Origin of the sequence: Deinococcus taeanensis (assembly GCF_020229735.1) — a bacterium.
GTDB classification, from domain to species: domain Bacteria; phylum Deinococcota; class Deinococci; order Deinococcales; family Deinococcaceae; genus Deinococcus; species Deinococcus taeanensis.
Genome location: NZ_CP083455.1, coordinates 2,295,143 through 2,350,968, shown reverse-complemented (window position 1 = coordinate 2,350,968; position 55,826 = coordinate 2,295,143). Strand labels below are relative to the sequence as shown.

The window sequence follows — 55,826 nt, the reverse complement described above, 5'->3', positions numbered from 1 at the left end:
CCGTGCGGGTGGGTGAGGTCCTGTACGCGGCGGACGCCCTGTTCGGCCCGGACGCCCTGGCAAAGCACCCCCTGACGTTCTGCCAGGATTCCGCGTTGCAGAAGGAGGCCGCGGCGCGCCTGGGCGAACTGGAGGGGGTGGGGGTCACGCTGCCCGGCCACGGGGCCCCGGAAGCGGACCTGGGCGCACTGGTGCGCGCCAACCTGGAGGCGTACAGCCGGACCACGGCCGCAGTCGAGGGGGCCGTGCGGGCGGGCGTGGCGGGTGTGGATGAGCTGCTGGCGCGGGTGTGTGACGCGCTGGGCGTGCAGATGCGCGAGCCGGGCGCGGTCGTGCTGAACCGCGCGGTTGTCAGCGCGCACCTGACCGAGCTGCTCGAAGCGGAGCGCGTGACCATGACCGTCACCGGCAACCGGCTGCTGTTCACGGCGCAAGGGTGAAGGAAACCCGTATGGGCGCCCCCGGCCGCCCGGCGGTACGGTGACCGCATGACCAAGAAGAGCAAGGCCGCCCCGAAGAAACCCGCGCCCACCCAGGCGACCAGTGACGGCAAAGCCCCGGCCGGCCGCTCGACCGGTCAGGCCAGCGCGGACGCCGCGCACCTGAACACCACGAACAACGCCCTGGTGGACCACAACTACCTCACGGAGGGGGAGTTCGGCACGGTTGCCGAGACCCTGCAGCGCAACCTGGCGACGTCCATCAGCCTGTACCTGAAATTCAAGAAGTACCACTGGGATATCCGCGGGCGCTTCTTCCGGGACCTGCACCTCGCGTACGACGAGTTCATTGCCGAGATCTTCCCCAGCATCGACGAGCAGGCCGAGCGGCTTGTGGCCCTGGGCGGCAGCCCCATTGCCGCGCCCAGCGACATCCAGCGCTACACCGTGGTGCAGGTGCCCACCGAGACCGTCCGTGACGCGCGGACGCAGGTGGCGGACCTTGTCGCGGACCTGACGCGCGTCAGCCGCGGCTACCGCGACGACAGCCAGACGGTGGACGACGCCAACGACCCCGCCACGGCCGACATGTACAACGGGTACGCCGCCACCAGCGACAAGATCCGCTGGATGCTGCAGGCAATGATGGACGACGACCGCATGAACTGAAGGCCTGCCGTCACGGCGGACCCGGACAGCGCAGGGTCGCCCGGCCGTTCCGGGCGCCCTCTGGAGTCAGGAGGGCGGGTGCCGAAATTTGATTACTCCCTGAATTACGCCGCGCTCGACCTGCGCGCCCAGCCGGAACTGTACCGGGTGGGCGTGGGAGAGCAGGGCGTGCTGCTTGTGCAGCCGTACAAGGGTGAACTGCTGCCCCACTGGCGTTTCGCCACGCCCGACCTGGCGAGAACCAGCAGCGACACGCTGTACGGGATGTTCCTGGCGTACCTGAAAGCCGGGGATTTCGTGGGTGCCGACATGGCCCGCAAGTTCCTGCAGATGGGCTACACCCGTGCGCGCCGGTACGCGAACCACCGGGGCGGCCGGAAGTACGAGGGACCCGTGCCGGAGGAGAAGAAAGGGCAGAGCGGCGCGCACGGCCGCGCAGAACGTCCCCGCGACCCGGAGGACCCGGTGAAGGCCGAATCGGCCCTGATCTTCCGCGCGAAATGGCAGGAAGCCGAAGCGAACGAGGCGTACGCCCGGCTGAAGCGCGAGCACAAGGCCAGGTACGGCTGAGCGTTCCTCCGGGGCCGGGTCAGCCCTGACCAGGTCGCCCGGTCGGTGGCTCTGGGTCTCCACGAACCACTCACTCAGGACCCGTTCAGGTCTGCCGGGGTGTTCACGTTCCGCAGGGCGCTCACGGGCAGGCCCGCGACCGTCACCACCTGGGCGGGCGGCGCGGCCTGCCGTAGCCGGCGTTCTCCGGCATTCAGCTGCGCCGTGACCCGCTCGCGCAGGCCCGTGTGGTACAGCGCAGCGAGCGGCTGCGCGCGGCCCTCGCCGTTCAGCGCCTGCACGCTCAGGGCGCCCGGCGTGCGCGCCGCCCAGAGCGCCGCCCAGTACGCCTCGGTCAGAAAGGGCATATCCACGCCTGCGAACGCCACCCAGCCGTCCGGCGCGGCGCGCAGCGCCGCCTCCAGTCCGCCCAGCGGCCCTTCGCCGGGCCGGGTGTCCGGCACCGCCTGCCAGCCGCTCAGGACGTACCGGCCCGGCGGAGCGACCAGCAGCCGCGTCCTGCACCCGGCGAGGCTGGCGCACACCCGTTCCAGCAGCGTCTGACCGTTCAGCAGGGCCAGGGCCTTGTCGGACCCGAAACGGCTGGATTGCCCGCCCGCCGTGACTGCGGCGCTGAAGGGACAGTCGCTGCCGGTCATTCGCGCGGGCCGCGCTGGCGTTCCAGGAGCCGCAGCGCCCACGCGACCAGGCGCGGGCCGGGCCGCCCGTACGGCGGGTACATGAACCGCACCGGGCTGCGCGCGGGCTCCACCAGCACCGCCCGCTCATGACTGAAGGTCCGGAAGCCGTGCTCGCCGTGGTAGCTGCCCATGCCGCTGGGACCAACGCCGCCGAAGGGCAGGTTCGGGTTGATGAGATGCACGACCGTGCCGTTCACCACCATTCCGCCGCTGGTGGTGTCCTGCTGCACGCGGCGGGTCACGGCGTCATCTTCCGTGAACAGGTACAGGGCCAGCGGGGCGTCCAGACGGCGGATCAGGGCGAGCGCCTCGTCGAGCGTGTCGTACGTCAGCACGGGCAGGACCGGCCCGAACAGTTCTTCCTGCATCAGGGGCATGTCGGGCGTTACGTCCGTCACCACGGTGGGGGAGATAAACCGTTCCGCGCCGCTGAACTCACCGCCGAGCGCGATCCGGGCGCCCTGCTGCACGCTCTGGCGGGTCAGACGTTCGAGCCGCTCGACGCTGGCCGTGTCCACCATGCGGCCGTAGTCCGGCCCGGCACGCAGCCACGCCCGGTCTCCGTACCGGCGGGCAATGACCTCATCGAGCGCCAGGATCAGCGCGTCGCGCTGCTGTGAGGGCACAAGCACGTAATCCGGGGCGACGCAGGTCTGGCCGGCGTTCAGCAGTTTGCCCCAGGCGATTCGCTCGGCGCTGCGCCGCACGTCCGCGCTCGCGTCGATCAGCGCGGGGCTCTTGCCGCCCAGTTCCAGGGTCACGGGCGTGAGGTGGGCGGCGGCGGCGCACATCACCTGCCGGCCCACCGCCGCGCTGCCCGTAAAGAACAGGTGATTGAAAGGCAGATCGGTCAGGGCACGCGCGGTGGCCGCGTCGCCCTGCACCACGGCCACCAATGCCGGGTCGAAGGTGGTGCCCAGCAGGTCCGCGAGGGCCTGGGCAACGTGTGGGGCCTTCTCGCTGGGCTTGAGGATCACGGTATTGCCCGCCGCGAGGCTCGCCACGAGGGGAGCGAGCGCCAGGTTGACCGGGTAGTTCCAGGGGCTCAGGATCAGCGTCACGCCGCGCGCCTGCGCCTGAATCTCACTACGGGCGCCCGCCAGCGCCGCAGGGGTCCTGACGGAGCGCGGCGCCATCCAGCGCGGCAGGTGCCGGATCGCATGCTGAATTTCTTCCAGCACCGGGTGCAGCTCGGTGATTTCCGCTTCGGCGCGGCTTTTGCCCAGGTCGGCGCGCAGCGCGTCGGCCAGGGGCACGCGGTGGGCGCGGAGGGCGTCGTGAAAGCGGCGCAGGAGCGCCTGACGCTGCGCGGCGGTGCTGCGGGCGGCGGTCCAGCGGTGGGCGCGCTGCCGCTCGAACAGCGCCTGCAGGTCGGGATTGGGCGGCGGCGGAAAGTGGGTCATGGCACACCTCGGCAGGAGGGAGGAGCGGCGCAGGAGAAGCAGGAACTTGCACTCAGTATAAACCCCGCATCTGTCCTTGAGAGCTCCTTCAGGCAGCCGTCACAAAGAGTGACATCCAACACTCTTTGCAGCGCGCGCAGGCACACACTGCCCACGCAACAACCAACCACGGAGGTTCACCATGAACAAGACGCTGCTCGTGTCCGCCCTGTCCCTTGCCCTGGGTTCCTGCGCCATGATGGCCACCCCCATGAACTACACGCTCGGCAAACAGCCCGCCGGTGGCGCCCTGAACTCCAGCGGTACCGTCACCGTCCAGCGGGACGCCGCCATGGTCATGACCACCGCCCGCGTGTCCGGCCTCGCGCCCAACACCTATTACGTCGCGCACTACCACCTGCAGGGCACCGCGAGCACCGACCCCTGCAGCAGCGCCGGCGCGCCCATCATGAGCAGCAAGATGGTCGGCCGGACCGACGCGATGGGCATGCTGACCCTGATGGGCAACGCCCCCACTGCCGACGTCATGAACGCCACGTACTACAACATTCACACCGCCAGCGACGCCGCCGGCACCCCCGCCGACGCCGGCGTGAGCTGCACCAGCGTCAAGATGTAATCCACAGAGGCGGGGGGACCGGGCAGCCGACGCCTGGTCCCCCCGCCTCTGTGGATTACAGGCCCAGCATCCCGCGGTACCCGCTGATCAGGGCGCCCCCCACAGCAGGGCCACCACCGCCCCCAGCGCCAGGAACGGCCCGAACTTCACGCGGTTCTCGCGGCGCGACGCCAGCTGCACCACCCCGAACACTGCTCCGGCAAACACCGCCACCACCAGCGCCAGCAGCAGCCGCTCCCAGCCCAGGAAAGCCCCGATCACCGCGGCAAGCTTCACGTCCCCGAAACCCATGGCGCTCGCGTCCACCTGCGTGTCGTCCCCTGTGGTGTCCTCCCCATACCGGCGCCAGTGCAGCCACCAGTACACGCCGCATACCAGCGCCGTCACGCCCGCCGCCGCCAGCGCCCCCTGCACCATCAGGATCAGGCCGCCGCCGTACCCGGCACTGCCCAGCATCACGCTGACCAGCGCCCCGCCCAGCGTCACGGTTTCCGGCACGCGCACCACCCGCCGCGCCGCCACGTTCACCAGTGCCGAAGCGAGCGCTGCGCCCGCCCCCCACCACGGTCCCAGCCACGCGCCCGCCAGCAGCCCCAGACTGATCTGCTGGTACCCCAGCGGAAACTCCGGGTACGACCGCTCCCGGAAGCGGCGCAGCACCCACGACCCGAACTGGTTGATCGCGACCACCACACCCGCGCCCAGCACGGCGCCCTGCACCGCACCCGACAGGTCCGGCAGCCCCTCGCTCCCCGCGCGACCGTTCAGCGCGCCGAACAGGACGCCCAGCGCCACGCCTGGCAGCGTCAGCTCATCCGGAATGGTGTACGTGTCCAGGTCAATGGCGCTGCCCACCAGCAGAATCGTGAACAGCACCATCAGGCCCAGCGCGCCCCACCCCACCACCAGCGGGGGGAACAGCGCGGCAATCGCCGCGTACGCCACGCCCGTAAGCAGTTCCACCACCGGGTACCGCGCCTTGATCGGCGCGCGGCAGTACCGGCACTGTCCGCCCAGACTCAGCCACGACAGCACCGGCACCAGATCCACGACGCCCAGCCGGTGATCGCAGTTCGGGCAGTGACTGGGCGGAAAGGCAATGTTCTCCCCGCGCGGCAGCCGCCAGATCAGCACGTTCGAGAACGAGCCGACCAGCAGGCCCAGCAGCCCGGCGAAAATCACGAGAAGCACGTCAGGGGTCACCCCGGCAGTGTAGGGAACAATCGTCACAGCCGTCTTGCGAAGGCGCCGTGGCTGCCCACGGCGCAGGCCGCGGCCTGGGGTCAGTGCTTCCCGAAGTGCCCCAGCTGCGGTACGTTCGGCCGCCACTCGGGCCGCTCCACGACTTCGCCGTACAGGTCGTACTCGTCACTGTCCTCGATCCGCACCCGCACGATGTCCCCAATCTTCACCTGTCCGGCGAAGTCCCCGGCAAACACGTACACCTGCCCGTCGATGCCCGGCGCGTCGCCCTTCGTGCGGCCGATCAGCTTCGTGCCTGCGAGATCGTCCTCATCGTCGTTGAACTCGTCGATGATCACGTCCATCACGCGGCCGACCTTCTCGGCCAGCTTCTCAGCGCTGATGCGCTGCGCGACCGCCATGAACCGCGCCAGGCGCGCCTCCTTCACCGCCTCGGGCACCGCGCCGTCCAGACGGTTGGCGTCGGCCTCGTCCACGTCGCTGTACGCGAAAGCCCCCACGCGGTCCAGACGTGCGTCTTCCAGGAAGGTCAGCAGCTCCTGGAACTCCTCCTCGGTCTCGCCGGGAAAGCCCACGATGAACGTCGAGCGGATCACCAGGTCCGGGCAGATCTCCCGCCAGCGGCGGATGGTGTCCAGCTGCCGGCCGGCCCCGGGGCGCCGCATGCGTTTCAGGACCGTGGGGCTGGCGTGCTGCAGAGGAACGTCCAGGTACGGCAGGATCCTGCCGGCCGCCATGAGCTCCACCAGCTTCTCCACGTGGGGGTACGGGTACACGTAATGCATGCGCACCCACGCGCCCATCTCGCCGAGCTTCACGGCGAGGTCGGTCAGGTGGGCGCGCACCTGCCCGCCCTGGAATTCACTCTCGCGGTAGCGGACGTCCACGCCGTACGCACTGGTGTCCTGCGAGATGATCATCAGTTCTTTTGTGCCGCCGGCAATCAGCCGGTACGCCTCGTACAGCACGGCCCCCGCGTCACGTGACACCTGCAGGCCGCGGAGCTTCGGGATGATGCAGAACGAGCAGGTGTGGTTGCAGCCCTCGGCGATCTTCACGTACGCGTAGTGCCGCGGCGTGAGTTTCACGCTGGGCGCCAGCAGGTCCGCCCGTGCGCCTTCCAGCCCCGGCCGCATGCCGGGCGCCGCGACCGGCAGCAGCCCCGTGAACGCGTCCGTCTCGATGGGCAGCAGCTCCCGCACGTGCCCCATCACGGCGTCCACTGCTTCGCTGCCGGTGATGGCCGCGACCTTCGGGTGCCGCTCCATGATCTTGTCCGGCCGCTCGCCCAGGCACCCGGTCACGATGACCTTCCCGGTGGCGTCCAGCGCTTCTCCGATCGCGCTGAGGCTCTCCTCCACGGCGGGCGTAATGAACCCGCAGGTGTTCACGATGACTGCGTCGGCATCCTCGTAACTTGGCGCGACCTCGTACCCTTCGATCCTCAGCTGGGTCAGGATCCGCTCGCTGTCCACCAGCGCCTTCGGGCACCCCAGGCTGATGAATCCCACCTTTCTCGCGCCCGCCGTGGCGGGCTTCACTGCTTCCGTCATATCACTCCTTGCTCGCGCGCCACACCCAGGTCCCCGGGGGCACAGAGTTCAGCCCGCCACTCTAGCGTGACGGGCTGGCCAAAGAGAGGGACTGGATTACAAGGTGCGCTTCACTGGCAGTCGCGCACGGTCAGCTGGGCATTCAGGGCGGCGTTCACGGTCTGGCTGCCGCCGAACAGCGCCCGGGCGTTGTCGGTCAGGATGCGGCGCATCTCACTGCGGGCGTACGTGAGGCGCTGCTCGCGCAGGGACAGGCTGCTGAGGTCCGGGCGGGCGAAGCACAGCGCGCCGCTCTGCACCTTCAGCGTCTTGACCGGCACGACCGCCTGCTCGCCGGGCAGGGGCAGCGCGGAGCAGGTGTTCATCTTCGCCTGCGGCAGTTTCCCGGTCAGGAAGTACTCGGTGATGGGCGTGTCCACGCACTCAGTGCCGTAGGGGAACGCGGCGTGCTGCGGTTCGTCGTCAATGAAGATCATCCTGGCGCTGGGCGTGCTGTTCAGGGCCTTCAGGGCGCCTTCCTGCGGCGTGGCAGGGTCAAGTTCATTCTGCAGCATCAGCACGGGCGGCATGTTGGCGGGCAGCGCAGGCTGTTTCACGCTGGGGCCCCCCTTCCACTGCCGGCAGGCATTCGCGACCGAGCTGCCCCCGATCAGCGGGTAGGTTTTCGCTTCGAGTTCGTCAGCGGCGCGCACGGCGTTCAGGTCCTGGTTCCAGACGGTGTCGTTGCAGGTCACGGCCGTGAACACCGAGCCGGACGCGTTGAGTTCGGCGGGCGCGGGGGCCGCGTTGAGCAGCTCGTCGCGGAACGCCAGGAACATCTGCGCGATCTGCGCGGCGGTGGCGTTACTCTCCTTATCCGGCAGGTACGTTTCCTGCGCGGCCAGCGCCATGAGCTCCCCGGTGCTGGCGCCGGGATGGGCCGTGATCAGGGCGCTCGCAACCACGGCCGGTTTCAGGACCAGGCCGATCAGCGGCAGGTTGTCACGGGTGTACATGAACTGCGCGATGTAGTTGCTGGTGATGTAGCGCAGCTCGGGATTCAGCGCGTTCTGCGCAGCGTACACTTTCGCGCCGGTGTCGCCCAGGCCGAAGTAGGCGTTCTGGCGGGCCAGGTACGGCGCGGCGGAATCACGGAAGTCCCGTTCGAAGCCCAGCGGCTGGTACCTGAAGGTCTCCTCGAACGGTGCGTTCCAGGAGGTGTTGCCGTCCAGCAGCATGCGGCCGGTGTGCTGCGGGAACAGCTTGGCGTACCAGGACCCCAGCCACGTGCCGTACGAGTACCCGATGTAATTCAGTTTCTGGTCGCCCATCAGCTGCCGGGCGAGGTTCATGTCGCGGGCGGTGGCGTCCGTGTTGATAAACGGCGTGATGGGGTTTTTCTGGCAGGCGAGCGCAATCAGTTTGCCCTGGCGGATCATGGCCTGCACATTCTTCTCGCTGCGGTCGGTGGCGGGCGGGTTAACCGGGTTGATCAGTTCGTTCGTGCCGCAGTTCAGGCGGCTGCTCGCGCCGACGCCACGGGGGGAGAAGCCGATCAGGTCGAACTGTTCGGTCATGGCTTTCAGGCCGGCCTTGGCGGGCGTGTCGGTCAGGTTGTTCTCCCAGAAGTACCCGTACAGGGGCGCGAAGGCCAGGCCGTCGCCGCCAGGCCCACCAGGGTTGAAGAAGATGGCGCCCTGACGCTTCTTGGTGTCGGAGGCGGCGTAGCGGATCAGGGACACGCTGACTTTCCCGGCAGTGGGACTGGCCCAGTTCAGGGGCACCTGCATATCCGCGCAGGTCAGGCGCGCGCCCAGGGTGTCAAAGAGTTTCGTTTCATCCCCGCCGAGGATGGTGGGATCGCAGGCCGCCCAGGTCAGCTGCTGCTCGGTAAAGGACTTCAGGGCGTCAGGGGCGGGGGCGGGGGCAGGCGTGCGGGTGCAGGCAGCCAGCGTGGTGGTCAGGGCCAGCAGGGCAAACGGCAGCTTTTTCATGAGGGTCCCTCCAGGGAGCGAGCCGGCTCCTGACCCCGGCACGGGCGGTGTGCCGGGGCGCGCGGCGGTCGTGCCGCCCGGCTCCGTGCTGGACGGTAGCAGCTGCCCCCGTTTGGGGGAGACGCATTTCCGCTTGACTTTGTCCGGCCGGCCGGTGCGGCGCCCTGAAGATGAGAGCCGGGCCAAGACCCGCTCAGGCCCCTCAGGCTGGCGCGCTACACTGCGTCCACATGAATGCCAAGGTCATCGTCGTCACGTCCGGGAAGGGAGGCGTGGGTAAAACCACAACCACCGCCAACATTGGTGCGGCACTCGCGAAACTGGGTGAGAAGGTTGCCGTGATTGACGTGGACGTGGGCCTGCGCAACCTCGACGTGGTGATGGGCCTCGAATCCCGCGTGGTGTTCGACCTCGTGGACGTCCTGGAAGGCAAATGCCGCATGAGCCAGGCGCTGATCCGCGACAAGCGCGTGGAGAACCTGTTTCTGCTGCCCGCCAGCCAGACCCGCGACAAGGACGCCCTGGACCCCGAAGTGTTCAAGGGTGTCGTGCGGGACCTCGTGGAGAACGAGGGCTTCGACCGGATCCTGATTGACTCACCCGCCGGCATCGAGTCAGGCTTCAGGACGGCCGCCGCGCCCGCGCAGGGCGCGCTGGTGGTCGTGAACCCCGAGGTGTCCAGCGTCCGTGACGCCGACCGCATCATCGGGCTGCTCGAAGCGCAGCAGGTCAATGAGATCCGGCTGGTCATCAACCGCCTGCGGCCCAAGATGGTGGCCAGTGGCAACATGCTCAGCGAGGCGGACATCCTCGACATCCTGGGCGTGAAACCTATCGGTATCGTGCCGGAGGACGAGGGCATCATCGTCTCCACCAACGTGGGCGAACCGGCGGTGCTGGGCAAGACCAAGGCCGGCGAGGCGTTCATGGCGACCGCCCGCCGCCTGCGCGGCGAGGACATCCCGTACCCGAAGTTCGAGGAGGACCGGGGTTTCCTGGCGGCGCTGCGCCGGCTGTTCGGGGGGGCGTGACATGTTCTCCTGGATGAAACGCGGACGCACCAAGGAAACGCTCAAGGACCGGCTGGAACTGGTGCTGGCCTACGACCGCGCGCAGATTCCGCCCGGGAAGGTGGACGCCCTGCGCAACGACCTGCTGGAGGTCGTCAAGCGCTACTTCCCCACCGGGAACAGCAGCGTGGAGATCGAGCAGCGCGGCGACATGGTGGTCCTGATGGCGAACATTCCCTTGGATGAGGGCCCGGGGCCGGTTGGCGGAGCCCGGAGCCGCTAAACCATGAGGATTGCGGTGCTCGGGGACGTGCATGGCAACGCCTTTGCACTCGAGGCCGTGCTGGCCGATCTTCGCGCCTGCGCGCCGGACCTGACACTGAACCTCGGTGACACCGTGTGGGGGGCGGCCGATCCGGCGCGCGCCTGGGCGCTGCAGCTGGAGCACGCGCCCCCCACGGTGCGCGGCAACACGGACGAACTGGTGGCGGGCTGGCACCCGGACCGCTTTCCGGAGTGGCAGGCCTGGGTGACCGAACAGCTGCCCCCGGACCTGCCGGGGACGCTGGGGGCGCTGCCCACCACCGCGCAGCGTGCCGGAGGCGAGCTGCTGCTCGCTCACGGCGCGCCGCACACCACCTGGGACGCCCTGTTCGCCGGGCCGGACGGCCGCAGCGCGTCGCCTGCGGAACTCGAGGCGCGCGTGCAGGACTTTCCGGCGGCGCGGGTGGTGCTGATCGGCCACACGCACCAGGAGCAGCTGCGCAGCGTCCACGGCCTGACGTTCGTGAATGTGGGCGCGGTGTCCCGGCAGCTGCAGGGTGACCCGGCTGCCCGCTGGACCCTGCTGGAGCGCCGCGCCGGGCAGTGGAACGTCACGTTCCGCCGCGTGCCGTACAACGTGGAGGCGGCGGCCGCCTGGGCGGCCGCGCACTGCCCCATGGGGGCGCAGGAAGCCGAGCACCTGCGTACCGGACGGCCGCCGGGCTGAACGCTGACGCTTCTTACGAATGTCACGCCCGCACGCACTAGCCTGGGAGCGTGACATTCGCCACCCCCCGGAGCCGCCTTTGAAGTACGACCTGCGTTTTCCATTGCTGGTGACGCTGCTTCTCGTGGTGGGCCTCATGACGGTCAGCACCGCCGCCCTGTCCCCTCGCGTGTCCGAGGGAATCTTCACGAAGCAGCTGCTGGGCGTCGCGCTGGCCGCCGCGCCCATCGCGCTGCTGTGGTGGGCAGGCCGTGACCGGATCTACCGCTTCGCGCCGCACCTGTTCGGGCTGGCGCTGCTGCTGCAGGCCAGCACCTTCGTGATCGGCAAGGAGGTGAACGGGCAGAAGAACTGGATCATGCTCGGCCCGGTGCAGTTCCAGCCCCTGGAAATCACCAAGCTGGCCCTGATCCTGATGCTCGCCGTGATGCTGCGCAGCGGGTTCCGGGGGCTGCCCACCTACGCGCGCGCGCTGGCGGTGTTCGCGCCGGCCGCCGCGCTGGTCGTGGTTCAGGATTTCGGCGGCGCGATGGTGCTGAGCGTGATCTTCGGCGTCATGCTGCTGGCCGCCCGCATTCCCTGGTGGCACGCGGTCCTGGCGGTCCTGGCGGTCGGCGTGGCGGTGCCCACCGTGTTGTACCCGCACCTGGAACCGTACCAGCAGAAACGCCTCACCATCTTCCTCGACCCGTATAAAGACCCGCGCGGCGCCGGCTACCAGGTGATTCAGAGCGTCATTGCCGTCGGGTCCGGCGGACTGGAGGGCAAAGGGTACAAGCAGGGCAGCCAGTCGCACAACGGCTTCCTGCCCGAAGCGCACACGGATTTTGCGGTCTCCACGTGGCTGGAGGAACAGGGCCTGGTGGGCGGCGTGATCCTGCTGCTGCTGTACGGCGGGCTGCTGTGGGGCCTGGCGGGCATGGCTGCGCAGTCCCCCCGCCTGCAGGACCAGGTGCTGTTCGCCGGGGTGCTGGGGCAGATCGGGTTTCAGGTGGTCGAAAACATCGGCGCGGCCCTGAGCGTGCTGCCCCTGACCGGGATTACCCTGCCGCTGATCAGCTACGGGCTGAGCAGCCTGGTCAGTACGCTGAGCACGCTGGCCGTGGCGTACGTGGTGTACCGCGACCGTTACGAGGGCCAGATCTGAGCGCCAGGTGCCTGGCACAGCGCTGTGGACCTCGGCCAGAACGCCGAGGTGCGGTGGTCGGTGGGCCGGTACGCTGACGGCATGACCCGGTTCCGCGTGTTCATTGCCACCAGCCTGGACGGCTTCATTGCGCGGCTGGACGGCGCCCTGAACTGGCTGCCGGGCGCCACGCCGGATGGCGTGCCCCTGCCGCCCGGCGAAGATCACGGGTTCGGCGCGTTCATGGCGGGCGTGGAGGTGGTCGTGATGGGCCGCGGCACCTTCGAGGCGGTGCGGGCGTTCGATCCCTGGCCGTACGCCGGCCGGCACCTGATCGTGCTGAGCCGCACCCTGGGCGCGGCCGACATGCCCGAACGGCTGAGGGCGCACGTGGGGATCCGCGCCGGTCCGGTGGAGACCCTGGCGGGCGAGCTGCGGCGTGCGGGCGTGGGCGGCGTGTACGTGGATGGCGGGCAGGTGATTCAGGCGTTCCTGCGCGCCGGTCTGATAGATGAGCTGATCGTGACCCGGGTGCCGGTGCTGCTGGGGCAGGGCCGGCCTCTGTTCGGGCCGCTCGCACGGGACCTGTGGCTGGAGCATGTGCACACGCGGGCGTTCCCGTCGGGGCTGGTGCAGAGCACCTACCGTCCGCGCCCCTAGTCGGGTGGGCGCGCCGTGTCACACGCTGCACGTCACGGGATGAAGGGTTCTTTATGAAGCGTCCATCTGAACCCCTCCAGATGCTTTAAGAGATAAAGTGCTCCGCATGGAATACCGGAACCTCGGCAGAAGCGGTCTGAAAGTCAGCGAAGTGGCCCTGGGCGGCTGGGAAACGTACGGCATCAACCAGGACGCCTCCAGCATGGTCCGCGAAATCGTGACCGCCGCCTACGACGGCGGCGTGAACTTCTTCGATCAGGCCGACGTGTACGCCCGCGGGCGCAGCGAGGAACTCATGGGGGCCGCGCTGCGCGAATTCCCCCGGCACACCCTGGTGATCAGCTCCAAGGTCTACTGGCCCATGAGTGACGACGTGAACGACCGCGGCCTCAGCCGCAAGCACGTTCTGCACAGCATCGACGCCAGCCTCAAGCGCCTGGGCACCGACCACCTCGACATCTACTTCGCGCACCGTTACGACCCGGACGTGCCCATGGAGGAGATCGTCATGGCCTTCGACCAGGTGATCCGCGACGGCAAGGCCCTGTACTGGGGCACCAGCATGTGGCCCGCCGCCCGGATCGCCCAGGCCGTCGAATTCGCCCGCGCCAACGGCCTGCACGCTCCCGTCACCGAGCAGCCCGAGTACTCCATGATCCGCCGTGACCGCGTCGAGAACGAGATCCTGCCCTACACCGAAAGTGCCGGCGTGGGCCTCGTCGTGTGGAGCCCGCTCGCCATGGGCCTCCTGACCGGCAAGTACGACACCGGCCGCCCCGAAGGCGCCCGCCTCACCGAGAAGGACAACTGGGGCAAGAACTTCCTGACCGAGGACAACATCCAGAAGGTCCGCGACCTGAAATCCATCGCCGACGACCTCGGCATCACCCGCGCGCAACTGGCCCTCGCCTGGATCCTGCGTCAGAAAGGCGTGAGCAGCGTCATCACCGGCGCCACGAAAGTTCAGCAGATCGAAGACACCGTGAAGGCCGCCGGCGTGCGGCTGAGCAGTGACGTCATCGAGCAGATCGAGGGCGTCCTCACGCGCTGAGGCCAGTCGGGACCCAGGGAGGGGGCGGACGGCCGCGCAGGCCGCTCGCCCCCTCCCCGTGCCGTTCAGGCGCGCAGCTGACCCGGCGTGACCGGTTCACGCAACAGCCGCGCGTAGGCCGCCGTGCCGCCGCGCTCCAGTGCCGCACGCACCAGATCCCCCCCCACCGCGTACGTGAAGATGTACGCCCGGAAGTTCGGGTTCTGAAGAAAACGCAGCGACTGCGCCGCGCGGGCCTCACTCGCCAGGGCGTACGTCCGCAGGAACTCCAGCACCTCGCTCTCCGGCGCGCCGTCCGCGTGCAGCCGCATGGCCGCCTCGCCGCTCACGCTGGTCAGGGCCTTCTTCGCTTCGCCCGCCGCGAGGAACACCTGCACGTCTTCCGGGTTCACGCCCGCCACCGCTGACAGCTCACCGGTCAGCCACGCCTCCACCTCCCCGCGGGGCATCACCGCCCGCAGCGCGTTCACGGCGATGCCTTCAGATACCACGCACTCCGGCGCATTGATCAGCTGGACGCTGTGCTCCGCCCACCCGCGCTCCCGCACCAGGCGCGCTTCTTTCGTGGCGTGCTCCGTGTGGTGCCCCGGGTACCCCTCATGCGCCATCAGGTCGGGCAGGGCCGGCAGCACCACCGGCAGGTCCGTGTTGATGTCAATGCGGCTCTTCAGGTTCCCCAGCGGCCAGTTGTACCCGCTCCAGGGTTTGTCGTTCACCAGCCCTATCCTGAAATCCTCACCGTCCGGCAATCCGAAGACCCCCGCGACCCGCGCGCGCAACTCGGTCAGGATCGGCTGCGCCACCCGCAGAATGTCGCCGCGTGGCACGGCCAGCCGCCCGCGCAGCGCCTCCTCACGCTCGGCCAGGGTCCCGCTGCCGGGAAGCACGCGCTCCAGTTCGGCCAGTGCGCCGTCCAGCTGCGCGAGGTCCGCCCGCCTGGGTTCGATGTCGTACAGTCCACGGACCTCCGCCTCGTACGGCAGCGCCTCCCCGGCCAGCAGGCGCGCCATGGTGTGCATCGCGCGCACCTGCACCTCCAGCCACGCGCGCCGCTCCGGTTCGGCGACACCGGCCACGTCCGCCAGCAGCGCCTGCGCGTCCTGCTGCAACGCGGCCGGGTCGCGCTTCTCCCGCACCGCCCACTCGCGCGGCCCGCCGTACCCATCAATGAAACCGTCTGAATGCGCGTCGATGGCGTGCGCCAGCCGAACGTACCGTTCCGCGATCCTGTCTGTCATGCGCCGAAGGATAGGTCCTTCCGCCCGGCCCCGCGCAGCGGCCCGTCTTGCATCCAGGGATGACCGGCGCCAGTGGCGCCCCGCGGTCCGTCAGTCCCCGATGAACACCATCCGTTCGTACCGCCCGTCCGCATGCCGCGGCGGCAGGCCCGACTGCGCCGACACTTTCAGCTGTTTCAGGGCCGTGGCCACCGCCGGACCCTCGCCGTACACCCGGGTGGCCTCCACCGTTACCTGCACCTCCAGCCCGAGCGCGCCGCCCTCCGCCGTCACGCGCAGCACCACGCCCGGGCCCGGCACCTGGGCCACCTGCACCTGCGCCGGAAAAGCCGTGAGTTCAATCTGATGCCGGAGTGTCGCCTCGTCCATGAAGGCATTCTGACCGAAACGCCCCCGCGCACTCCCGCAGACCCTTTTATGCTGCGCACGTGACGCTGTTCGACCCGCCCGCCCCGCTGGCCGAAAGACTCCGGCCCCGCACCGTTGCGGAGGTCGTGGGCCAGACGCACCTGCTCGGCCCCGGCCGGCCCCTCACGCGCGTGCTGCAAAGCGGCCGCCTGGGCAGCCTGATCCTCTGGGGGCCGCCCGGCGTCGGCAAAACCACCCTCGCCCGGCTGCTGGCCGGTGAGGTCGGCGCGCACTTCATCGCGCTATCAGCCGTGAGTGCCGGCGTAAAGGACGTCCGCGAAGCCGTCACGGAAGCGGAACGCCTCCGCGCGCGCGGTCAGAAAACCATCCTGTTCCTCGACGAAATCCACCGTTTCAACAAGGCCCAGCAGGACGCCCTGCTGCCCCACGTGGAATCCGGTCTGCTGACCCTGATCGGCGCCACCACCGAGAACCCCAGCTTCGAGGTGAACCCCGCGCTGCGCTCCCGCGCACGCACCCTGGTCCTGGAGGCCCTCACGCCCGGCGACATCCGCAGCCTGCTCGAGCGGGCCCTGACCGACGAACGCGGCCTGGGCGGCGTCACCGCTCAGGCCGGCGCTCTCGACCTGCTCGCCCGGCTTGCCGAAGGGGACGCCCGGCGCGCCCTGAGCACCCTGGAAGTCGCCGCCACCCTCGCCAACCCCGTCACGCCCGACGCCATCACCGAAGCGTTCGGCCGGCACCTGCCGCAGATGGACAAGAACGGCGAGGACTTCTACAACCTGATCTCCGCACTGCACAAGAGCGTGCGCGGCAGTCACGTGGACGCCGCCCTGTACTGGCTGGCCCGCATGATCGAAGGCGGCGCTGACCCGATGTACGTCGCCCGGCGCGTGGTCCGCATGGCCGCCGAGGACATCGGTCTCGCCGACCCGCAGGCCCTGCGGCTCACCATCGCCGCGCGTGACACCGTCGAATTCCTCGGCAGTCCTGAAGGTGACCTCGCCCTGGCGCAGGCCATCGTGTACCTCACCCTGGCGCCCAAAAGCAACAGCGTGTACGTCGCCTGGAAAAACGCCCTGAACGCCGTGCGGAGCGGCGAGAGCCTCCCCATCCCCCTGCACCTGCGCAACGCTCCCACCGGCCTGATGCGGCAACAGGGCTACGGCCAGGGGTACGCCTACTACTTCGACGACCCTGCGGGCAGTTTCCAGCAGGCGTACCTGCCCGATCACGTGCAGCTCGACCTGTACGCCCCCACCGGCGAAGGCTGGGAGGCCCGCATCGCCGAACGGTGGCGCAAACTCAGACAGGCCCACGGCGCAGGGAACACGCCAGAAGAGAGGGGCGCACAAGCGGAGAGCACACAGGAGAGAAAGGTGGACGAAAGCGGCGCCGACCACTGAGGAACCGAGTGGACCGGGGTGGCCCCCTTACTGCCACCATGCAGGCTTGGTCCTGAGCCCGCTCCCTGTGCCGTGCGAAGCGCCCGGAGCCCGGTGCGGGGCGAATTGCGTCAAGGCTTTCTAAGCCACTCGGCGCACGGTTATGGCGGCGCGGGGCCGCTATGCTCCTGCTTGAGATGTCCTTTGATGCCCGCGCCCTGTCTGCCCTGGATTTCCCCCGCGTTCTCGCTGCTCTGGCCGAGCGGAGCGCCACGTCGCTGGGTGTGGAGCGCGCGCGGGCACTGCGGCCGTCGGATGACGCCGGGCGGATCGCGCGCGAACTCGATGAGGTGGAAGACGCGCTGTTCGGCGTGAGCCTCAGCCTGGGCGGCATTCAGGACATCCGGGAACTGCACGCCCGGGCGGGCGAGGGGCGGGTGCTGGCCGGACAGGAACTGCTCACCGCGGCGTACTCGCTGGACGGCGCCATGACCGTGAAGCGCGCCATCACCGCGAACTCGCGCGGACCGCTGCGCGAGCTCGCGCAGGATCTCGGGGATCACAGTGAACTGGTGCGCCGGGTGCTGTCCGCGCTGGACCGGGACGGCGGCGTGCGGGATGAAGCCAGCCCGCGCCTGCGTGACCTGCGCAAGCGCATCGACCCGCTGCGCGGCCGCATCCGGGAGCGGCTGGCCGCCACGCTGGACAAGTGGGCCGACGTCCTGCAGGAGCACATCGTCACCATCCGCCGCGACCGGTACGTGCTGCCGGTGCAGGCCAGCCGGGTGGGTCAGGTGCAGGGCATCATTGTGGACGCCAGCGCCACCGGACAGACGTACTTCGTGGAGCCCGCCGCCGTGACGCAGCTGAACAACGAGCTGACCCGCCTGATCCTGGATGAGGAGGCCGAAGTCCGGCGGATTCTGACTGAACTGTCCGGCCTGCTCGCCTCGGACGCCGCGGTCCCCGTGACGCTCGCGGCGATCGGCGAACTGGACCTGATCGCCGCCAAGGCCCGACTGGCGCGGGACTGGCGCCTGAACCGCCCTGAGCAGGTCAATGACGGCTCGTACGACCTGCGCGAGGTGCGCCACCCACTGATCGAGAATCCGGTCGCCAATGACCTCGCTCTGGGTGAAACGAAGCTGCTGCTCATCACCGGCCCGAACATGGGCGGGAAAACCGCGACCATCAAGACGCTGGGCCTGGCGGTCCTGATGCACCAGTGCGGCATGTACGTCGCGGCTGCCAGCGCGCGCCTGCCGGTGGTGCGGGACGTGCTGGTGGACATCGGCGATGAGCAGAGTATCGAGGCGAGCCTCTCCACCTTTGCCAGCCACCTCAAGCACCTGCGGTACGTGCTGCGCCACGCGGCGCCCGACACGCTGGTGCTCGTGGACGAGCTGGGTTCAGGCACCGACCCGAACGAGGGCGCGGCACTGGCCCAGGCGCTGATCGAGTGCCTGCTCACGCAGGACGCGCGCGGCGTGATCACCTCGCACCTCTCGCCCCTGAAGCTGTTCGCCCTGGAAACCCCCGGCCTGAAAAACGCCAGCATGGGTTTCGACGTGAACACGCTTGCCCCCACGTACGCCCTGCAGGTGGGGCAGCCGGGCCGGTCGTTCGCGCTGGCAATCGCCCAGCGCATGGGCCTGCCTGCCGGCGTCCTGAAGCGCGCCGAGGACCTGCTGGGTCCCGACGCGGGCCTGATGGAACGCATGCTTGAGGGCCTGGAACGCGAACGGGCCGAGCTGCGCGCGCAGCTGGACGCCACCGCCGCCGCCCGCCGTGACGCGGAAGCCGAACTGGGCCGCGTACGCCACGAACGCGAAACCCTGGAAGTGCGCCGCAACGAGATGCTCGCAGAGGCCGCGCAGAAGGCCGAGTCGCTGTACGCCGACGCTGTTGAACGGGTCCGCACGCTGCGCGCCCGCGCGCAGGAGGACAGCGCCCGCCCGCGCGTCATGCAGGAACTCCGCGAACTGCGCGCCGCGGCGCAGAAAGCCCGCCCGGCCCCCGTGGTCCGTGAGGACCGCGGCGATCCGATCCGCGTGGGCAGCCGCGTGGACGTCCCCGCGTACAACGCCGCCGGGCAGGTGCTGGAACTGCGCGGTGATGACCTCGTGGTGCAGCTGGGCGTCATGAAGGTCGGCGTTAAACGCCGCGACGTGCGGCTCAAGCAGGACCCGAAGGTCGAGGCCCCCAGGACCCGCGGGCCGCGTTTCACCGGCACGACCGCCACCACCTTCCAGAACGAACTGCAACTGCGGGGCATGGGCGTCGAGGAGGCGGTGGAGGAACTGCGGACCGCCATCCTCGAAGCGCACGCCCTGAAAGAAAGTCCTCTGCGAGTCGTCCACGGCAAGGGACAGGGGGTGCTGCGCCGGCTCCTGCGCGAGTACCTGAAAACAGACCGCAAGGTTGAGTCCTTTCATGACGCTGAAGCGAACCAGGGCGGGCACGGCGTGACCATCGTGAACATCCGCCGCTGATCCCGGCGGCTCTATCAGGGGCACTTGGGCCCTGGGAGCTTCGCTTCGTTGTGGGCCAACCTCGTCGCTTCTCCAGGTGACGTGCGGGTGGCGGTGGGTCTGCCTGGTGCGTTCCGGGCTGTCCACGATGGCGCGTTCAGGCGCGGTACACAGGGCCCTGCGGTGGGGGCCGCGCGGGTGATAGCGTCGCCCGCGTGAGTGGTGTCTCGTCTCCTTCCGGTGTTCCGCAGCCGCGGCTGTCAGGGCCGCTGCTTGCGGTGGGCAGCGCGGCGTTTTTTACGCTGGGTGTGCTGCAGGCCATGTACGGTCCGGCGTTTCCGCTGTTTCAGGCGCGGTTCGGGGTCAGTACGGCGGTGGTGGGCGTGATTGCCAGCGCGCACTTTCTGGGGTCGGCGGTGGCGCCGCCACTGGTGGGTCTGGCGCTGCGGCGCATGAGTGTGCGCGCCGGCGTGTCCTGGAGTCTGCTGTTGCTGGCCCTTGGGGTGCTGGGCGTGACGGCTGCGCCGGCTTGGTCCGTCGCGGTGCTGTGTGCGTTCCTGGGGGGGCTGGGGTTCGGGGGGGTGAGTGCGTGCCTGAATGCGGCGTACGCGAGCGTGGGGGCGCGGGCCGTGAACCTCGTGAACGCGGTGTTCGGAGTGGGCAGCATGCTCTCGCCGCTGATCGTGTCCGGGCTGGGCGGGGGAAGTGGCGCTGAGGGTGGGCTGGCCGGGCCGTTTCTGACGGTGGTGGCCTTGTGCGGCGTGTCGTTCGTGGTGGGGCGGGTCTGGGGCGTGCCGGGCATTGCGGCCGCGCCGGCCGGTGCGGGGCCGGCGCGGCCGGGGGTGCAGGCGGCGCTGTTTGCAGGGCTGGTCATCTGTTACGTGGGCATGGAGGCCGGCTACGGCGCGTGGACGGCGCGGTACCTGACGGAGCTGGGGGTGCCGGGCGCGGCCGTGATCCTGAGTGCGTTCTGGGCGGCGCTCACGGTGGGGCGGGTACTGACGGGCATGTTTGCCGGCCGCCTGGCGCCGCACCGGGTGGTGGTGTGGTGCGCGGCGGCGCTGGTGATGTGTGCCGGAGCGGCGCGTGTGCCGGCCCTGGCGCCGGGCGCGGTGGTGCTGGCGGGGCTGGCCCTGGCGCCGGTGTTCGGGACGACGCTGGCGTGGCTGTCGCGGGCGCTGTCGGCGCGCCTGGTGCCGGTGCTGCTGGTGGCCGGGTCGGTGGGCGGCGTGGTGGCGCCGGCGTTGCTGGGGGCGTTGTTCGCGCGGTGGGGCGCGCCGGCCATTCCGTCGGGGCTGCTGGTGCTGGCGGTGCTGATGGGGGTGTTCACGCTGCTGGTGCGGCGCGGGGAGCGGGCCGCCTAGCAGACCTCGTTGTCAGGGGTGGGGGTGTGTGGCAGAATGCGCGGCGACTTCTCACCCAATTCAGTTTCAAGTCCTTGCCGGGAGAGGCCCGGTGGCGTAACGGAGGCTCAAGAGTGGCACAGGCGACCAGACAGGTGAAACTCACGCGCGAAGGGTTCGACCGGCTTCAGAAGACGCTGGATCAGGAGATGAAGCGCCTGGCGGAAGCGACCCGCATTCTGCAGGAGCAGATGGAAACGAATTCCGACACCGAGGACACGGGGCTGGAAGACGCCAAGCGCGAGAAGATGAACATCGAGGCGCGCATCGAGGAGCTGGAAGACACCCTGGCGCGCGCCACAGTTATTGAGGACCACGAGAATGAAGGGCGCGTGGAGCTGGGTGCGATCGTGGTGTTGTCCAACGAGGCCACCAAGAAGGACATGAAGGTGCAGGTCGTGAGTGCCGCCGAGGCCACCGTGACCGGCGGGAGCCTGCCGCGGGTCAGTGAGGACAGCCCGGTGGGGAAAGAACTCATGGGCCGCCGGAAAGGGGAGACGTTCGTGGTGAACCTCGACAACGGCAAGCAGATGAAGTACAAGGTCAGGAGCATCGAGTACTGACCGCCCGGCGCTGACCCTCAGCCGCGCCCCGCCGCCCCTGCCGGGTGGTGTGGGCGCGGCCTATACTGGCGGTTATGTCTGATGGTTTCCCCTCCCCGCGCCGCGAGGGTCTGCACGAGCAGACCGTCAGCCGCCTGAACAACCTGGATGCCCAGGTCGCGGCTGGTTTCGAGGCCTACCCGTACACCTACCCGCGCACCCACTACGCCCGTGACGTGCTGGCCGCGCACCCGGCCAACGCGGAGGGGCAGCTGGATCCCGGTCAGGAGTGGCCGGAGGAGGAGTACGCCCTGGCAGGCCGCGTGACCCTGATGCGGCACATGGGCAAGGCGGCGTTCGCGGACCTGAACGATGAGTTCGGGAAGATCCAGCTGCACTTCTCCAGGCAGGAGACCGAGAATTTCGATCCCACGAAAAAGATTGATCTGGGCGACATTATCGGCGTGCGGGGCGTGCCGTTCGTCACGCGCACCGGTCAGCTGACGCTGCGGGTGACGTCCTGGCAGCCGCTCGTCAAGAGTCTGCATCCGCTGCCCAGCAAGTTCCACGGCCTGCAGGACGAGGAGCTGCGTGCCCGGCGCCGGTACGTGGACCTGATGATCAACCCGGAGAGCCGTGAGGTGTACCGCACGCGCTCGCGGATGCTGCGGTTCATCCGGAATTTCCTGGACAGCCGCGACTTCATGGAGGTCGAAGGGCCGACCCTGCAGGTTGTGCCTGGAGGCACGGAAGCCAAACCGTTCAAAACGTTCCATAACGCGCTGTCGCACGAGTTCAGCCTGCGCATCAGTCTGGAACTGTACCTCAAGCGGCTGCTGGTGGGCGGCTTCGAGCGGGTGTACGAAATCGGGCGCAACTACCGCAACGAGGGCGTCGACCGGACGCACAACCCGGAATTCACGATGCTGGAGGCGTACTTCGCGTACGGGGACTACAACGACATGATGCGGCTCGTGGAGCAGCTGCTGCATGATCTCGTGGTGGAACTCAAGGGGGAGCCGAAACTGACGTACCAGGGCCGCGAACTGGATTTCTCGCTGCCGTTCCGGCGCCTGGATTTCGTGACGACCCTCAGGGAGCAGGCGGGCCTGGACTTTGACCCGCTGGACCTGGTGAAACTGCGTGCCTGGAGTGATGAGCGCCACCCGGAACTGCGGAAGGTGCCGGATTACAAGCTGCTGGACAAACTCAGTGGTGAGTACGTGGAGCCGCTGCTGCACAATCCGACCTTCCTGACGGACATGCCGCTGGCGATCAGTCCGCTGGTGAAGGTGCACCGTGAGCGTGCGGGCCTGGCGGAGCGTGCCGATCTGTTCGTGGCGGGCTTTGAGCTGGCGCCCATCTACTCGGAGCTGAATGACGCGCTGGATCAGCGGGCGCGGTTTGAGGCGCAGACGGCGCGCCGCGAGGCGGGGGACGACGAGGCGCACGAGCAGGACGAGGATTTCCTCATGGCCCTGGAGTACGGCATGCCGCCCACGGCGGGGATGGGGATGGGCATGGACCGCCTCGCCATGCTGATGACGGACCGGGATTCCATCCGGGACGTGCTGCTGTTTCCGCTGTTGCGGCCGGAAGGCACGGCCGGACCGGGCGAGGAGGAGGGCGCGGCCGAAGTCACGGGCTGAGCATGCCGGGGGGCAGGGGCAAGGTGAGACCTTGCTCCTGTTTCGTTGGCGGGGGTGTGGGGTGTCCCATCCACCGGGGCCCCCATCGGGGGCGAACGAAAAAACGTCGTCTGGAACGGCCATTTTCTGATCATCTCCGGCGGGCTTGCTCTGAAGGTAATCCTGCGACTTCTGTGAAGCGCTTCCATTAATTCGTTCGTTTGACAAACAAAACTACTCAAGTGCACCATGACTTCACGCAAGCTTTACCTGACCCAACAGTCGGACCCGCCGACTGCACACCACCTGTCCCAACGGTTGCCTGACCGTGGGCTCACCCGAGGTTGCCCAGCCATGCTGCACGCCGAACACCACACCCCGGACACCCTGGACCTCGCGGCCATCCGCGCGCGGCACACCCTGCTGCTGCTCGGCCTGCTGTGGGACCGGGATCTGGCCCGCGTGGATATCGCCCGTGAACTCGGCCTGTCACGCAGCGCCATCAGCTCCATCGTCACCGAACTGATCAGCGTTGGCCTCGTGCAGGAAGTCGGCACGCGCGGCAGCGGCGGCGTCGGCCGGCGCGCCACCATGCTCAACCTCAACACCCGCGCCGCCACACTGCTCGCCATCGACCTCGGGGCCAGCCACGCCCGCGTGGACGTCCTGGACCTGCACTGCCGCACGCTCGCCAGCCAGACCGTTCCGCACGACATCATGCGCGGCCCGCACCTCACCTACGCCCTGCTACGCGACCTCAGCGCCCAGGTGATGCAGGAAGCGGGCGTGCAGCCCGCCCACGTTGCCCTGGTCGGCATTGGCGTACCCGGCCCCGTGGACCACGACACCGGCCGCGTCGTGCAGCCCCCCAACATGCCCGGCTGGGACGGTGAGAACATCCGCGAAGCCCTGCAGGGTCAGCTGAACCTGGAAGTGCTCGTGGACAACGACGCCAACCTGGGCGCCCTGGCTGAAGCCCGCTTCGGCGCCCACCGCGGCATTCAGGACCTCATCTACGTGAAAGCCGCCACCGGTATCGGCGCCGGCGTCCTGCTCGGCGGGCGCCTGCACCGCGGCATGCGCGGCGGCGCAGGAGAGATTGGGCACATCAGCATCAACGAGCAGGGCCCCGTGGGCCGCAGCGGCAACCCCGGCAGCCTGGAAAGCTACGCGGCCGCGCAGGTGCTCGTGAACCACGCCCGCACCCTGCGGCGTCAGGGCCTTCCCAGCGCGCTGCCAGACCCCATTACCCTGGAGGCCCTGCTGGCCCACGCCAGCACCGACCCACTGGCACGCGCCGTGTGGGAGGAAGCCGGGCACCACCTGGGCGTGGCCATCAGTACCACCCTGAACCTGTTCAACCCGGCCGCCGTGGTCATCGGCGGGCGCCTCTCGCAGGCGGGCGACGTGCTGCTGCGCGCCGTGCGCACCAGCGCTCAGAGCCGCACCATGCGCATCAATGCCGACCGCACCCGCATCGACCTGGGCACCCTGGGCCGCGACGCCGGCGTGCTGGGCGCCGGCGCCATGATGCTCGACTCCCTCTTCACACCACGGGGCCTGCCGCACCTGTACGGCATTGCCCGCATGAATCAGAACGCCCGTGACATCGCGGCCAGCCGCGCTCCTCCCCCTGCGGCCCACGCCACCCCGCCCCTACAGATCCCCACTGTTTCTCACGGAGGAACCCCATGAAAAAAGCACTGTTGCTCGCCGCCGCCCTCGCCGTCACCACCAGCGCCTCTGCCGCTGGAAAACTGGAGATCTTCTCCTGGTGGTCCGGTGACGAAGGTCCCGCCCTCGAAGCGCTCGTCAAGCTGTACAAGCAGAAGTACCCCTCGGTGAACGTGGACAACGCCACCGTGTCCGGCGGCGCCGGCACCAACGCCAAAGCCGTGCTGAAAACCCGCATGCTGGGCGGCACCCCGCCCGACTCCTTCCAGGCGCACGCCGGTCAGGAACTCATCGGCACCTGGGTCGTCGCCGGGCGCATGGAGGACCTCAGCAGCCTGTTCAAGAGCGAAGGCTGGGACAAGGTCTTTCCCAAGGACCTCGTCAAGCTGATCAGCACCAACGGCAAGCCCTGGAGCGTGCCCGTCAACGTGCACCGCAGCAACGTCATGTGGTACAACCCCGCCAAGCTCAAGACCTGGGGCGTCACCGTGCCCAAAACCTGGCCTGAATTCATCAAGACCTGCGCCACCCTGAAAGGCAAGGGCGTCGCCGCGCCCCTCGTCGTGGGCGAGAACTGGACCCAGCAGCACCTCTGGGAGAGCGTCATGATCGGCACCCTCGGCGCCCAGGGCTGGGAAAACCTGTGGTCCGGCAAGCTGAAGTTCAGCGACCCCCGAGTGGTCGGGGCGTTCACCACCTTCGGGCAGGTCATGGACTGCGCCAACAAGGACGCCAGCGGCCTGAGCTGGCAGCAGGCCAGTGACCGCATCATCGACGGCACCAGCGCTTTCAACATCATGGGTGACTGGGCCGCCGGCTACTTCACCACCACCAAGAAACTCACCCCCAACGCCGGCTTCGGCTGGGCCGCCGCTCCCGGCACCACCAAGACCTTCGTGATGCTCGCCGACTCCTTCGGCCTGCCCAAGGGCGCCAAGGACCGCGCCGAGGCCCTCAACTGGCTCAAGGTGCTGGGCAGCAAGGCCGGTCAGGACGCCTTCAACCCCCTCAAGGGCTCCATCGCCGCGCGGACTGACAGCGACCTGAGCAAGTACAACACGTACAGCAAGAGCGCCGCCGCCGACTGGAAGAGCAACAAGATTGTGGGCTCCATGGTGCACGGCGCCGTTGCCCCCGAAAGCTTCACCAGCGCCTTCGGCGCCGTGATCGACCAGTTCGTGTCCAGCAAGAACGCGCAGGGCGCCGCCGCCGCCGCGCAGCAGCTGGCCGTCCGCGCTGGCATCAGCAAGTAAACGCCTTTAGCGGTGCGCGGCCGGCCGCGCGCGGGGAAGCTTCCCGCGCGCCGCAGGCTGCGCACCGCCCCCCTTGAAAGGAGGCCCGTATGAAAGGCCTGAGTCGAGACCGCCTGTGGTCCATCGCCGTTCTGACGCCCAGTATCATTCTGATCGCGGTGTTCGTGTACGGTTTCATCGCGCGCAGTGTGTACGTCAGCATGACGGACTGGGGCAACGACCCTGCCCAGGCCCTGGCCCTGAATCCGATCATCCGGTTCACCGGCCTGGCCAACTACCAGGACCTGTTCACCGGCTTCCTGCAGGGCCGTTTCCGGCAGGAACTGATCAGCACCATCTTCTTCACGCTGTTCTTCATCCTCGGCTGCCTGGGCCTGGGGCTGGGCCTCGCCCTGATCCTGGACCGCAACCCCCGCGGTGAAGGCCTGTGGCGCACCATCTTCCTGTTCCCCATGAGCCTGTCCTTCATCGTGACCGGCACCATCTGGCGCTGGATGCTGCAACCCCAGGGCGGCGTGAATCAGGTGACCACCCTGTTCGGCGCGCCGCCCAGCACCTTCGCGTGGCTGAGCAGCACCGACTCCATCTGGAAGTTCGACTGGAACAAACTGCCGCTCCTGACCGCCAGCGTCGTCGGCGTGGTCCTGATCGTCCTCGCGGTGCGCGCCGCACGCAACGGCGAGCGCACCCGCACCCTGGTGGCGGGCGCGTGCGCCGCGCTGCTGCTCGGCTGGGCCCTGCTGATCGGCCCGAACCTGAAACTCCTGCCGGCGCCTGAATTTCACGGCTTCAACCTTGCCCTGATCGGCATCATCATCGCCGCCGTGTGGCAGATGAGCGGCTACACCATGGCGCTGTACCTCGCCGGACTGCGCGGCATTCCCGAAGAGCTCCGCGAGGCCGCCAAGGTCGACGGTGCCAACGACATCGGCATGTACCAGCACGTGATCTTCCCGCTGCTGGCTCCCATCACCCTGTCCGCCATGATCGTTCTGGGGCACATCAGCCTCAAGATCTTCGACCTGGTGTACGCCATGGCCGGCCCGGACAACGTGAATACCAGCGTCCCGGCGCTGAACATGTACCTCACCAGCTTCCGCCAGAACCAGTTCGCGCTGGGCGCCGCGATCGGCACGATCCTGCTGATCCTGGTGGCCTTCGTGATCGTGCCGTACCTCACGTCCCAGTTCCGCACCGAGGAGGGTAAAGCGTGACCACCACCGCTCCCGTTCACACGGCTCCGGCCGCCGCGCCCCGCCGGCCCCTGAGTCCCGGCCGCGTGATCATGTACGTCGTGCTGGTCCTGGCCGCCCTGTTCTTCCTGGTGCCGGTGTACCTGCTGTTCACCACCGCGCTGAAAAGCCCGGATGCCATCAACCTCGCCACCACCTGGCACTGGCCTGCCCAGCTGAACTGGGCGAGCTTCAGCGAAGCGTGGGGCAAGATCGGCGGGAACGTCATGAACAGCCTGTTCCTGGCCGTGACCGCCACCCTGCTGAGCGCCATGCTGGGCAGCCTGAACGGGTACGCCCTGAGCAAGTGGAGATTCCGTGGGGCCAACACCATGTTCGCCCTGATGCTCTTCGGCATGTTCATTCCCTACCAGGCGGTGCTGATCCCGCTGTTCCAGTTCATCAAGTCCCTTGGCCTGTACGGCAGCATCTGGGGACTGATCCTGGCGCACGTGGTGTACGGCATTCCGATCACCACCCTGATTTTCCGGAACTTCTACGCCGACGTGCCCGACGCGCTCATTGAGGCCGCCACCATCGACGGCGCTGGCTTCTGGCAGATCTACGGCCGGGTCATCTTCCCGATCAGCATTCCCGGCTTCGTGGTGGTGATCATCTGGCAGTTCACGCAGGTGTGGAACGAATTCCTGTTCGCTGCCACGCTCACGAACACCAGCTCCCAGCCGGTCACGTACGCCCTGTCGCAGCTGGCCGGGGGGCAGGCCGTGAGCTGGAACCTGCCGATGGCCGGCGCGATCCTCGCGGCGCTGCCCACCCTGCTGGTGTACATCCTGCTGGGCCGTTACTTCGTGCGCGGTCTGCTGGCCGGGTCCGTCAAGGGCTGAAGCTTTCTCTGCTCACGCGTCCCGCACCTTGGTGTGGGGCGCACTTATTTCACCTGTGGCACGTGCCGTCGCCCCTGCCCGCGCCGGACTTTTCCGTCCCGCATCAGCACCCCCAGCAGGCTGGACGAGAGGTCATCCTCCGGGCCGCCTCCGGAGTCACTGCGCCGGCCCAGCAGGCTTGCCACCTCCGCGTTCGTCACGCCGTCCGGGTTCGCCTGTGCGAACTCCAGTACGGCGTCAAGGAGTGTCAGGCCCACCTGTGCCTTCTCGGGCACGCCCGTGGGGACGGTCAGCCGGGGGCGGCTCTTCCCGCCCAGACCCGAGGGCAGCACAGGATTCGTGAGCAGCCCGCCGCTGGCCGATGTACCGGTCGCTGCGATCAGCTGTGCTTCGAGGCGCAGGGCCTCGGGCTCGGTCAGGTGCTTAACCCAGTCACTCACCATGACCTGCGCGCCTGCCGCCCCGATCTCACGGATGCGGTCGCCTTTAGGGGTGTTGCCGGGCCGGATCAGGTGATCGCAGGCGCGGGTGCCGCTCCCCTTGCCGATGTGGAACGGGCGGGCCGGGTGATGTCGCGGGTCTTTCAGGGCGTACAGGTCATAAGGCTTGTCGTGGCTTATGCGGGCACCCTGGTCATTGTTCCCAGCAGGCCAGGGGGCGGCGCATCCTGCGCCGCCCCCTGCCGTTTACCCGCGCATGACGAAGTGTTCGATGATGGCGTGGTGGTCTTCGAAGAACAGTTCGGGGCGGGCGAGGACGTCACTCAGCGGCATCCAGAAGGCGTCGCTGGCGTCGCTCCCGCTGCTGAGAAGGGGCAGTTGCCCGATGCCCAGGTCGAAGTGATAGGCGTGGGTGATGGTGCGCCCGCGCAGGCTGCGGTCAGGGTAGTCAAAGACCGCCTGGGCACGCAGGGCGCTGCGCAGATCCAGGCCCGGACCGAGGCCGGTCTCCTCGTGGACTTCACGGACGCAGCAGTCAAGAAGGGTTTCGTGCTGCTCGAGGAAGCCGCCGGGCATGGCCAGTCGCCCGCGGCCGGGCAGTCCGCCGCGCCGCACGAGGAGAACGTGCCCGCTGCGGGTGATGACGGCGTCGGTGGTCACGAAGATGGGGGGGTGAGGGGCGTCCTTCCAGGCGGCGCGGTACTGGCGGATGAAGCGGTATTCCTCCTGCAGTTCGCGGAAGTCTGTGCTCTGGCGGAAGCGGTCGAGGAAGTCATGTACAGCGGGGGGGACCATGCCGCGCACGTCGTCGAGGCGGTCTTCAAAGTAGGCGTGGCGGACGTCGGTGGCGCTCAGGGAGCTGACGACGTGGGTGGGAATGAATTCCCAGGCGGGGAAGGAGCGCAGGTAATAGCTGCTTTCGTCCTTGATGTGGCCGATCAGGGCGATGTCGGTGCTGCCGCGGGTATGGGTCTGCACGCCGGCCTGCACTTCGCTGAGCCAGAGGGTCTCGTTGTAGAAGTAGTCGCGGACGTGCACGAACAGCAGCCGGGTGCGGGGGATGCCGGCGGCGTGCAGCATGCCGCTGATGAGGTCCTGGCGTTCCTCGGCAGTGAACGGGTTCTTGATGTTGCGGGCGGCGCGGGCGCTGCCGATCACGACGATGAGTTTCTGAACGCTCTGGAGGGCTTCGAGCATCACGTCGCGGTGGGCGGTGTGTGGGGGTTCGAACCGGCCGATGTACACCCCGAAGGTGCGTTTGCGGCGCGGGGTGGAGGTCGGGGCAGGCGAGGTCATGGTCCTCACGTTGTCATGTCCTCACCATGAAAATCATGAGGAAAAAGCGGTGGGCGGCTGATCCGGGCATCTGAGGCAGTGGTCTGCCGGCCGGTGGCGTACTGTGAGGCCATGACCCGACGCCTGCTGGCCGCTTCCCTGACGCTGTCCCTCACCGCGCCTGCTCTCGCCGGTGGCGCCGCTGCTCCTGCAGGCGCGCAGGTGCAGCCCGCCACCCCCGCCGCTCTTCTGAGCGCCCTGAAGGAGGCCGGGTACCGCGTCACCATGAACCCCACCGAAGCGGACGGCGAACCCAGCATGACCATCGTCTCCGGCGAGCACAAAATCAGCGTGTGGCTCAGCGGCTGCAAGAACAATGTGTGCAGCCGCGTCACGGCCAGCACCTCCTGGGACTACAGCGACCAGGACGACGCCCTGGACACCGAGGTGGTCAACGACTGGAACGGCAACTACTACACCCAGGCCTACATCTACGAGGGCGCGTACTACCTGGACTCCACCATGCCGGTGCGCGGCGGGTACACCAAGGCCACCTTGAAAGCCTGGATGACCGATTACCTCGAGGACGTCAAATCCTTCGAGGGCGAACTGCCCGAAAGCTGAAGCTCCCGCTTCTCCAGGGCCCCTTCCGTGCGGTGAGGGGCCCTGTTCATGCCCACACGCCCGCTGCATGAAGAAAAAGCCTGGGTCAGGTCAAGACCAGGGCCAGGCGGCGCAGACCCACCCGGTCCGGCGCGCCCACACACTGAAGGTCTCATGGCAGAGCTCAAAGACATCGGGCGCACCGCGACCAGCAGCCTGAAACACGGCGTGCACGACGCTCAGCAGGCCGCGTCTCAGGCCACGAGTCACGCCGCGCCGTGGCTGGAGGCCCTGGCACGCTTCGGGTACGCCAGCAAGGGCGCAGTGTACGGCACGGTGGGGTTCCTGGCCCTGAGCGTCGCGCTGGGCCGCGGCGGCGCCACCACCGACACCCAGGGCGCCCTGCTGCGGCTGCAGGACCTCCCGGCGGGGCCGCTCCTGATGTGGTTGCTCACGTTGGGGCTGATCGGGTACGCGCTGTGGCAGCTGATCCGCGCCGCCTTCGACCCGGAAGGCCAGGGCCATCAGGCCAAGGGCGTCATCAAACGCAGCGGGTACGCGCTGAGCGGCGCAGCGAACGTGGGCCTCGCGCTGTTCACCGCCCGGCTCGCCACGCTGGGCACCGCAACCCGGCAGCAGAACAGTGAGGACCGCGTCGCCAGCACCATCCTGGACCTGCCAGGAGGGCAGCTGCTGCTGGCGCTGGGCGGGCTGGCGTTGCTGGCCGTGGCGGCCAATCAGCTGTACAGCGCGTACGGCGCAAAGTTCATGAAACGCATGGCGTTCACGGACGTCAGTGGCCGCCCCCGCGACGCGCTGGTGCGGATCGGCCAGGTGGGCATCACCTCACGCGGCATTCTCATGGTGATCATCGGTGTGTTCGCGCTGCTGGCCGCGTGGCACCGCAACGCCACCGAAACGGTCGGCATCAGCGAGGCCCTCACCTGGCTGCGCACGCAGCCCGCCGGGAACCTTTTGCTCGGCGCCGTGGCGCTGGGGACCCTGTGCTACGGCGTGTGGTGCGTGGTGCAGGCCCGCTACCGCCGCATCCGCATTGAGGACAGCGCCGCAGGCTGAGCAGGCCCCCCAGGCGGCGCGGGCGCGCGTGGCACAATCCGGGGCATGACCGCCCAGGATCCCCGACGTCAGGTGGCACTCATCGCCCACGACAAGAAAAAGCTGGAACTGGCCCTGTTCGCCCTGAGTCACCGGGACGTGCTGGGCCAGTTTCATCTGGTCGCCACCGGAACCACCGGCGGCATCCTGGAAAAGCAGACCGGACTCACAGTTGAACGCGTGCTGTCCGGTCCGCTGGGCGGTGACCAGCAGATCGGCGCGCGCCTCGCGGAAGAGCGCGTGCTGGCCGTGTTCTTCTTCCGCGACCCGCTGACCGCGCAGCCGCACGAACCCGACGTAAGCGCCCTCGTGCGCCTGTGCGACGTGCACGACATTCCCCTGGCGACCAATCCCGCCAGCGCCCAGGCACTGATGCTGTGGCTGCGTGACCAGCTGCCCCGCTGACCCCGCCAGGGGTCCCGCCAGCTTCGCGACCCGCGCAGGCGCCGGACATGATGAGATGGGAGCGTGATGCCTGTGTGGGACCCCACCTTCAGTCGCCCGGACCACGACCACGCCACCCGCCCGCCCGGGGACTGGGCACAGGCGCTGCGCGAGGCCGAGCAGGCCGAACAGGCCGCCCGCGCCGCCGGGGAGGACCTGCGGGTGGCCCGGGCGCTGCTGCGCCGCGGGCAGGCCCTGAACCAGCTTGATCAGCCGCACGCGGCGCTGCACGCCCTGCTGGAAGGGGTGGGCTTCACAGGCACCATACCCGCCCTGCAGGCGGCCCTGTGGCGCGAAGCGGCCCGCGCGCAGCTGAATCTCGCCTGCGATACCGACGCGCAGGACTACCTCTCGCTCGCGCTGCGCCTGGCCCGGGACGCCGGCGATCACGCCCTGGAACTGGACCTGCTGGACGACATCGCGCATGTGCAGGCCATGCAGGGGGACCTGAGTGCCGCACGCCACACCCTGCATGCCAGCGCCCGTCTGCGCCGCGCCCTGCCGCACCAGCCCGGCCTGACCTCCACGCTGGTGCGCCTCACGCAGGCGGAGCTCGACTCGCAACCCGTGCCGCTCAGCGCCGCGCAGCAGCAGCGGCGCCGCACCGACCTGTTGGCTGCTGCCCACGATCCGCAGACGCCCGCAGCGCTTCAGGGCGACCTGTGGGCGGCCCTGGCCCGGCTGGCGCTGCTGCACCCTGATCCGGCCGCTGCGCAGCAGGCCGCGCAGGAAGCCCTGAAGCACCTCACCGCTCCGCGAGCGACGCTGCGCGTGCACGCCGACCTGGCGCGGGCCGAACAGGCCCTCGGAGAGGGGCAGGCCGCTCTGAAACGCCTGAACATCCTGCTGCGTCAGGCGCCGCCCCTGCACCTGCTGGCCGAGCACGCCCAGCTGCACCTTGTCGCCTGCGAGCTGTGCGAGAGCCTGGGCGAGCACGTGCAGGCGCTCGCGCATCACCGGGCGTACCACGCGCTCGACGCCCAGCGGCGCGACACGCACCAGCATGAACGCATGCGTGCCGCGCAGGCCCGGCTGCACCTGAACGTCACCCGGCACGAGGCGCACCTGAACCGCGTGCGCGGCGATGAACTGGAAACCCTGGTCGAGTCCCGCACCGCCGAACTGCGCCGCAGTCACCGCGCTGTCGTCGACCTGCTTGCCAGCGCCGCCGAGTTCCGTGACGCGCCGCTGGGCCCCCACACCCGCTGGGTGGGGGACGCCACGACCGCCGTGGCCCTGGAACTCGGCTGTGAGCCGCTGCACGCCCAGGAGCTCGGCCTGGCCGCCCGGCTGCATGACGTAGGCAAGATCGGCATTCCCGACGCCATCCTGCTCAAGGACGGTCCCCTGACCGCCCAGGAGCGCCGCGTGATCGGCACGCACACCACCCTGGGTGCCAACCTGCTCACCCAGCCCGGCGCGACCGACGGCGGGCCACTGCTGCGCCTCGCGGCGCAGATCGCCCTGTCCCACCACGAATGCTGGAACGGCACCGGCTACCCCAACGGTCTCAGCGGTTCCGCCATTCCGCTGGGCGGCCGCATCGTGCGCGTCGTTGACGCCTTCGACGCTCTGGTCAGCGAACGTCCCTACAAGCCCGCCTGGGACGATGCCGACGCCCTGGCCTACCTGCACCAGCATGCCGGGACCCTGTTCGACCCGGCGGCCGTGCAGGCCTTCACGGCGCTGCACGACAGCGGCCGCCTTCCCCTGCGCACGCCCGACCGCGACCCGCACGTGGCCTAGCTGCCGCGCGCCCCGGCCGGAGCCGGACTGGCCATGCACGCCATAATGGACCCTGAGTCGTTTACACAGGATTGCCCGTTCACGTGGCTTATATTGAATTCATGCGCGCCCCCGCGACGCCCTCCCTGACGTCGGGTCTGTTGACCGATGTGGGTCGTCAGCGTCAGGGCGGCGTGAACCAGGACGCCGCCCTCGCACTGGATCTCCCCCAGGGTGGGCTGTACGCCGTGGCCGACGGCATGGGCGGCCACGCCGCCGGGGAACTCGCCGCAAACCTCGCTCTGGACGCCCTCAGCCAGACTTACCTGGACGGGCGGGGCGTGGCCCCCGCCCGGCTCGCCGAGGCGGTGCAGGCCGCGAATCTCGCTGTGCTGCGTCACGCAGTCGGCGAGTACGTCGGCATGGGCACCACCCTCCTCGCCGTCCTGATCGACCGGGGCGCGCTGCTCGTGGCGCACGTCGGCGATTCCCGCGCGTACCTGATGCGCGACGGCGCCCTGCACCGCCTCACCGAGGACCACTCCTGGGTGGCCGAACAGGTCCGCCTGGGCCACATGACCGAAGCCGAAGCGCGCGATCACCAGTGGCGCAGCGTGGTCAGCAATGCCCTGGGCGGTGAGGAACGCGTCCGGCTGGAACTGTTCGGCCTGCCGGCCGCGGCAGGCGACCGCCTGCTGCTGTGCAGTGACGGCCTCAGCAGCGTGGTCACCGACCAGGAACTCCTGGCCCTGCTGGCCCGTCCCCTCACGCCGGACAACACGGCGCGGCTGCTCGTGAACGCCGCCAACGACGCCGGCGGTCCCGACAACATCACCGCTCTGATCGTCGATATTCACCGCGCCGCCCGCCTGCCCAGCTACGCCCTCCCGCCCCGCCGCGAGGACGGCCCGCTGTACGTCGACGTGCTGCTCAGCACCCAGCGCGGCAACAGCCTCACCACCTACCTGCTGCTGATGGTCGCCTACTTCACGCTGCTGGGCATCATGCTGGTTCCTGAACGCCGCGCCCTGCTCGGCCTGGCCGGCACCACCCTGCTGCTCGGACTGCTGATCGTTCAGCGCGTCCAACTGCGCCGCCAGCAGACCAATCCCCTGCACCAGCCCAGCGCCACCCTGCCCCTGCCCCCCGGCGCCACCCCACCGGAAGCGTCCATCAGCCACCCCCGCTGAGGGGCAGGTATGCTCGGAGCATGAAAGAGATCATCCAGACACCCGCCGCGCCCGCCGCCATTGGCCCCTACAGTCAGGCGGCCGTGTTCGGGAACCTTGTCATCACCAGCGGCCAGATTCCCCTGCTGCCCGACGGAACGCTGATCACCGGCGGCATCACCGAGCAGACCGAACAGGTGATCGCCAACCTGAAAGCCGTGCTGGCCGCTGCGGGCACCGACCTCGCCCGCGTCGTAAAAACCACCGTGTTCCTCGCCGACATGAACGAGTTCGGTGCCATGAACGCCGTATACGAGACGCACTTTCCGGCCCCCTACCCTGCGCGCAGCACCGTTCAGGTCGCCCGTCTGCCCCGCGACGTCCGCGTGGAAATCGAAGTGATCGCCGAACGCCACTGAGTCACCAGCTGAAGGAGGGCGCGCGGGTCGGCCTGCGCGCCCTGGGTACGGGCCCTACTTCAGCCCATACAGCGCCTCGTACTTCCCGCGCAGGTACGCCACATACGGTTGCGGCGTCATGCCCTGCCCGGTGGCGCGTTCCAGCAACCCGTTCGGGGTGAAGGTCCGCCCCGGCGCGTACACGTGCTCACGCAGCCACCCGTGCAGCCGCCCGAACTCCCCGCGCGCAAGGTCGCCCTCCAGGCCCGGATGGGCCGCCTGGGCCGCGGCGTAGAACTGCGCGCTCAGGACGTTCCCCAGCGTGTACCCCTGGAAGGCCCCGCCAATCGAACCGCTGAACCAGTGCACGTCCTGCAGCGCGCCGTCCACGTCACTCGGGGCGCGCACGCCCAGGTTCGCCTCGTACGCCGCGTGCCATGCGTCGGCCAGGTCTGCCACCGCCAGCCGGCCGTCCAGCAGCTGCCGTTCGAGCTCGTAGCGCGTGATGACGTGCAGGTTGTACGTCAGCTCATCGGCGTCCGTGCGGATCAGGCTGCGGCGCACGACGTTCACCGCCCGGAACATCTCCTCCTCGGTCACGTCCGCAAGCTGCGCCGGGAACGCGTCCCGGAACCGCCCGAAAAACGCCGCCCAGAACGCCCGCGAGCGGCCCACCAGGTTCTCCCACAGCCGCGACTGGCTCTCATGCACCCCGGCGCTCACGCCGCCGCCCAGCGGCGTGCCCAGCAGGCTGGCATCGACGCCCTGCTCGTACATGGCGTGCCCGGCCTCGTGCAGCGTGGAGTACAGGGCGTCCGTGGGGTCATCCACCCGGACCCGCGTGGTGATCCGCACGTCCTGCCCGCCCAGTCGTGTCATGAACGGGTGCGCCGTCAGGTCCTGCCGGCCCGCCGTGAAGTCGTACCCGTACGCCCGGGCGATCTCCTCGCCCAGTTGCAACTGCACGTCCACCGGGTAGTCCCGCGCGAGGAAATCCGTGCGGGGGGCCGGCGCCTGCGCGGTGGCGTCCACCAGGGGGACCAGGGCGGCCCGCAGCTGCGCGAACACCTCGTCCACCTGCCCGGCGGTCATGCCCTCATCGGACTGGTCGATGAAGTAATCCATCGGCGACGCGAATTCCGGGAAGAACGACGCGCCCCGCACGCTCAGCTCCAGCGTCCGTTCCAGCAGCGGCACCATCCGCGCCCAGTCGTTCGCGGGGCGCGCCTCCACCCACGCCGCATAACTCTCCCCGGCATGCTGGGACACCTCCCGCACGAACGCGCCGGGCAGCCGCGTGGCCCGCTCGAAGTCCCGGCGTGCCAGCGCCAGCATCCGCGCCTCCACCGGCCCCAGCGTCAGCTGCTGCGCCTCGTCCAGCAGGCGCCCGTACCCGGCGTCGGTGCCCCGCGCGTGGCGCAGGCCCGACAGCAGGGCCCGCTGCCGCGCCCGGCCCGCCGCGCCGGCCCGCGGCAGGTACGTGCTCTGATCCCACCCCAGCAGCGCGCCGATGCCCCCCAGGTCTGCCAGTTCCTGCCAGTGCGCCTGCAGGGCCACCCACGTCTCGTGCTGCGTCATGCCCCGCAGCGTACCGCGCCCACCCGCAGGAACGCGCACCGTTCCTGACTCATCTGGCCGATGCCCGGCCCGGGTGTCAGCGCGCACACTGACCCTATGACCGACTCCACTCTGTCCAGACGGCTCGCGTACCTGCTGCGCCACGCTCCGCACGAGGCGGGCCTGACTCTCGGCCCGGGGGGCTGGGTGCCGCTTGGGCCGATCCTGACGCACCTGCGCGTTTCCCGGGAGGCGGTGGAGCAGGTCGTGGCCGACAATGACAAGCAGCGGTTCAGCCTGACCGGCACCCAGATCCGCGCCAACCAGGGTCACAGCGTGCCGGTGGACCTTCAGCTTGAGCCCCTCACCCCGCCCGAAATGCTGTACCACGGCACGCACGCCGGGGCTTTGGCGGCCATCCGGACCGGGGGCCTGCGGCCCATGAGGCGCCACCACGTGCACCTTTCATCCGACCCGGGCACGGCCCGGCTGGTGGGCGCGCGCCGCGGGGCACCCGTGATCCTGACCGTGCTGGCCGCCGCCCTGCACGCCGCGGGGCACATCTTCTCCCGCAGTGAGAACGGCGTCTGGCTGACCGGTCATGTCCCGCCTGAATTCATTCGCGAGTCAGGCACGGGTGAGCGCTGCATACCGGCCGCCGGGCCGTACGAGAAAACACCGTGCAGCGCGGCGCCCAGCGCAGCGGAGGACGGGCCTTGACACGGCCTGCATACCGGGTTATCCTTTTTTATCACCGCCGGAAAGGGCGGTTTTTTTGGGTCTGGCCCGGCCAGGGCGGCCTGAGGCCCAGGGTCACACCAGAAAGACCCAGGTCCAGCAGTGGCGGCGCGTTAGCCTGTGGAGATGAACCTGACTGCTGCCCGTAACGCCCTGCGCTCCGCCTCACGCGTGGCCGTGCTGACCGGCGCAGGCGTCAGCGCTGAGAGCGGCATCCCGACCTTCCGGGACGCGCAGACCGGGCACTGGGCGCGGTTCCGCCCGGAGGACCTCGCCAGTCCGGACGCCTACGAGCGCGACCCCGAGATGGTCTGGGCGTGGTACGCAGGCCGGTACCAGGACGTGCTGCGCGCCCAGCCGAACGCCGCACACCACCTGCTCACGCAGCTCGAACAGCGCAAACGCGCGGGGTTCTTCCTCGCCACACAGAACGTGGACGGCCTGCACCACCGCGCCGGCAGCGGCACGCACGGGGGGCAGCTCGTGGAACTGCACGGCAACCTCATCTCCGGCCGGGACGAGGTGACCGGCGAAATCTTCCCCCTGCCCGCCCCGGAGGTTCTGGCCACGCCGCCCAGCTCGCCGCGCGGGCACCGCATGCGGCCGAACGTCGTCTGGTTCGGGGAGTTCCTGCCTGAAGCGGCCCTGACAGCCGCGCAGGACGCCTTTGCCACGGCGGACGTGGCCCTGGTGATCGGCACGAGCGGCGCCGTGTACCCCGCCGCCGGGCTCGCCCTGGAGACCCTGCAGCGCGGCGGGACTGTCATCGAGGTCAACCCCACGGAGTCAGACCTCAGCGCGTACATGACCTTCGCCGTGCGGGACGTCGCCACCCGGGGCCTTGCGGCGCTGCTGGAGCAGGAGGCGTAGCAGACTGACCTGACGCTGGCAGGCGCCTGCGCCTGCCTCTGGTGCCCTGCCCTGTTCCCGTGCAGGTGTCTGGTTTTTCCCACGGTGTTGCCCTGAGGGGGTGCTACCCTTGACGCTGGCCCGCCCGCGGGTGGGCCGCTTCCTTCGGGGTGGGGTGAGAGTCCCTACCGGCGGTGATGGCCCGGCCCTCTGCGGCGCGGACCTCAGCCCGCGAAGCCGGCGCAGACTGCACCACGCGCCGGCCCGATCCGGTGAAACTCCGGGGCCGACGGTGTTGCGGCGCTTCACGCGCCCGTTCAGTCCGGATGAGAGAAGGAGGAACGCTGCCCTGCCACCCCGGCGGGCGGCGACAGCTCATGAATGATGGAAATGCACCGCCCCCACCCGGGGTGGAGGCGGTCACCGGCGCGGACCTCACGTGGATGCGGGAGGCACTCGCCGAGGCGGCCAGAGGCCTGGGACGCACCGCGCCGAACCCGCCCGTCGGATGCGTCATCGTGCGCGGCGGCGAGGTCGTGGGCCGCGGGTTCCACCCGAAGGCCGGTGAGCCGCACGCGGAGGTGTTTGCGCTGCGCGCAGCAGGCGGCGCGGCGCGCGGCGCGACGGCGTACGTGACGCTGGAACCCTGCGCTCACTTTGGCCGCACGCCCCCCTGCGCCGACGCCCTGATCGACGCGGGCGTGACCCGTGTGGTCGTGGCGGCCCTCGACCCGAACCCGCAGGTGGCAGGCCGAGGTGTGCAGAAACTGCGCGCCGCAGGCATTGACGTCACGGTCGGCGTGCTGGACGCCGAAGCGACGCGGCAGCAGGCCGGGTTCCGCAGCCTGATCGTGCGGGGACAGCCCTGGGTGGTGGCGAAGTACGCCATGACCCTGGACGGCCGGGTGGCCGCCCTGAACGAGGGCCGCGGCGCGGTAAGCGGCGACGCGACACGGGACCTCACCATGCGCTGGCGCAACGAACTGGACGCCATTGCCGTGGGCGCAGGCACGCTGGCCCTGGACAATCCGGCCCTGACAACGCGCGGCGTGCCGGGCGGCCGGGACCCACGCCCCGTACTGTTCAGCCGCAGTGGGCGCGTTCCCCCGGACGCCGCGGCCATCCGCCCCGGCGCGATCCTGGTCACCGCGCAGCAAGCGGACGCCGGGGCACTCGAGGCCGCCGGGGTGACCGTCATCCGCGCCGAGACGATTCACGGCGCCCTGCGTCAACTGGGTGGCCTGGGCATCAGCACCCTGCTGCTCGAAGGCGGTCCGCGGCTGCTCACCGCGTTCCTCTCCGCGGGCCTGGTGGATGAGGTGCGGGTGTTCATCGCCCCGAAACTGCTGGGCGCCGGGCAGAGTCCACTCCTCGGGCCCGAACGGCCCATGGCGCACGCACAGGTGCTCCAGGACATCACCGTCGGGACCGTGGGTCCGGACGTGCTGGTCACCGGGCGCCTGAGCGACATCCCGCGCCTCTGAGCGTTCCCCTTCACTGCGGAGGACGGGCCCGCGCGCGCGCCCCGCTGCCTCCAGCCGAGGTTCACCATGTTTACCGGAATCATTGAACAGCTGGGACGCATTGCCCGCACCAGCGAGAACGAAGGCAACCTGACCGTCACCATTCATCCCGCACGCATGTGGCCTGACGTGGACCTCGGCGAGAGTATCGCCGTGAACGGCACCTGTCTGACCGTCACCGCCTGGGATGACGCAGGCTTCACCGTGGACCTCAGCCGCGAAACCCTGGCCAAAACCGCTCCGCACTGGCAGGACGGCGCCAAGGTCAACCTGGAGCGCGCCATGACCGCCCACGCCCGTTTCGGCGGGCACGTGGTCAGCGGCCACGTGGACGGCGTGGGCATGATCACGCGCGTGGACGAGCAGCCCGGCGCGTACACCATGACCGTTCGCGCCCCCGCCCCCCTGGCGCGCTACCTTGTGCCCAAAGGCAGCGTCACCGTGGACGGCGTGAGTCTCACCGTGGTGGACGTCGGCGGCCCCGCCGGCAGCCGCGCGGACCTGCGCGCCGACGAGTTCACGCTGTGGCTGGTGCCGCACACCCTGGAGGTCACCACCCTGCACACCTGGCAGGCGGGCACCCCCGTGAACCTGGAAGCCGACCAGATGGCCAAGTACCTCGAGCGGCTGCTGCTCATGCGGGACTGGACGCCGCCCGCGCCCGGCACGACGGAGGTGAGCGCATGACCCTCGCCTCCATTCCCGAACTGCTCGCGGAACTCCGCGCCGGCCGGCCCGTGATTCTCGTGGACGACGAGAACCGCGAGAACGAAGGCGACCTGCTGATGCCCGCCGCGACCGCCACGCCCGAGTGGGTGAACTTCATGGCCCGCGAGGGCCGCGGCCTGATCTGCGTCACCCTGACCCCCGAGCGCGCGCAGGCGCTGGACCTGACGCCCATGGTGGGCCGCAGCACCGACCCGAACGGCACGGCCTTCACCGTAAGCGTGGACCACGTGAGCAACACCACCGGCATCAGCGCCTTCGACCGCGCCGCCACCATCGCCGCGCTGCTCAGCAAGGACGCCGGCCCCAGCGACTTCCGCCGGCCCGGGCACATCTTCCCGCTGGTCGCACGGGCCGGCGGCGTGCTGCGCCGCGCCGGGCATACGGAAGCCGCGTGCGATCTCGCCCGGCTCGCGGGGTTCGCGCCGGTCGGCGTGATCTGCGAGATCATGAACGACTCCGGCGAGATGAGCCGCCTCCCGGACCTCCTGACGTTCGGGGCGCAGCACAACCTGAAAGTCGGCAGCATCGAGGCACTCATTGCGCACCGCATCGAGCACGACCCCTTCATGCGGCTCGTGGCCGAGGCAAAACTGCCCACCGAGTACGGCGAATTCCGCATCGTGGGCTTTGAGGACTCCCTCAGCGGCGCCGAGCACGTTGCTCTGGTCATGGGCGACGTGACGCCTGAGCCGCTGCTCGTACGCGTGCACAGCGAATGCCTGACCGGCGACGGCTTTCATTCCCTGCGCTGCGACTGCGGCCCGCAGCGGGACGCCGCGATGCGCGCCATCGCCCAGGAAGGCCGCGGCGTGCTCGTGTACCTGCGCCAGGAAGGCCGCGGCATCGGGCTGCTGAACAAGATCCGCGCCTACCACCTGCAGGACGGCGGCGCAGACACCGTCGAAGCGAACCTGCAACTGGGCTTCCCCGCCGACGCGCGCGACTTCGGGATCGGCGCGCAGATGCTGCACATTCTCGGCGCACGGCAGCTGCGGGTTCTGACGAACAACCCCCGCAAACTGCACTCCCTGGGTGGTTTCGGCCTGGAAGTCGTGGAACGCGTGCCACTGCACGCCGGACACAATGAGCACAACACCGCCTACCTCAGCACAAAGGCCGAGAAACTCGGTCATATCGGCACCGACGGCACCGGCGACTGAACCCGGGTGAACGCCGCGTCTGCCTCAACCGGCCCCCCTCTTTCCCTCAAGGAGCGTCACCATGAACCGAATTGAAGCCCACCTGCTTGCCACCGACCTGAAATTCGCCATTGTCAGCACCCGCTGGAATCACCTGATCGTGGACCGCCTCGTGGAAGGCGCGGAACTGGCGTTCGTGCAGCACGGCGGCAAAACCGAGCACCTCGACCACTACCTCGCCCCCGGCAGCCACGAGGTGCCGCTGGTGGCCCGCAAACTCGCCGAGAGCGGCCGCTACGACGCCGTGGTGTGCCTGGGCGCCGTCATCAAGGGCGACACCGACCACTACGATTTCGTGGCGGGCAGCGCCGCGAGCGGCATCCTGAACACCAGCCTGCACACCGGCGTGCCCGTGGCCTTTGGGGTGCTGACCACCGACACGGTCGAGCAGGCCCTGAACCGCGCAGGCATCAAAGCCGGAAACAAGGGCGCCGAGTCGGTCCTGGCCATGATCGAGACAGTGAACCTGCTGCGTCAGGTCTAAGGCTGCGCCGCGACAGCCGGACATCAATCTGGTTTCCGGCACTGTCGAACAACTGGATGCGCGGCCGCGCGGGCTCCGGGCTGCACTTCACAATCAGGTGACTCAGCAGGTGCGCGGCCCTGCGTGCCTGCCCGGTCTGCCCCGTCTGCCTGGACTCCTGCACCCTGCCGCTGAGGACGCCCCTGGGCGAGCGGGTCGGCGTCCTGCACGCCATCGCGGCGTCCCGCCCGGGCTTTGGGGTGATGGCATTCGCAGCGTTGCCGATCACCACGGCCCGTCCGCAGTGCCAGTGGGGGAGAGGAGCAGGAGCACTCGGTTCTGCCAGGGGCAGGTGATGCTCCTGCGTGCGGACACGGGGTTCGCTCACCCGGTCCGGGAAGTCAGGGTAGGAGCGCAGCAGGTCCGTCGGCTTGAGTCTGCCCAGGCTCACCGTCAGTCAGGGCGTGCCTGTACGTCCGGTCCGGCGCAACAGGAAGAACGTGAGGCGGCCACTGCCTCCCGGGATTCGTTGTTGAGTCCTGGGCCTCTCGCGCCAGTTCGGTGGTTGTCAGGCCCCGGTACGTATACGTAATCTGCCCGGAGCCCACGAGAGTCACTTCGGGCGTCAGAAGGTCCCGGGCGCAGGCAACGCGGTCCTTGGCATTCACGAGCCTGCGGGCCGGTCAGGAGAGTGATCTGACGGGCATCCTTGCTGATGATCAGGCGGCCGCTCGGGGGCTTCGACAGGGAAGAACGGGACGCCTCGTGAACCGGTGCGGGCAGGCCCCGCCGGGGCAGGGCGGGGCCGCTGATACCCGCCCCGGTCACGGGCCCGTTCATGCTCCCGGAGGCCTGAACTGTTCCGGCAGGGCTGTCCGGCCATGCGGGTCCGGAGCGGTTGAATCGGTGCCGCGTCACACCCGGAGATCATGGCGGCTGTTATGCTGCTGTGCTTGATGAGGGGCCGTGCCTGAGTCCCACAGCAAAATCGAAAGTGGGGTGAAAGAAAACGTGACGGCAGCCGAACAGATTCAGGAACAGGTGTATCCCGCACCGATCAAGAGCGTGGAGAGAGGCAGCGCGGCCGAACGCGCGGGCGTGCAGCCCGGCGACGTGCTCATGCGGGTCAATGGGCAGGCCGTCACGGATGTCCTCGCGTACCGGCATCTGCTGTCCCAGGGCCGCGCAACACTGGAAATTGCCCGGCCGAAAGAAGCGCCGCGCGTGATGACCGGCGTGCCCGGCACCGCGCAGGACCACCACCGCCTGATGCTGCCCAGCGCGCCGAGCCTCGACGATACCTTCACCTTCGCCGTTGAGTGGGAGGACCCGGGCCTGGAATTTGAAGAGGTGCTGTTCGACGGCATCAAGAAATGCGCGAACAAGTGCGACTTTTGCTACGTGCACCAGATGCCCCGCGGGTTCCGCAAGAGCCTGTACATCATGGATGACGACTACCGCCTGTCGTTCCTGTACGGCTCCTTCGTGACGCTGACCAACCTGTCCGAGCACGACATTCAGCGCATTGAGAACGAGAACCTCTCGCCGCTGTACGTCAGTGTGCACACCGCCAACCAGGACCTGCGGCAGGACATGATGAAGTGGTGGCGTCTGAAGGTGAAAGACCCGCAGGCCGTACAGATCCGCTCCATGATCGAGCGCCTGGACAGCATTGACCTGTACACGCAGATCGTGCTGGTCCCGGAACGCAACGACCGCGAGAACCTCGACGAGACGGTCGAGTACCTGTCCAGCCGCCCGAACGTGATCAGCGCGGCCGTGGTGCCCATCGGCCTGACCAGCCACCGCACGAACCTGCCGGACGTCCGGACGTTCACGCGTGAAGAAGCGCAGGACACCCTGCGGCGCCTGAACGTCTGGCGCAAGCAGTTCCTCGCGGAACGCGGCACGCGTTTCGTGTTCCCCAGCGACGAACTGTACCTCCTGGCCGGCGAGCCGCTGCCCGCCGAGGAAGAGTACGAGGGCTTCCCCATGCTGGAAAACGGCGTGGGCATGATCCGCGATTTTCTCACCGAGGCGCTGCCCGAGCTGCCGGCAGCGCTGCCTGAACCGCGCCGCGTGATTCTGGGCACCGGCACGCTGTTCGCGGAGTCCCTGGACCGCGCCGTGGCCCCCCTGCGGGCCATTGAGGGCCTGACCCTGGAGGTGCGCGCCGTGGAGAACAAGACCTTCGGGAAAGTCACGACCGTCGCGGGTCTGCTCACCGGCCGCTGCTTCCGGCACGCCGTGACGCCCGGCGAGGCGGACCTGCTGATCGTGCCGCCCACCACGCTGCGCTACGGCACGGAACTCATGCTGGACGACGTGAGCCTCAGTGAACTGCGGCAGGAGCTGCGTATGGACATCCGCGCGGGCGGCGCGACGCTGGGCGAACTGGCGCGCGTGATTCTGCAGGGCGCGCACAGCAGCGGCCCCCAGTGGGGCATGAGTGCCCACGCCGTGAAGGACACCGCGCTGCCCACCGGGCAGGCGGCGCGCGGTCAGGCCTGAGATCCGCTGAACGGCCACGCCCTGCGCCCCGGCTGCTCAGCCGGGGCGCGGTGTTTGCCGCTGCCGCCCGGTTCTTGCCACACTGGCAGCATGATTCATGGGTTTCAGAAGTTCCTGCTGCGCGGCAATGTGGTGGACCTCGCGGTGGGCGTGGTGATCGGCGCGGCGTTCAACGGTCTGGTCAGCACCTTCACGAAGTCGTTCATTGACCCGCTGGTGAAAGTCGTGACGGGCGGCGCCGTGGCAGGCCAGCTGGTCGTGCGCGCCGCCGCGCCGGGCGTGGACGCGATCACGGTGGATTACGGGGCCTTCATCACGGCGCTGATCAACTTTTTCCTCACGGCGCTCGTCGTGTACCTGCTGGTGGTGACCCCCATGAACGCCGTGATGGACCGCTTCAGGCGGCAGGAGAAGCCGGCCACGGCAGAGCCCAGCACCCAGGAGAAACTGCTCGCCGAGATTCGCGACGAACTGCGCCGGCGGGCCTGACCCTCCGGCCCGGGGCCAGTACAGGAACCTCAGGAGCCCGCTGCAGAGCCTGCCGAACTGCGGCTCGTCCAGGGGGAGGGGGTGCGTCATTCCAGGGGCGCTCACGCAGGATGTGCGCCTGCCTGTCGTCCTGACCTGCAGGGTGTGCTTCAGCCCCGGGCCAGCCGCCCTTGCACCTCATGCGGGTGAACTCGGCCGGGTCGGCCACTCCCGGGTTCAGCTGCGTTTCCGGCAGGCTGGTCACGGCCGCCATCAGCGGCACAGGGGCGTGGTGCTGGCGAACCACTCCACGTCGCGGGCCACCGTCTGCCGGGGAGCGGCCGCGTTCAGGCAGGGGAGCCACAGGTGCCTGGGCGAACACCTCGCGTCCTGCGGGGGCGTTCAGGGCCGCGGCGCGGTATTCACGCAGCAGGGCGACGTCTGCGGAGGTCCTTAGAGCGAAGCCTTCGCAGGTGCTGGGCAAAGCCGGCTGCTCGACGCGGGCCTCGACGGCCACGGACCTGCGGCGCCAAGCAGCAGGTCCGTGGCCGTGTTGTCACGCTGCGGGATCATGCGCGCGGCAAGGTCACGCGGCGTGGGGCGGCTGCCGGTCGGCGCGGTGTGCACGGAGCCCCCGGGCAGGCTCCGGTCGGTGCCCGTAAGTACAAGCTTACCCGTCCAGCGCAGCGTCCTGCCCTGCACCCTCGCTTGAAGTTTGGCCGGGTTCGCCAGTTTGAACGCCGCGCCGACTGCCCCGGGGCCGTATGGCGTTCCGGACCTCGGCGGGCGTGGCGCGGCGTGCCTTCTGCCCCAGCAGCCTGCCCTGGCCGGGCAGCGAAGGCCGCGCCCTTCTGGCAGAGAGGGGAAGGTCACGTCCGGTGTAACAGGGGCCAGGACCAGGAGACTCACACGGGCCTGCTCGTTCAGGGCGCCGCGCTCAGAGTCCAGGGCGCTGTTCTGCTCGGGCACCTGCACGTCCCTTCCCTCGCCGTACCGGGCGCGCAGCTGCGCTTCGGGCACCGCCTGCAGGCACGAGGGTGCAAACAGCGCTGGGTCCAGAGGGCCTGTGACCATGCGGCGCAGCAGGCCGGCGGAGCGCCCTGGGCGTCGAGGGTTCCCACGGGTTTCAGCGTGCCGTGCCCGAACACCACCTGACCTGCCCCTCTCCCGGCGGCTCCTGCACGCTCGCCAGCGGCCCGGCCTGGGCGGGTCAGCCTCAACCAGCTGGCGCTTCAGCGCGGGGGGCCGGCATCTGCGCCAGAAGGGCCAGGGTGAACCGGTCGGCCTGCACCGGCCTGCTCAGCAGAGCGGCGGGAGGTCGCGTGCAGACGGATAGGCCCGGTGGCGGGTGCGGGTTCCCGCCCCTCCCCCTATACTTTCCCCCATGATTGACGCGGCCCAGATCGACCACCTCGCGCAGCTTGCGCGGCTGCACCTGACTCCGGAGGAACGCGTGTCCATGGCCGAGGATCTCGGGCGCGTCCTGGGGTACTTCGAGCAGCTGGGGGAGATCGACACGACGGGCGTGGAGGAAATGCAGCGTCCCGTGACGCTCGTGAACGTCCTGCGTGACGATCAGCCCGGCGAGGCGTTTCCCGTGGCGGTCGTCACGGCCCTGGCGCCTGAGAGTATGCCGGACGGGCACGTGCGCGTGCCCCGCACCGTGGAGGCCGACTGATGCTGGACCTGAAGTTCATCCGTGAGAATGCTGGTGTGGTGAAGCACGCCGCGCAGGTCAAGGGCGTGACCCTGGACATTGACGACCTGCTGCGCGTGGACCGTGAACTGGTGGACCTCAGGCAGCGGGTGGAGGCCATGCAGGCCGAACGCAACGCGAACGCGAAACTGGTGCCGAAAGCCACGCCTGAGGAGCGCCCGGCGCTGATCCAGAAAGGTAAGGATCTGGCGGAGGAGATCAAGGCGCTGGACCCCGCGCTGCGCGCTCACGAGGACAACCTCAGGCAGCTGCTGCTGCGCGTGCCGAACATTCCGCACAGCAGCGTGCCGGTCGGCGCGGATGACGCTGATAACGTCGAGCTGCGCCGTGAAGGCACCGCGCCGACCTTCGCGTTCACGCCGCTGGATCACGTGGAGCTGCTGGAGCGGCAGGGCTGGAGTGACCCTGAGCGTGTGGCGCGCGTGTCCGGCAGCCGCAGCTACCTCCTGAAGGGAGAGGCCGTCATGCTGGAAATGGCGGTGCTGATGTTCGCCATGGACTTCCTGCGCGCGCGGGGCTTCACGCCCCTGTCCACGACGGCGCTCGCCCGGCCCGACGCATTCGTGGGCAGTGGGCACTTCCCTGGCGGGGAAGACCAGGTGTACAAGATTGAGGGCGACGAACTGATGCTCGCCGGCACCGCCGAGGTGCCTGTGAACAGCCTGTACGCCGGGGAACAGCTGAGCCTGGAGCAGCTGCCCATGGCCTTCGCGGCGATCAGCGCGGCGTTCCGCAGCGAGGCGGGCTCGGCGGGGCGGGACGTGCGCGGGCTGATTCGCGTGCATGAGTTCCGCAAGGTCGAGCAGTACGTCCTGTGCCGCGCCGACGAGGACGAGGCCCTGGGCTGGTTCCACACGCTGCTGGGGAACGCCGAGGCGCTGCTGCAGGCGCTGGAGCTGCCCTACCGGGTGGTTCAGAACTGCACCGGTGACATGGGGGCCGGCAAGGTCCTGATGTACGACATTGAGACGTGGGTGCCCAGCGAGGAGAAGTACCGCGAAACGCACTCCTGCTCGTACCTGGGCGACTGGCAGGCGCGGCGCACCGGGCTGCGCTACCGCGACGAGCAGGGCAAACTGGTGTATGCACACACCCTGAATAACACCGGGGTTGCGGCGCCGCGGATTCTGGTGCCCCTGCTGGAAAACCACCAGCAGGCCGACGGAACTGTCCGGGTTCCGGAAGCGTTGCGGCCGTACCTGGGCGGCAGGGCCACGCTGGGCCAGCCGGTTCGCTGATCCGCGGGACGCCGGGCGGACCACTGCAGGCACATGCGGCGGTCTGCCCGGCGTCTTTTCAGTACGCTGCGGGCATGAAGGGTGTGACACTGCTGGTCCTGGCACTGGGACTGCTGGCGCCGGGCGCCGCAGCGGGAGGTGGAGTGCCGGAACCCGCGTGGCTGGACCGGGCCGGACCGGTCGGGCAGACGGGGTTCTGCCGTGCGGTGGGCTGCCAGCTGGTGTCGGTTCAGGTGAACGGCCCGGACACCGTGGGCTGGGGGAACGGCACGCGGCGCGTGTACCGGGCGGGAGCCGGGTGGCAGCTGGAGCTGGATGTGCGGCCTGGCGGCCGGGTGAGTGGCGCGAGGCTGCTTAAGCCCGGAGCGGCGCGCGGCACCCGGCTGAGCCCGGCAGAGCAGCGGGAGGCGGCGTTGTTTCTGCAGTCGCTCACCGGGCGGCGCTTCACGGCGCAGGCCGTCCGGGCGTGTATGGAGGCTGGTCTGAACGCGCAGGCGCGCGACCCGGACGTGTACGGGCCGGCGCAGCCCCTGAGCCGCTGGCGCACCCCGGGCGGCGTGGCTTTCCGGGCGCGCTGTGGTGTGGCGGGCGCAGGGCCGCTGGGCGTCTGGGCGGGGTGGCAGCAGGGCTGAAGCAATCCGCTTGTGGTGAAATAAAGGTGTAGGTTTCTTATCAAAGCGTAAGGGTATGCTGGCCGTATGGACACCCCACCAGACGTGCTGCGCGGCACCCAGGCCCGTTTCCTCGACCGTTCCGCGCCCCGCGGTGTGCACCTGGAACGCCTGAACACCGGCAGCATCCTGACCGCTGACGCCCCGCAGCGCGTCGAGGCTCGCCTGACCCGTCTGGGGGTCTCCCTGCCCGACGCGCAGGCCGTTGTGGAGGGCCGCGAGGACCCCGCCCTGCTGGCCGCGCGCCTTCCGGACGAAACCCGCCTGAGCCTGGAACGCCTGCTGGGCGCCAATGATCTCGTCGGCGTCGCGTACCTGGACCTCGCGCGCAGCGCGACGCGCGCCGTGGGCCGCGTGGTGCTGCGCACCCCCCAGGGGCGCACCCTGGGCTACGGCACCGGCTGGCTGTGCAGTCCGCGGGTGCTGATCACCAACCATCACGTCCTGGAAAGCGCTGCAGACGCCCGGACCGCCGTGGTGGAATTCAACTACGAACTGCGGCCCGACGGTACCCTGCGCGACCGCGTGACCCTGCCCCTGGATCCCGACACGCTGTTCATCACGAGCGAACCTCTGGACTACACCCTGGTGGCCGTCACCGGCGACACCCGTCCCTTCGGGTGGCTGCCGTGCTTCGGCAGCGCCGACAAACACGTAATCGGGGAGGCGCTGAGCATCATCCAGCACCCCAGCGGCGAGCCCAAGCAGGTGGCGCTGCGCGAAAACCGCCTCGTGGACCGCCTGCCGGACTTCCTGCACTACGAGACCGACACCGCCCCCGGCAGCAGCGGCAGCCCGGTCTTCAACGACGCCTGGGAAGTCGTGGCCCTGCACCACAGCGGCGTGCCGCGCCGGGACGCGCAGGGGCGCGTGCTGCGCCGCGACGGCCAGCCTGCCGCGCCCGGCACACCCGATACCGAGATCGACTGGATCGCCAATGAGGGCGTCCGAGTCAGCCGCCTGCTGCAAGACCTGCGCGGCCGTCCGGAAGCCAGCAGCGCCCTCATTCAGGAGGTCCTCCGCGCCCCCCGCCCCGACCCGACTGCCGAGGAGCGCAGCGGCGCCACCCCGCTCACGCTGGACCTGGGCACCCTGACGCCCGGCCCGGACGGGCGGGTCACCCTCCCGCTGAACGTCACGCTCCGCGTGAACGCCGCGCCCCCGGCCGGCGAGCCCCAGCCTGACCGGCCCTACCTCGACCCTGCGGACACCGGGCAGGTGAGCGCGTACTACGCCGGCCTGCCCGAGCAGCCGGACTTCGCCGCGCTGAGCGACCTGGTGCAGCGCACCCACACCCGCCCGCGCCGCTACGACCCCGCCACGCACCTGTACCCCTGGGTGGACCTGTGGCCCGACGGGCAACTGCGCAGCCTGTACTCCGGGCAGGTGCACGCCCCTCAGGAGCTCATCCGTGCGGACCGGGCCGCGGCCGAGCGGCGTGAACGCCTGGCGGCGCAGGAAGCCCTGAACGCAGACGCCCTGGAAGACGCCCTGCCCTACAACTGCGAGCACGTGGTGCCGCAAAGCTGGTTCGGGAAGGCCGAACCCATGCGCGGGGACCTGCATCACCTGTTCGCGTGCGAACCGGACTGCAATTCCTTCCGCGGCAACACACCGTACTTCGACTTCCCCGATTACGGCGAGGTGATCCGCAGCGCATGCGGCCGGCGCGAACCCGGAGAGTTCGAACCGGCGCGTGGCAAGGGCGCCGCGGCCCGCGCCACGCTGTACTTCCTGCTGCGCTACCCCGGCGTGATCCGCACCTACGCGCCGCGGCACCTGCAGACCCTGCTGGCCTGGCACGCCGCCGAGGAACCCGGCGACTGGGAACGCCACCGGAACGCCGCCATTCACGCCACGCAGGGCAACCGCAACCCCCTGATCGACCACCCGGAGTGGGCGGCGCACGTGAACTTCAGCGCGGGCCTGGGCGCCTGAGCCGCCCGCGCCGCTGCGGCGTACACTGCCTCCATGACCCAAACCCTGACCGACCGCTCGGTGCTGGCCGCCCTGGGCGCCACGCCAGACGACGTGCGCACCCGGCTGCACACGGAACTCGACCGGTTCGAGGCGCACCTGCACACCCGGCAGGCCGACTGGACGCAGGTGCAGCCCGGCCGCGACTGGAGCCCCGCACAGGAGGCCGAACACGTCCTGCTGATCAACGATGGGGTGGCGCGCGGCGTCGCACTGCTGCTCTCTGAACGCGAGCTGCGGCCCACACCCCAGGTGCCGGGCGAACTCACCCCGGACGGGCGCCGCATCGCGCCGCTCCACACCCGCCCCAGTGAGACCGGCCTGGCCTGGACGGAACTGGACGGCCGCTGGGTGCAGAGCCGCACGCAGCTGCTGCAGGTGGTGCAGAACCTGCGTGAAACCCCAGACCGGACACTCTGGCACCCGTACTTCGGGGCGCTGGACGCCCTGGACTGGACGCGCATGCTCGCCGCCCACCTGCGCCAGCACCGGCAGTCCCTCGAGCGGAGCGCCCAGCCGTGACGCAGTCCACCCGCACCGACAAAGGCAAGCGCGGCTTCGAGCTGGACATGCACGTCACCTTCACCCAGCCCCTGCCCGAAGCGCAGGCGCGCGCCGCCCTGCTCGTCCTGCCCGGCTTCACCGTGGACCTGTACCGCCCGCACCCCAGCCCGACCCGTCCCGACCGTGCCGCCGTGCCTGACCCGGACGCCGGGGTGCCCGCCGCCCGCCTGACCGGCCCGCTGAGCGACCCGGACGCCGTGCGCGCCGCACTGGCCGCGCTGCTGAGTCGGGAGGCCCGGTACGTGGAGGTCGGCGTGCGCGGATTCCTGCGCAGCGCCCAGGGCCAGACCGAATGGATGCCGTGGCGGCGCAACGTCGTGGTCTCCCGCACGGACGTGCAGCGCGTCACCTTCGAAGAAGGCCTGCGTTTCGTCCTGGAGTAACCGCACGGCCCCGGTTGGTCCACCCGGGGCAGCTTCCAGGGGGTCAGGACCCACCCCAGCGCAGCGCTGACCAGCACCACTGCCCACGCCGCATCCGGCCTGCTGGCAGGGCCGCGTCGCCCAGCGTTACCAGCGCCAGATCCCACGGGCTGCGCGCAGCTCCCGTGAAGACCGGCGTGTCCAGCGCTGAGATCGGCAGCCACACCACGCCCGCCAGCGCGGCCCGCGCGCCGCGCCGGGCAGGAACATGCCCAGTGTGCCCAGCAGCGCCCATGTCTGCGCCCAGGTGCAGGGCCGGGAGAAAGCCTTCTTCCAGCAGCGCGGCGCCTGGCAGGACCAAGCAGGCCTGACGCTGGGCGTGGCGGCAGGCCCGCCCGTACGCGGTCCGTGACCAGCGCCGACCACATGCCCGTCACAGGCTGCGCCACCACCGCCACAAGCCTCAGGCCGGGCAGCCAGCCAGTGCCGCCCACGTCCTGCCCGGTCAGCGTGACAGCCAGTGTGGCCATCAGCACCGCGCTGGGAAACGTGACGCCCCCCTGCGAACTGCTGGGCTCCGGCAGGAAATGCGCGGCCGCCACCCGCTGCGCGTAGGCCGTTGCAGGTGGCGGCCGCCTCTCGAGGCACCCGGGGTGCGCGACGGGCCCGCCAGAACTCGTGAGGCCCAGGCGCAGAAACACCAGGACCACCTCCAGAACGTGCATGCCCGGCAGCGTACCCGCTGGGCGGTTCACGTTGCCGCCCGGGGCGCTGCGTCACTCCTCACCCGCAGGTGAGAGAATGCCCCACATGAGCCAAGCGGCCCCCACCCCCACGCCCGCCCGGAAAACCCGCGTGCCCAAGACCGTCTGGGACCTGATCTTCACGCTGCTGATTCCGATCATGATTCTCAGTCCGAACATCCTGGGCAGCGGCATCAGCATTGCCGAGCAGGTCTTCGGCGGCGGCACGGCCGGGAACATCCGCGCGTACCTGCTGGCGGCGCTGATTCCCGTCGGGTACGTCGTGTGGGACCTCGCCGTGAACCGCAACGTGAGTCCTGTGGCCCTGATCGGCGGGGCGGGCGCGCTGCTGAGCGGCGCGCTGGCCTTCTGGTACGTGGACGGCTTCTGGTACGCCGTGAAGGACAGCGCCCGCTCGTACCTGACGGGCGTGCTGTTCCTGCTGAGCGCCGCGACCAGCGTGCCGCTGTTCCGGGTGTTTATTGACGCCAGCTCCATCGGGGAGAGCCCGGAGCACCGCGCCGCCACGCAGGCGGCCATGCGCGACCCGGGCGTTCACCGCGGGCTGGTGCTGGGGACCGTGGTGTTCGCCGTGGTGGACCTGATCGGTGGGGTGGTGAACAGCGCCGTGAATTACAGCCGGGTGACTGCGAAGTTCGGCACGGACGCCTTCAATGCGCAGGTGGCCGAGGTGAACGCCCTGATGCGCGTGCCGGGCCTGCTTATCAGCCTGGCGGGCGTGCTGGGCGCCGTGTGGCTGCTGAACCGGGCGGTGAAGGCCCGTTACGGTGAGGGCGCGAGCCTGTTCGAGCCGGGCAAGCTCGCCGAACGGCTGCGTGAACGGGGCGAGCCGGTCGCCTGATCCGGCGCTCGTTGCAACCGCGCCCGGGGCCTCCCCAGGCGCGGTTTTCCCGTGGGGGTCCAGTGGGCCTGGGGGGCGGGGAGTTGACAGTTCCGGCACTCGCCTATAAAGTGAGCGAGCCCTGAAACGCGCTGCGAGGCGCGGGCAAGAATTACCAAGGTGTGCCGAGGTGGCGGAATTGGTAGACGCACTAGTTTCAGGGACTAGCGCCGCGAGGTGTGTGGGTTCAAATCCCATCCTCGGCACCACAATGGAGACCCTGGCTGAAATGCCAGGGTCTTCTTGTCTGTGCCGCCCGTGGCCGCGCTGAGAGCCGGGCGATCTGGCCTCCGGGGTCCCTGCCGGGGTTCAGGCGCGGCGCCGGCGCCGCAGAACCTGTTCGTACACTGCCTCCAGCGCCGCGGCGCGCACCGGCAGGTCGTACCGCGCCGCACTGGCCCGCGCTCCCGCCTGAAGGGCCGGCAGGCGCCCTGGCATCAGCGTATCCAGCAGGCCGCTCGCCAGGGCTTCGGGCGTGGCGTCACGCACCGTGCCGTTCACACCTTCCTCGATCAGGTCCAGCGCGGCGGGACTGAGCGCAGCCACCAGCGGCGCGCCCGCGGCGAGCGCCTCAATCATGCTCATGGGGAGCACCTCACTGGTACTGGCGGTCAGGAACACATCTGCCGCAGCGAGCGCCTCAGGCACCCGCGCGTACGGCACCGGTCCGGTGAACGCCACTCCGTCCGGCGTGTTCCGTTCCAGCAGTTCGCGGCTGGGGCCGTCCCCGACCACCAGCAGCCGCAGGTCCGGCCGGCTGGCGCGCGCCTGACTGAACGCGCGCAGCATCACGTCCAGATTCTTCTCCGGCGCCAGACGCCCCAGCGACACCACCAGTGGCGCGCTGGCCGGCACGTGGTACTGCGCGCGGAACGCCTCCCCCCCCGCCGCGCGGAATGACGCGAGATCCACCGGATTGGGCAGCAGGCCCACCGGACCACCAAACCCGTACTCGCGCAGCATCACCACCATCGCCCGCCCTGGGGCGAGCACGGCGTCCACGCGGCGCGCGAAGGCACTCACGTGCGGGCGCAGCACTGCGCGCCCCACCCGCCGGGGCATCGGCGCGTAGTGCAGGTACTGGTCGTACTGCGTGTGCGCCGTGTACACCACCGGCGCGCCCGACAGCCGCGACCACTTCAGGGCCAGCTGCCCCGCCAGAAACGGATGCATGGTGTGCAGCACGTCCAGATCCCGCAGCGGCAGGCGGGACGTGAGCACCGGCCCCGGCGCCAGCATCACCGGATAGTCCGCCGGGGCGCCGAGCGCCCGCGCACCCGCGAACGAGGAATTCAGGCGGTACACGCCCTCCTCGTGCGGCGGCATCAGCGGGTGACGGGGCGCGAAGAGCCGCACCTCATGCCCCCGGTCACGCAACCCCCGGGCGAACAGAGCGGTGCTGGTCGCCACCCCGTTCCGGGACGGCAGGTAGGTGGCAGTGACAATCCCGACGCGCACGCGCGCAGTGTAGCCTCCCCGCTCCGCGCGCGCGACCCGCCCCCGTATCCTGTGCTTCATGAGTGCTCCGCTGATCATTCCCTGCGTGGACATCCAGTCCGGCCGCGCCGTGCGCCTGTTTGAAGGCGACCCGGACCGTGAGACCGTGTACTTCGACTCGCCGCTGGACGCCGCGCGCCACTGGGTGAACCTGGGCGCCGGACTGGTGCACCTCGTGGACCTGGACGCCGCCACAGGCCGCGGTGAGAACCGCGCCGTGATCCGCGCCATCACCGCGGACCTGGGCGTGCCCGTGGAGGTCGGCGGCGGCATCCGCAGCCGCGAGGCGGCCGAGGACCTGCTGCAACTGGGGGTGGAGCGCGTGGTGATCGGCACGGCCGCCGTGCAGCAGCCGGAACTCGTGCGGGACCTGATTGCCGCGCACGGCCCGGAGCGGGTGGTCGTGAGTCTGGACGCCCGGGGCCTGGAGGTGGCCACACACGGCTGGGCGCAGGGCAGCGGCGTCATGGTCGCCGACCTGACGCCAGCTCTGGCCGGCGCAGGCCTGGAAACCCTGATCTTCACGGACGTCACGCGGGACGGCACCCTGCGGGGCCTGGACCGTGACCTGATGCGGCAGGTGCGTCAGTTGTGGACGAACACGCTGATCGTGGGGGGCGGCGTGGCGAACGTGGAGGACGTCCAGCTGCTCCGGGAGGAGCGCATTGAGGGCGCCATCGTGGGCCGCGCCATCTACGAGGGAACACTGCCCTACCCGGTCCAGCTGAACTGATCAGTCGTGCACGGCCTGCGCGGTTCAGGCTGGGGCTGGCGGCCCACCCACGGCCCGCCCTCACGCGGCCGGCCTACTCTCCTGATCGCGCTCCGGTGTCCTGTCCCGCCGTATTCCTTGAGGCGTCCTGGAGCTGTGGGGCCGAGCCGGTGGGTTTCTCCTCCTGTTTGCACGACCACGGGTTGACTTCTCGCTACCAGCCACTAACCGTCCTGACAACAGCGGAAT

The 55,826-nt window shown here is 69.5% G+C and carries 53 protein-coding genes, 1 tRNA gene, 1 pseudogene and 1 riboswitch (1 of these 56 cut by a window edge); of the genes and pseudogenes, 42 read left to right on the top strand and 13 right to left on the bottom strand.

Annotated elements, in window-relative coordinates; genetic code table 11:
* From LAJ19_RS22085 to LAJ19_RS11310, 3 genes are all read left to right on the top strand, one after another.
* Nucleotides 1-440, top strand: the 3' portion of a protein-coding gene (locus LAJ19_RS22085) for an MBL fold metallo-hydrolase (protein ID WP_432804209.1). It extends 49 nt beyond the left edge of the window; the window shows 440 of its 489 coding nt (coding positions 50-489); the start codon falls outside the window, past its left edge; its stop codon occupies nt 438-440.
* Between the two features lie 48 nt (nt 441-488).
* Nucleotides 489-1,109, top strand: coding sequence for a Dps family protein (locus LAJ19_RS11315; protein ID WP_225475852.1), 621 nt, complete (start codon nt 489-491; stop codon nt 1,107-1,109).
* A gap of 78 nt (nt 1,110-1,187) precedes the next feature.
* Nucleotides 1,188-1,679: a DUF4385 domain-containing protein gene (locus tag LAJ19_RS11310; RefSeq protein WP_225475851.1), complete on the top strand. Its 492-nt coding sequence runs from the start codon at nt 1,188-1,190 to the stop codon at nt 1,677-1,679.
* Between the two features lie 74 nt (nt 1,680-1,753).
* On the opposite strand, the gene LAJ19_RS11305 is transcribed toward LAJ19_RS11310, so the two are convergent.
* A complete protein-coding gene (locus LAJ19_RS11305; protein WP_225475850.1) occupies nt 1,754-2,317 on the bottom strand; it encodes a molybdenum cofactor guanylyltransferase in 564 nt (187 codons plus the stop codon).
* Nucleotides 2,314-3,762, bottom strand: a complete 1,449-nt coding sequence (locus LAJ19_RS11300; protein WP_225475849.1) for an aldehyde dehydrogenase family protein — start codon at nt 3,760-3,762, stop codon at nt 2,314-2,316. The genes LAJ19_RS11305 and LAJ19_RS11300 overlap by 4 nt, the downstream gene beginning before the upstream one ends.
* Nucleotides 3,763-3,943: 181 nt before the next feature.
* Here LAJ19_RS11300 and LAJ19_RS11295 point away from each other — a divergent pair, with 181 nt between their 5' ends.
* A complete protein-coding gene (locus tag LAJ19_RS11295; RefSeq protein WP_225475848.1) occupies nt 3,944-4,381 on the top strand; it encodes a superoxide dismutase in 438 nt (145 codons plus the stop codon).
* Between the two features lie 55 nt (nt 4,382-4,436).
* Here the strand turns inward: LAJ19_RS11295 and LAJ19_RS11290 are convergent.
* The 3 genes and pseudogenes from LAJ19_RS11290 to LAJ19_RS11280 form a co-directional block, all read right to left on the bottom strand.
* A pseudogene (locus tag LAJ19_RS11290) lies at nt 4,437-5,584 on the bottom strand (prepilin peptidase).
* Nucleotides 5,585-5,664: 80 nt separating this feature from the next.
* The gene (rimO, locus tag LAJ19_RS11285) at nt 5,665-7,137 is read right to left on the bottom strand and encodes a 30S ribosomal protein S12 methylthiotransferase RimO (RefSeq protein WP_225475847.1); all 1,473 of its coding nucleotides are present in this window, start codon (nt 7,135-7,137) and stop codon (nt 5,665-5,667) included.
* Between the two features lie 110 nt (nt 7,138-7,247).
* A complete protein-coding gene (locus tag LAJ19_RS11280; protein ID WP_225475846.1) occupies nt 7,248-9,110 on the bottom strand; it encodes an alpha/beta fold hydrolase in 1,863 nt (620 codons plus the stop codon).
* Nucleotides 9,111-9,340: 230 nt separating this feature from the next.
* Between LAJ19_RS11280 and minD the strand changes: the two genes are divergently transcribed.
* The 6 genes from minD (at nt 9,341) to LAJ19_RS11250 (ending at nt 13,948) form a co-directional block, all read left to right on the top strand.
* Nucleotides 9,341-10,141: a septum site-determining protein MinD gene (gene minD / locus LAJ19_RS11275; RefSeq protein ID WP_225475845.1), complete on the top strand. Its 801-nt coding sequence runs from the start codon at nt 9,341-9,343 to the stop codon at nt 10,139-10,141.
* Between the two features lies 1 nt (nt 10,142).
* Nucleotides 10,143-10,403 (top strand): cell division topological specificity factor MinE, encoded by a 261-nt coding sequence (minE, locus tag LAJ19_RS11270; RefSeq protein ID WP_225475844.1) that lies wholly within the window; start codon nt 10,143-10,145, stop codon nt 10,401-10,403.
* Nucleotides 10,404-10,406: 3 nt separating this feature from the next.
* Nucleotides 10,407-11,111, top strand: coding sequence for a metallophosphoesterase family protein (locus LAJ19_RS11265; protein WP_225475843.1), 705 nt, complete (start codon nt 10,407-10,409; stop codon nt 11,109-11,111).
* A gap of 79 nt (nt 11,112-11,190) precedes the next feature.
* Entirely contained in the window at nt 11,191-12,258 is a 1,068-nt protein-coding gene (locus LAJ19_RS11260; RefSeq protein ID WP_225475842.1) for an FtsW/RodA/SpoVE family cell cycle protein, read from the top strand.
* A gap of 81 nt (nt 12,259-12,339) precedes the next feature.
* Nucleotides 12,340-12,897: a dihydrofolate reductase family protein gene (locus tag LAJ19_RS11255; RefSeq protein ID WP_225475841.1), complete on the top strand. Its 558-nt coding sequence runs from the start codon at nt 12,340-12,342 to the stop codon at nt 12,895-12,897.
* A gap of 106 nt (nt 12,898-13,003) precedes the next feature.
* Nucleotides 13,004-13,948, top strand: coding sequence for an aldo/keto reductase family protein (locus LAJ19_RS11250; RefSeq protein WP_225475840.1), 945 nt, complete (start codon nt 13,004-13,006; stop codon nt 13,946-13,948).
* A gap of 65 nt (nt 13,949-14,013) precedes the next feature.
* Here LAJ19_RS11250 and LAJ19_RS11245 read toward each other — a convergent pair whose 3' ends face one another.
* On the bottom strand, nt 14,014-15,186 hold the full coding sequence (locus LAJ19_RS11245; protein WP_225475839.1) for a DUF885 domain-containing protein: 1,173 nt from the start codon (nt 15,184-15,186) through the stop codon (nt 14,014-14,016).
* A 90-nt stretch (nt 15,187-15,276) separates the two neighbouring features.
* A complete protein-coding gene (locus tag LAJ19_RS11240; RefSeq protein WP_225475838.1) occupies nt 15,277-15,555 on the bottom strand; it encodes a hypothetical protein in 279 nt (92 codons plus the stop codon).
* Nucleotides 15,556-15,614: 59 nt separating this feature from the next.
* On the opposite strand from LAJ19_RS11240, the gene LAJ19_RS11235 reads away from it, so the two are divergent.
* The 9 genes from LAJ19_RS11235 (at nt 15,615) to LAJ19_RS11195 (ending at nt 27,988) form a co-directional block, all read left to right on the top strand.
* Nucleotides 15,615-16,961: a replication-associated recombination protein A gene (locus LAJ19_RS11235; protein ID WP_225475837.1), complete on the top strand. Its 1,347-nt coding sequence runs from the start codon at nt 15,615-15,617 to the stop codon at nt 16,959-16,961.
* 176 nt (nt 16,962-17,137) lie between these two features.
* The gene (locus LAJ19_RS11230) at nt 17,138-19,432 is read left to right on the top strand and encodes an endonuclease MutS2 (protein WP_225475836.1); all 2,295 of its coding nucleotides are present in this window, start codon (nt 17,138-17,140) and stop codon (nt 19,430-19,432) included.
* 194 nt (nt 19,433-19,626) lie between these two features.
* The gene (locus tag LAJ19_RS11225) at nt 19,627-20,775 is read left to right on the top strand and encodes an MFS transporter (protein ID WP_225475835.1); all 1,149 of its coding nucleotides are present in this window, start codon (nt 19,627-19,629) and stop codon (nt 20,773-20,775) included.
* A 113-nt stretch (nt 20,776-20,888) separates the two neighbouring features.
* On the top strand, nt 20,889-21,377 hold the full coding sequence (locus LAJ19_RS11220; protein WP_225475834.1) for a GreA/GreB family elongation factor: 489 nt from the start codon (nt 20,889-20,891) through the stop codon (nt 21,375-21,377).
* A gap of 74 nt (nt 21,378-21,451) precedes the next feature.
* Nucleotides 21,452-23,005: a lysine--tRNA ligase gene (lysS, locus tag LAJ19_RS11215; RefSeq protein WP_225475833.1), complete on the top strand. Its 1,554-nt coding sequence runs from the start codon at nt 21,452-21,454 to the stop codon at nt 23,003-23,005.
* A gap of 333 nt (nt 23,006-23,338) precedes the next feature.
* The gene (locus LAJ19_RS11210; RefSeq protein WP_225475832.1) at nt 23,339-24,679 is read left to right on the top strand and encodes an ROK family transcriptional regulator; all 1,341 of its coding nucleotides are present in this window, start codon (nt 23,339-23,341) and stop codon (nt 24,677-24,679) included.
* A complete protein-coding gene (locus LAJ19_RS11205; RefSeq protein WP_225475831.1) occupies nt 24,676-25,911 on the top strand; it encodes an ABC transporter substrate-binding protein in 1,236 nt (411 codons plus the stop codon). The genes LAJ19_RS11210 and LAJ19_RS11205 overlap by 4 nt, the downstream gene beginning before the upstream one ends.
* An 89-nt stretch (nt 25,912-26,000) precedes the next feature.
* Nucleotides 26,001-27,125: a carbohydrate ABC transporter permease gene (locus LAJ19_RS11200; protein WP_225475830.1), complete on the top strand. Its 1,125-nt coding sequence runs from the start codon at nt 26,001-26,003 to the stop codon at nt 27,123-27,125.
* Nucleotides 27,122-27,988: a carbohydrate ABC transporter permease gene (locus tag LAJ19_RS11195; RefSeq protein WP_432804208.1), complete on the top strand. Its 867-nt coding sequence runs from the start codon at nt 27,122-27,124 to the stop codon at nt 27,986-27,988. Before LAJ19_RS11200 ends, LAJ19_RS11195 begins: the two co-directional genes overlap by 4 nt.
* A 44-nt stretch (nt 27,989-28,032) precedes the next feature.
* Here the strand turns inward: LAJ19_RS11195 and LAJ19_RS11190 are convergent, their stop codons facing one another.
* Nucleotides 28,033-28,428, bottom strand: a complete 396-nt coding sequence (locus LAJ19_RS11190) for a hypothetical protein (RefSeq protein WP_225475829.1) — start codon at nt 28,426-28,428, stop codon at nt 28,033-28,035.
* 246 nt (nt 28,429-28,674) lie between these two features.
* Nucleotides 28,675-29,724, bottom strand: a complete 1,050-nt coding sequence (locus LAJ19_RS11185; protein WP_225475828.1) for a bifunctional nicotinamide-nucleotide adenylyltransferase/Nudix hydroxylase — start codon at nt 29,722-29,724, stop codon at nt 28,675-28,677.
* Nucleotides 29,725-29,835: 111 nt separating this feature from the next.
* Between LAJ19_RS11185 and LAJ19_RS11180 the strand changes: the two genes are divergently transcribed.
* The 6 genes from LAJ19_RS11180 (at nt 29,836) to LAJ19_RS11155 (ending at nt 35,179) form a co-directional block, all read left to right on the top strand.
* The gene (locus tag LAJ19_RS11180) at nt 29,836-30,327 is read left to right on the top strand and encodes a YbjN domain-containing protein (RefSeq protein ID WP_225475827.1); all 492 of its coding nucleotides are present in this window, start codon (nt 29,836-29,838) and stop codon (nt 30,325-30,327) included.
* Between the two features lie 153 nt (nt 30,328-30,480).
* Nucleotides 30,481-31,383, top strand: coding sequence for a DUF1206 domain-containing protein (locus tag LAJ19_RS11175; protein WP_225475826.1), 903 nt, complete (start codon nt 30,481-30,483; stop codon nt 31,381-31,383).
* 45 nt (nt 31,384-31,428) lie between these two features.
* The gene (locus LAJ19_RS11170; protein ID WP_225475825.1) at nt 31,429-31,827 is read left to right on the top strand and encodes a methylglyoxal synthase; all 399 of its coding nucleotides are present in this window, start codon (nt 31,429-31,431) and stop codon (nt 31,825-31,827) included.
* 66 nt (nt 31,828-31,893) lie between these two features.
* Nucleotides 31,894-33,612, top strand: coding sequence for an HD domain-containing phosphohydrolase (locus LAJ19_RS11165; RefSeq protein ID WP_225523259.1), 1,719 nt, complete (start codon nt 31,894-31,896; stop codon nt 33,610-33,612).
* 101 nt (nt 33,613-33,713) lie between these two features.
* Complete coding sequence (locus LAJ19_RS11160) at nt 33,714-34,781, top strand: PP2C family protein-serine/threonine phosphatase (protein WP_225475824.1); 1,068 nt, start codon at nt 33,714-33,716, stop codon at nt 34,779-34,781.
* A gap of 20 nt (nt 34,782-34,801) precedes the next feature.
* Nucleotides 34,802-35,179 (top strand): RidA family protein, encoded by a 378-nt coding sequence (locus LAJ19_RS11155; RefSeq protein ID WP_225475823.1) that lies wholly within the window; start codon nt 34,802-34,804, stop codon nt 35,177-35,179.
* A gap of 54 nt (nt 35,180-35,233) precedes the next feature.
* On the opposite strand, the gene LAJ19_RS11150 is transcribed toward LAJ19_RS11155, so the two are convergent.
* A complete protein-coding gene (locus LAJ19_RS11150) occupies nt 35,234-36,736 on the bottom strand; it encodes a carboxypeptidase M32 (protein WP_225475822.1) in 1,503 nt (500 codons plus the stop codon).
* 96 nt (nt 36,737-36,832) lie between these two features.
* On the opposite strand from LAJ19_RS11150, the gene LAJ19_RS11145 reads away from it, so the two are divergent.
* The 8 genes from LAJ19_RS11145 (at nt 36,833) to mscL (ending at nt 45,216) form a co-directional block, all read left to right on the top strand.
* Nucleotides 36,833-37,435, top strand: a complete 603-nt coding sequence (locus LAJ19_RS11145; RefSeq protein WP_225475821.1) for an RNA 2'-phosphotransferase — start codon at nt 36,833-36,835, stop codon at nt 37,433-37,435.
* 144 nt (nt 37,436-37,579) lie between these two features.
* Nucleotides 37,580-38,323 carry an SIR2 family NAD-dependent protein deacylase gene (locus LAJ19_RS11140; protein ID WP_225475820.1) on the top strand — a complete coding sequence of 248 codons (744 nt, stop codon included), beginning with the start codon at nt 37,580-37,582 and terminating at the stop codon, nt 38,321-38,323.
* A gap of 136 nt (nt 38,324-38,459) precedes the next feature.
* Nucleotides 38,460-38,644, top strand: a riboswitch (FMN riboswitch).
* Nucleotides 38,645-38,679: 35 nt separating this feature from the next.
* Nucleotides 38,680-39,786 carry a bifunctional diaminohydroxyphosphoribosylaminopyrimidine deaminase/5-amino-6-(5-phosphoribosylamino)uracil reductase RibD gene (ribD, locus tag LAJ19_RS11135; protein WP_432804207.1) on the top strand — a complete coding sequence of 369 codons (1,107 nt, stop codon included), beginning with the start codon at nt 38,680-38,682 and terminating at the stop codon, nt 39,784-39,786.
* A 66-nt stretch (nt 39,787-39,852) separates the two neighbouring features.
* Nucleotides 39,853-40,512: a riboflavin synthase gene (locus LAJ19_RS11130; RefSeq protein ID WP_225475819.1), complete on the top strand. Its 660-nt coding sequence runs from the start codon at nt 39,853-39,855 to the stop codon at nt 40,510-40,512.
* Entirely contained in the window at nt 40,509-41,714 is a 1,206-nt protein-coding gene (locus tag LAJ19_RS11125; RefSeq protein WP_225475818.1) for a bifunctional 3,4-dihydroxy-2-butanone-4-phosphate synthase/GTP cyclohydrolase II, read from the top strand. The genes LAJ19_RS11130 and LAJ19_RS11125 overlap by 4 nt, the downstream gene beginning before the upstream one ends.
* Before the next feature lie 61 nt (nt 41,715-41,775).
* On the top strand, nt 41,776-42,237 hold the full coding sequence (ribH, locus tag LAJ19_RS11120) for a 6,7-dimethyl-8-ribityllumazine synthase (RefSeq protein WP_225475817.1): 462 nt from the start codon (nt 41,776-41,778) through the stop codon (nt 42,235-42,237).
* 990 nt (nt 42,238-43,227) lie between these two features.
* Nucleotides 43,228-44,727 (top strand): DUF512 domain-containing protein, encoded by a 1,500-nt coding sequence (locus LAJ19_RS11115; RefSeq protein WP_225523257.1) that lies wholly within the window; start codon nt 43,228-43,230, stop codon nt 44,725-44,727.
* Between the two features lie 90 nt (nt 44,728-44,817).
* Nucleotides 44,818-45,216 (top strand): large conductance mechanosensitive channel protein MscL, encoded by a 399-nt coding sequence (gene mscL, locus LAJ19_RS11110; RefSeq protein WP_225475816.1) that lies wholly within the window; start codon nt 44,818-44,820, stop codon nt 45,214-45,216.
* 432 nt (nt 45,217-45,648) lie between these two features.
* Here the strand turns inward: mscL and LAJ19_RS22080 are convergent, their stop codons facing one another.
* Complete coding sequence (locus LAJ19_RS22080; RefSeq protein WP_225475815.1) at nt 45,649-46,269, bottom strand: serine hydrolase; 621 nt, start codon at nt 46,267-46,269, stop codon at nt 45,649-45,651.
* Between the two features lie 310 nt (nt 46,270-46,579).
* Between LAJ19_RS22080 and gatC the strand changes: the two genes are divergently transcribed.
* From gatC to LAJ19_RS11075, 6 genes are all read left to right on the top strand, one after another.
* On the top strand, nt 46,580-46,873 hold the full coding sequence (gene gatC / locus LAJ19_RS11100) for an Asp-tRNA(Asn)/Glu-tRNA(Gln) amidotransferase subunit GatC (RefSeq protein WP_225475814.1): 294 nt from the start codon (nt 46,580-46,582) through the stop codon (nt 46,871-46,873).
* Nucleotides 46,873-48,150 carry a serine--tRNA ligase gene (gene serS, locus LAJ19_RS11095; protein ID WP_225475813.1) on the top strand — a complete coding sequence of 426 codons (1,278 nt, stop codon included), beginning with the start codon at nt 46,873-46,875 and terminating at the stop codon, nt 48,148-48,150. The genes gatC and serS overlap by 1 nt, the downstream gene beginning before the upstream one ends.
* Nucleotides 48,151-48,224: 74 nt before the next feature.
* Nucleotides 48,225-48,782, top strand: coding sequence for a hypothetical protein (locus LAJ19_RS11090; RefSeq protein ID WP_225475812.1), 558 nt, complete (start codon nt 48,225-48,227; stop codon nt 48,780-48,782).
* A gap of 66 nt (nt 48,783-48,848) precedes the next feature.
* A complete protein-coding gene (locus LAJ19_RS11085; protein WP_225475811.1) occupies nt 48,849-50,759 on the top strand; it encodes an endonuclease in 1,911 nt (636 codons plus the stop codon).
* A gap of 33 nt (nt 50,760-50,792) precedes the next feature.
* Entirely contained in the window at nt 50,793-51,320 is a 528-nt protein-coding gene (locus LAJ19_RS11080) for a DinB family protein (RefSeq protein ID WP_225475810.1), read from the top strand.
* Nucleotides 51,317-51,745, top strand: a complete 429-nt coding sequence (locus tag LAJ19_RS11075) for a hypothetical protein (protein ID WP_225475809.1) — start codon at nt 51,317-51,319, stop codon at nt 51,743-51,745. Before LAJ19_RS11080 ends, LAJ19_RS11075 begins: the two co-directional genes overlap by 4 nt.
* A 43-nt stretch (nt 51,746-51,788) precedes the next feature.
* Here LAJ19_RS11075 and LAJ19_RS11070 read toward each other — a convergent pair whose 3' ends face one another.
* Nucleotides 51,789-52,085 carry a hypothetical protein gene (locus LAJ19_RS11070; protein ID WP_225475808.1) on the bottom strand — a complete coding sequence of 99 codons (297 nt, stop codon included), beginning with the start codon at nt 52,083-52,085 and terminating at the stop codon, nt 51,789-51,791.
* Nucleotides 52,086-52,534: 449 nt separating this feature from the next.
* Between LAJ19_RS11070 and LAJ19_RS11065 the strand changes: the two genes are divergently transcribed.
* Both LAJ19_RS11065 and LAJ19_RS11060 read left to right on the top strand, forming a co-directional pair.
* Nucleotides 52,535-53,329, top strand: a complete 795-nt coding sequence (locus tag LAJ19_RS11065; RefSeq protein WP_225475807.1) for a VC0807 family protein — start codon at nt 52,535-52,537, stop codon at nt 53,327-53,329.
* Between the two features lie 163 nt (nt 53,330-53,492).
* Nucleotides 53,493-53,577 (top strand) — tRNA-Leu (locus tag LAJ19_RS11060).
* 100 nt (nt 53,578-53,677) lie between these two features.
* Here LAJ19_RS11060 and LAJ19_RS11055 read toward each other — a convergent pair.
* Nucleotides 53,678-54,826, bottom strand: coding sequence for a glycosyltransferase family 4 protein (locus LAJ19_RS11055; RefSeq protein WP_225475806.1), 1,149 nt, complete (start codon nt 54,824-54,826; stop codon nt 53,678-53,680).
* A 58-nt stretch (nt 54,827-54,884) separates the two neighbouring features.
* Here LAJ19_RS11055 and hisA point away from each other — a divergent pair, with 58 nt between their 5' ends.
* Nucleotides 54,885-55,598: a 1-(5-phosphoribosyl)-5-[(5-phosphoribosylamino)methylideneamino]imidazole-4-carboxamide isomerase gene (gene hisA / locus LAJ19_RS11050; RefSeq protein WP_225475805.1), complete on the top strand. Its 714-nt coding sequence runs from the start codon at nt 54,885-54,887 to the stop codon at nt 55,596-55,598.
* Nucleotides 55,599-55,826 lie beyond the last annotated feature (228 nt).

What these genes read in the sequence shown, in the direction of transcription:
- LAJ19_RS11315 (WP_225475852.1), top strand. Translation starts at nt 489, where the DNA reads ATGACCAAGAAGAGCAAGGCCGCCCCGAAGAAACCCGCGCCCACCCAG.
- LAJ19_RS11305 (WP_225475850.1), bottom strand. Translation starts at nt 2,317, where the DNA reads ATGACCGGCAGCGACTGTCCCTTCAGCGCCGCAGTCACGGCGGGCGGG.
- LAJ19_RS11300 (WP_225475849.1), bottom strand. Translation starts at nt 3,762, where the DNA reads ATGACCCACTTTCCGCCGCCGCCCAATCCCGACCTGCAGGCGCTGTTC.
- LAJ19_RS11295 (WP_225475848.1), top strand. Translation starts at nt 3,944, where the DNA reads ATGAACAAGACGCTGCTCGTGTCCGCCCTGTCCCTTGCCCTGGGTTCC.
- rimO (WP_225475847.1), bottom strand. Translation starts at nt 7,137, where the DNA reads ATGACGGAAGCAGTGAAGCCCGCCACGGCGGGCGCGAGAAAGGTGGGA.
- LAJ19_RS11280 (WP_225475846.1), bottom strand. Translation starts at nt 9,110, where the DNA reads ATGAAAAAGCTGCCGTTTGCCCTGCTGGCCCTGACCACCACGCTGGCT.
- minD (WP_225475845.1), top strand. Translation starts at nt 9,341, where the DNA reads ATGAATGCCAAGGTCATCGTCGTCACGTCCGGGAAGGGAGGCGTGGGT.
- minE (WP_225475844.1), top strand. Translation starts at nt 10,143, where the DNA reads ATGTTCTCCTGGATGAAACGCGGACGCACCAAGGAAACGCTCAAGGAC.
- LAJ19_RS11265 (WP_225475843.1), top strand. Translation starts at nt 10,407, where the DNA reads ATGAGGATTGCGGTGCTCGGGGACGTGCATGGCAACGCCTTTGCACTC.
- LAJ19_RS11255 (WP_225475841.1), top strand. Translation starts at nt 12,340, where the DNA reads ATGACCCGGTTCCGCGTGTTCATTGCCACCAGCCTGGACGGCTTCATT.
- LAJ19_RS11250 (WP_225475840.1), top strand. Translation starts at nt 13,004, where the DNA reads ATGGAATACCGGAACCTCGGCAGAAGCGGTCTGAAAGTCAGCGAAGTG.
- LAJ19_RS11245 (WP_225475839.1), bottom strand. Translation starts at nt 15,186, where the DNA reads ATGACAGACAGGATCGCGGAACGGTACGTTCGGCTGGCGCACGCCATC.
- LAJ19_RS11240 (WP_225475838.1), bottom strand. Translation starts at nt 15,555, where the DNA reads ATGGACGAGGCGACACTCCGGCATCAGATTGAACTCACGGCTTTTCCG.
- LAJ19_RS11230 (WP_225475836.1), top strand. Translation starts at nt 17,138, where the DNA reads ATGTCCTTTGATGCCCGCGCCCTGTCTGCCCTGGATTTCCCCCGCGTT.
- lysS (WP_225475833.1), top strand. Translation starts at nt 21,452, where the DNA reads ATGTCTGATGGTTTCCCCTCCCCGCGCCGCGAGGGTCTGCACGAGCAG.
- LAJ19_RS11210 (WP_225475832.1), top strand. Translation starts at nt 23,339, where the DNA reads ATGCTGCACGCCGAACACCACACCCCGGACACCCTGGACCTCGCGGCC.
- LAJ19_RS11205 (WP_225475831.1), top strand. Translation starts at nt 24,676, where the DNA reads ATGAAAAAAGCACTGTTGCTCGCCGCCGCCCTCGCCGTCACCACCAGC.
- LAJ19_RS11200 (WP_225475830.1), top strand. Translation starts at nt 26,001, where the DNA reads ATGAAAGGCCTGAGTCGAGACCGCCTGTGGTCCATCGCCGTTCTGACG.
- LAJ19_RS11185 (WP_225475828.1), bottom strand. Translation starts at nt 29,724, where the DNA reads ATGACCTCGCCTGCCCCGACCTCCACCCCGCGCCGCAAACGCACCTTC.
- LAJ19_RS11180 (WP_225475827.1), top strand. Translation starts at nt 29,836, where the DNA reads ATGACCCGACGCCTGCTGGCCGCTTCCCTGACGCTGTCCCTCACCGCG.
- LAJ19_RS11175 (WP_225475826.1), top strand. Translation starts at nt 30,481, where the DNA reads ATGGCAGAGCTCAAAGACATCGGGCGCACCGCGACCAGCAGCCTGAAA.
- LAJ19_RS11170 (WP_225475825.1), top strand. Translation starts at nt 31,429, where the DNA reads ATGACCGCCCAGGATCCCCGACGTCAGGTGGCACTCATCGCCCACGAC.
- LAJ19_RS11165 (WP_225523259.1), top strand. Translation starts at nt 31,894, where the DNA reads ATGCCTGTGTGGGACCCCACCTTCAGTCGCCCGGACCACGACCACGCC.
- LAJ19_RS11160 (WP_225475824.1), top strand. Translation starts at nt 33,714, where the DNA reads ATGCGCGCCCCCGCGACGCCCTCCCTGACGTCGGGTCTGTTGACCGAT.
- LAJ19_RS11155 (WP_225475823.1), top strand. Translation starts at nt 34,802, where the DNA reads ATGAAAGAGATCATCCAGACACCCGCCGCGCCCGCCGCCATTGGCCCC.
- LAJ19_RS11150 (WP_225475822.1), bottom strand. Translation starts at nt 36,736, where the DNA reads ATGACGCAGCACGAGACGTGGGTGGCCCTGCAGGCGCACTGGCAGGAA.
- LAJ19_RS11145 (WP_225475821.1), top strand. Translation starts at nt 36,833, where the DNA reads ATGACCGACTCCACTCTGTCCAGACGGCTCGCGTACCTGCTGCGCCAC.
- LAJ19_RS11140 (WP_225475820.1), top strand. Translation starts at nt 37,580, where the DNA reads ATGAACCTGACTGCTGCCCGTAACGCCCTGCGCTCCGCCTCACGCGTG.
- ribD (WP_432804207.1), top strand. Translation starts at nt 38,680, where the DNA reads ATGAATGATGGAAATGCACCGCCCCCACCCGGGGTGGAGGCGGTCACC.
- LAJ19_RS11130 (WP_225475819.1), top strand. Translation starts at nt 39,853, where the DNA reads ATGTTTACCGGAATCATTGAACAGCTGGGACGCATTGCCCGCACCAGC.
- LAJ19_RS11125 (WP_225475818.1), top strand. Translation starts at nt 40,509, where the DNA reads ATGACCCTCGCCTCCATTCCCGAACTGCTCGCGGAACTCCGCGCCGGC.
- ribH (WP_225475817.1), top strand. Translation starts at nt 41,776, where the DNA reads ATGAACCGAATTGAAGCCCACCTGCTTGCCACCGACCTGAAATTCGCC.
- mscL (WP_225475816.1), top strand. Translation starts at nt 44,818, where the DNA reads ATGATTCATGGGTTTCAGAAGTTCCTGCTGCGCGGCAATGTGGTGGAC.
- LAJ19_RS22080 (WP_225475815.1), bottom strand. Translation starts at nt 46,269, where the DNA reads ATGGTCACAGGCCCTCTGGACCCAGCGCTGTTTGCACCCTCGTGCCTG.
- gatC (WP_225475814.1), top strand. Translation starts at nt 46,580, where the DNA reads ATGATTGACGCGGCCCAGATCGACCACCTCGCGCAGCTTGCGCGGCTG.
- serS (WP_225475813.1), top strand. Translation starts at nt 46,873, where the DNA reads ATGCTGGACCTGAAGTTCATCCGTGAGAATGCTGGTGTGGTGAAGCAC.
- LAJ19_RS11090 (WP_225475812.1), top strand. Translation starts at nt 48,225, where the DNA reads ATGAAGGGTGTGACACTGCTGGTCCTGGCACTGGGACTGCTGGCGCCG.
- LAJ19_RS11085 (WP_225475811.1), top strand. Translation starts at nt 48,849, where the DNA reads ATGGACACCCCACCAGACGTGCTGCGCGGCACCCAGGCCCGTTTCCTC.
- LAJ19_RS11080 (WP_225475810.1), top strand. Translation starts at nt 50,793, where the DNA reads ATGACCCAAACCCTGACCGACCGCTCGGTGCTGGCCGCCCTGGGCGCC.
- LAJ19_RS11065 (WP_225475807.1), top strand. Translation starts at nt 52,535, where the DNA reads ATGAGCCAAGCGGCCCCCACCCCCACGCCCGCCCGGAAAACCCGCGTG.
- hisA (WP_225475805.1), top strand. Translation starts at nt 54,885, where the DNA reads ATGAGTGCTCCGCTGATCATTCCCTGCGTGGACATCCAGTCCGGCCGC.